Genomic DNA, 57,671 nt, shown 5'->3' with positions numbered 1-57,671 from the left:
TGGTTTGATAGGTAACCCCAGCCGGGTTGGTAATTTTAGACTGTTGTTGGCCTGTTGTCTCGTCCTTTTGTTTTGCCATCTTGCGCCGGGACTTGCTATGGCCGTCGAAGAAAATTCGGTAAACAATACCCCGGAAAATAAAATTGGCAGGATTGATATTCAAATCCTTGGAGTAAAAGGGGATACCCGTCGTTGGGAGTCCATTGCCAGGGACCTGATCCAGCTGAGCCCTTTGGATGTCTATGGGCCTGACCGGATGGCCCAGGCCATTGACCGTCTTGGGGCCTCAAGTATTTTTAAGTCCATCCATGTGCCGGATCCAACCATGACGGCCCAGGGTGTTGATATCCGGTTTGAGCTAGTTCCCTACGGGCGGATTAAAGATATTAAGGTTTATAATGCGTTTCCGTTGTTTGAACGGGAAGTGCTCAATGTCATGACCCTGTCTACTGGGGATGCTTTTTTAGCAGAAACCCTTGGGGAACAGTCAAAACGGGTGATCACCCTGTTTAAGAAACAGGGATTTATTGATCCTAGGATTACCCTGTCCGCCCAACAGGATGAGGCGGATGGAAATTATCTGCTGTCTGTTCACATTGATAAAGGGGACTTTCTTCGGGTGAACCAGGTAGCGATCAAAGGGAATGACCATTTTTCCTCGTCCCGGTTGAAGTTGCGGATAAAGGTCTGGAAATCCTCGGTTCTGTTTGGCAGTGCCAGGCGATTTGTCCAAAAGGAGTTGGACAAGGATGTCAAAAATATTATGGCATTTTACCGGAAAAAAGGGTTTGCCGATGTCCATGTTTTTGCTGAAACCACCCAACACCTTGCAGAAAAAAAGGTGGATGTGATTTTACATGTTGAAGAAGGCCCCCTATACAAGATTGTTTTTGATGGGAATGACGCTTTTTGGGATTATACCCTGAAACGCGAGATGACCTTGTCCAGGGACGGCAATAAAAATAACTTTGCGATTCGGAAAAGCGTCCGAAAACTGAAACAAAAATATATGCAAAAAGGATATCCAGATGTACGGATAACCACTGCAGTGAAAGCTTCAAAACCGTCACAGCCAACGATTAAAAAGGGTTCACTGAAACAGGTGACCCTTGCCATTGATGAAGGGAATCAATACCGTGTTTCCAAAATGGAGATCACAGGGAACCAATCCATCCCCAAAAAGGAAATTCTTAAAAGTGTTTTGACCCGGGAATCAGAGGGGTGGAATTCCGGGATTTATGTCGCTAAAATTCTTGATGAAGACATCAATGCCATTCGGTCGCTCTATCTCAAGGAGGGGTTTACCCAGACCCGGGTTGACCAGCAGGTCAAGGTTTTATCTGTTCCAGATTCGGCCGGAAAAAAACGCAAACAGGTGGAAATTTTGCTTGTCATTGATGAAGGGATTCAGACACGGGTAGATCAGGTCCAATTTAAGGGATTGTCCGTCCTGTCCCATGATGTTGCCCTATGGTTGATTTCTTTAACGCAAGGGCAGCCCTTTCGGGGCTATATGATCGAGAATGATGAAACCCGCCTGAGACAAAGAATTTCAGAATCGGGGTACCCCAAGAGTAAGGTGACCACAGCGATAGAATTCAGCCCTGACAGGTCCAGGGTCAATCTGACCTATACCATAGTGCAGGGAACTTATATGCGGGTCGGACAGATCTATTATGAGGGGAATTTCAGGACAAAAGAATCGATTCTTGCCGATGAAATGGAAGTCTCTCCCGGGGACCCAGTCTCCCTGGTAAAAATACTGGAAAGCCGTCGGAATATGATGGATGTCTATGCACTGGATTCGGTGCGGTTCAGGACCATCGGCCTGAAAAACGATGCCGAAGAGGTGGATATAATTGTGGAGGTTGAGGAAAAGAAACCCTATTTTTTTGAAATGGGAACAGGGTATGATACCCAGCGTCATTTTTATCTTAATTCAAAAGTGGGAGATCACAATTTCTGGGGTAAAAATCTTGATCTTCAAGTGGAAGGAGAGGTCAGCCAGATCGGATATAAGGGGGAAATATCTCTGTTGGAACCACGGTTTCTTTCCAGTCGTATCTTGTCCAGTACCCGTCTTTTTGGTGAAAAACAGGAAGAATTTAACAAGGATTTTGGAACCCGGTCCTATGGGGTATCCCAGAATTTTTCACGGCCATTTTTTTCCAAAAAAGTGATATTAAATCTGGGCCTAACCTATGAATTCCGGGAGCAATACCTGACCCAGGACAAAACCTTGACTGCTGAGGAAGCAGAACAATATGAATCACGCCATATTTTTGTGGCCAGCCCGGGGATTGTTTACAACACCACAGATTCCTATGTCAGACCGAAAAAGGGCATGCTTTCCTCGTTCCATGTTGATGTTTCAAGCGGGATTGACGATGACCTGGATGATTTTATCAAATACCGGCTGGATACTCGGTATTATTATACCCTGTTTGATCCCCTGGTTCTTGCCCTGAGGGGACGCTACCGGATTGTTCAGCCCTATGGAAGCAACACGAATGTGCCCGATGATCAATTGTTCTTTCTGGGGGGGACTTCAAGTGTTCGGGGCTTTGATGAAAATTTACTGCAATATGATACGGACGGCAATGCGGTCGGGGGGCAAGAGTCCATCCTTGGAACCCTTGAAGCCCGGTATGATTTGGGATTGAATTTTGAATTTTCTGCCTTTTACGACATCGGGGCCGTCCGGAAGACCCAAGGCGAATCTGAATCCGAGTTGTTCCGTGATGCCATCGGAATTGGATTCAGATATATGACCCCCATCGGTCCCATTGGGTTTTTGTATGGCTGGAAACTGGACCCCATGCCAGGTGAATCTGCCGGCAGTTTCCATTTTTCCATGGGGTATACCTTTTAAAATAAAAATGGGTTGACATTAATTTTTTTCCACGCTAAATTTTTTATAAATTTATTTATACAATGGCGTGTAATTAAATTAACCAAACAGACAAAGGCGTCTATTCCGGCAGGATCTTCCGGGAAGGCGCTTTCTTGCGTTTCAGGGGGGGGGGTAAAAAATATATTGGAGCTAAGGACGATAATATAAAAGGAGAAAAAACCCATGGAAATGAGATTTTCAAAGTCAAATGATGCGCTTGGAACAAAAAATCGCGGAAATGCCTGTGAATCAAGTTTGTGTACCTTGTGCCGGGCAGATTGCAAGGGGAAATGTGAAACCTGGCTGTCCAGCATGGTGGGTCGAAAACTGTTGTATCCTCGAAGCTTTGGTCTTGTTACGGCCGGGGCCAATAATACCAGCCATGTAGGGGTCTCCTACAACTCCCTGAGAATCCAGGGATATGCCTATGGTGCCCAGGGTCTGGCCGGAGAGTTGACCTCCAGTGCCGACGACTGCATCTTTCCCAATGTCAGCCTTGAAACCGAATTTGGAAAACGCCGGAAGACAAAAATTCGCATGCCCTTGATGACCGGGGCCCTGGGGTCGACCTTTATTGCGGAAAAATATTGGAATTCCTTTGCCATTGGCGGTGCCCTCATTGGAATTCCCGTTGTGATCGGGGAAAATGTGGTGGGCGTGGATAGAAATTCCGAGATCAGCAATGGTGAAACCAAACAGGGAAAAATCAAAAGTGCACCGGAACTGGATCGCAGGATTGAGACCTATTTGCGATATTTTGATGGGTATGGGGCCATCATTGTCCAGCTCAATGTTGAAGATACACGGAACGGGGTGGCGGAATATGTGGTGGATAAATACGGGGACAAGTGCATCATAGAACTTAAATGGGGGCAGGGTGCTAAAAATATCGGCGGGGAAATCCAGGTGAGAAGCCTGGAGTATGCCCAGTTCCTGAAAGATCGCGGATATGTGGTGGATCCGGACCCCTCTTTGCCCGAAGTTCAGCAGGGGTTTGAACAGGGCGCTATTAAATCTTTTGCCCGGCACAGCCGTCTGGGCGGGACAAATCTGCCCACCGTTGCCCATGTCCAGGAAGATTTCATGAACAGTGTGGAATATCTTCGGGGGCTTGGTTTTGAGAGAATTACCTTGAAAACCGGTTCCTATGGCATGGAAGAACTGGCCATGGCCATTAAATTTGCCACGGATGCAGATCTGGATCTTCTGACCATTGACGGTTCCGGTGGCGGTACCGGCATGAGTCCCTGGAACATGATGCAAAGCTGGGGGGTTCCCTCTATCAACCTCCATGCCAAGGCCCATGAATATGCCAGCATTCTCTCTGCCAAGGGAAAACAAGTGGTGGATATGTCCTTTGCCGGTGGATTTGCCCTGGAAGATCATGTTTTCAAAGGTCTTGCTCTGGGGGCTCCCTATACCAAACTTATCTGCATGGGTCGGGGCATAATGATTCCGGGATTTCTAGGGGCCAATATTGAAGGGGCCATTTATCCAGAAAGAAGGGCAGAAGTGAACGGCAACTGGAACGAACTGCCCAAGACTGTTCTGGAAGTGGGGAAAACAGCAGACGAAATTTTTGCCGGCTACCATGCCCTTGCAGACAAGATCGGTAAGGATGAGATGAAAAAAATTCCCTATGGCGCCATTGGATTTTACACCCTTGCAGATAAACTCGGGTGCGGACTGCAGCAGCTCATGGCAGGGGCCAGAAAGTTTTCCCTCAATCAGATTACCCGACATGAAATTTTTTCCGGCAACCGGGAAACTGCCCAGGAAACAGGCATCCCCCATGTGACAGATGTGAACAATGAGAGCGCTAAAAAAATACTCAATTCCTGATACCTTTGCTGTCTGAGGTGACACAAGGCCCTGTGCCCCGGTACAGGGCCTTGTGTTTTTTTTGGTAGTGTGTTGACATTTCTCCAGGCATCGTTAAATTTTAGGTATGGCGTCTATTGGCGTTTGGGATTATTTAACAAAACCTAGGGATAGAGGAGACGATACCATGACAGAGAATTCAGAAAAAAAAGAGTATTGTGATGCAGAAGATCAAAAAAATATTGTAGAAAAAATGAGTGACTGCGATAAAGCATCCACTTCTGACAAAGAGCTTACTGAATGTTACACCAAGATTATTAAAGATGATGAGGGGTGTATGTCTTCCTAAACCAACAGATATCGGCCACTGCCTGGAATATGCACCTTTAGAACGGCCCGGCCATGGAAGAGTGGGGTAAAGAGCCCATTGGTAATTTTCAATGTGTTGACTTGGATTTCACTCCGATGTATTCTATTTCCCATAACCTGATATTTATGGCAGAGGGGAAATGATGTCCGAGGATAGAAAAGCATGGGAAAAAAAGCAGCGCGAAAACCGAATCCTTGATAAGGCCCAGGACATATTCTTTAAAAATGGATATGAGTTTGCCACCATCATTGAGATCGCAAAGGCCGCAGGGTATAACAAACGGTCCATCTATCTTTATTTTAAAGACAAGGAAGACATTTTTTTGGCCGTTGTATTAAGGGGGCTTATTCGGTTACATCAAATGTTGGACAAGGCTTCCCAAGACCAGCGCATCCATGACCTTGGGCGAGCATTCTTTGATTTTTCCCTGGATCATCCAGACTATTTAAAGCTGATCATGGTCTATGAGGCAAATACCTGTGTGTATGATCCCGGGAGTTTAAAGAATTCAGCACCGGGATCCCATAAGTATCTTTGCCAGCAGGAAACCGATGCCATTGCCGATTTGATCACCCGGCTTATTGCAACGGGAATTGAACAAAAAAGGATCAAAACTTCCCTTAAACCCGCACAATTGATGCTGCTGCTTTGGGGCCAGGTCTTTGGCGTCATGCAGATTATTCTCATGCGCCAGGTCCGTTTTCAGGAGACTTACGGGATCAGTTATGAAGACCTTTTTGCCGCCTTCATGGAAATGACGGCCCTGGCATTGTCAGGTGTCAGCCCATCGTAGATGCTCCCCGGCGTCTATCGTTCGTTTTTAAATCTCAAAAACAGCCGGGCTATTTTTTCAACAACCCCATTTTGTTTGTTGTCTGATTCGGAGAAATCCACCACCTTTCCTGCCGGGCCATACATATCGCGCATCATGTTTAATACGTTTTTTTTGACCATTCCCCTGAAGGGGACCTTTGATACCATTCCATAGGTGGCAGCCCCTCCCTGGCGGGAGAGCCTGGGGTTGGCCCCCACGTATTCAAGGGATTCTTTCAGATCACCTAGGTATTGGGCCATTACCTCCTGGTGCAAAGGGGTGACCATGGCATGGAGGCATTCAGGCTTTTGCTGGCGATCAATATGCCACCCACGTTTTTCCATCTGATCTCCAACCGCATAGATGCCTATTTTTTTTGATGTGGAACGATAGGCAACGAGGCTCATATCGGGTTTTCCTACGATTTCAAGCCCATCAATTGATTCAATGCCCTGTATCAGCTGTCGGGTGGTGTCCATGATTTTTTTGGCATTTTCCAGGTATCCGTTTTTGCCCATTGCCTGCATGGCAGCCCAGGCAGCCGCAATATTGCCCCCGGGTCTTGTGCCCAAAAGGCCGGGGGAGGCAAAAATACCTCCTGGCCACTCGGTGAACACAAACATCTGGTTCTCTAAAATATCCATGTTGCGGTACAAAATAGTGGATGCCCCCTTGGCACTATACCCGTATTTATGGGTGTCCGCCGATATGGAAGTGACGCCTTTCACCCTGAAATCAAATTTGGGTATGGGATATCCAAGTTGTTCGACAAAGGGGAGGAGGTATCCGCCCACACAGGCATCCACATGGAGGGGGATCTTTCGTTCAAGGGAAATGGCCCCCAATTCTTCAATGGGGTCCACCACCCCGTGGGGATACCCCGGGGCAGAGCCCAACATCATAACGGTGCGCCGGGTAATCGCTTTCCTGGCCTTGTTTACATCCATGCGATATCCCTTGTCCAGGGGCACATGAACTGCTTTGACATTGAAATATTGGGCCCCTTTCTCCCAGGCCACATGGGCGGATTCAGGAAGGATCATCTCAGGTTTTTTGATGCCTTTTTTCCGGGCCATGTCCCGATAGGTTTTAACGGCTAAAAGACAGCTTTCAGTTCCCCCGGAGGTCATGATCCCGACCACGTCCTGATCGCCGTTCAGAAGATCTGCCGTCATGCGAACCACTTCGGTTTCAAAGCGTTTCAGGCTTTGAAATGCCATGGGATTGAGTCCGTTGGCAGAGCTATACATCTGGCTGGCATCGTTTAAAAACTGTGTATACCTTTCTCCCAGGTAATAGACAAGGCTCCAGGTTTTTCCATTTTTATAATCCGGGTCGTTATCTCCAAAGGCCTTCATGGCTTCCAGAACCGCTTGTTTACTGCGTCCTTTTTCAGGAAGTACGATTTTTGTATTTGTCATATTTTAATGTCCTTATTGTTTATGCACAGGCCTGATTTTAAAATGGTGAGCCTTTTTATATTTAAATTCAATTGCAGTATTAAATGAAAGATTTAACAATATAGGCAATGGATATGCCCAGATAATTGCCAATGGCATATCCAATGATTCCCGTTGTCAGACCTGACAAAATAACCATTCGGTTCCCCAGGGCAGCGGCCACCACCGGTACAAAGGGGGGAGAACAGATGGCCGAGGCTGAGGTGATAATAAAGGTATCGGTATCGATTTTAAATATTTTACAAAAGATGCCGTGTAGTGTCAGGGAGCCAAATACCGAAAATCCAACATATGAGAGAAGGGGATAGTTTAAATTGCTTAACTGGGAAAAGCTGGCCATGGAGCTGACAACCAGGCAGAAAATCATGATGATATACATGCCCAGCTGGAATGTCTTTTCAATATTCCGGATTGCTGGAATAAAGGAACACCCGATACCCAGGGAGGTGATCGAAAGAATCGTTATGGAGGTGGCATATTCTTTGGGAAAGAACTGACTGATTCCCAGGGCGGCTCCCACGATGATGCCGGAAAGAACCAGGGCGGTGGAAAGTTTCATGAGGGATTTAATCTTTAAAATTCCATTGTATGAATCGATTCCTTCGGAATGCAGGAGATCTGATTCCCCAGCCCTTGTCCTCTTTGGGGGTTCAAACCGGGGGAGAAATCGATTACAGACACGCTGGGCAATGGTAACAAAAAAAATAATACAAACGAGGGTGATCACGATGTCATAGGTGTGAAATGTGATATAAACAGTTGGGTCCACATCAAGCGCAGTCTTTATGGCGGCCAGGTTGGGGGTGCCTCCGGTATATACGGCCACGGCCATTCCCACCAGTTTCCAGCTTTCCTCTATCAGATCGTTTATGAAAAGAAAGCCAAGGCAGGAGACAATGATGATGGAAAGGGTGGCAAGGGCCATGGACAATATGGTTTTTCCTGCCAGATGGACCCACTGCCTTAGATCAAGGGAAAAAAGGAGAAGGGGAAGGGAAAGGGCCACACAGACTTCACACAGGGTTTGCTGGGAGCCAAGGATATCCGGGGGCAGGATATTGATATTTCCCAGGACAAGTCCCACCGCATAACAGATAATGATCATGCCTATTTTATTTAAAATCGGGTAGGTGGTGCACAGATAAATAATGATAATAGGGAACAGAACATAGAACCCATTGGTTAAGGTCACCATCATACAACCCCCTTGGAAAATAAATTAGTTGCCGTAAAAATTATTTCACTATAGTGAATTTAAATTCTATGGAGATAAATGTCAATGGATATTTACAACCGAAAATTTTAAAAAATATAGATCAAATGCCTGGGAACGGGAATTTTTCTATTTTTTTTGCCGATGGTTTCCTGCCGCATACACCCCCACCAGTCGTGCGATCAGCACCGTCAGATAGATCTGTCCGATAAAGGCTTCGGAAATGGCCATGGTTTTGGCTTGGTTAGAGATTGGTACCACATCTCCATATCCCAGGGTGGTGAGGGTCACAAAGCTAAAATATTTTAATACCGAAGGGTCAACTGTGATCAGGTCATTGGATATGGAAAAGGACCCCGGCAAGAGTATTTCCAATACCAAAAAAGAATTTGCAAAAAACAGGGCCACGAACAGGTAGGCCACAATGGATGCAGAGATGATATCCCGTGTAATGACGGGGGAGTGAAAAACAAGCCAGATAATAATGAAGACCATAAAAAAATTGAACACAGCCTGGAGCACCGCGCCGGCCAGAAATATTTCAGAAGAGCTGTCCGGCAATTTGAGCCAGAGAAGGACAAAACACGGCAGCACCAGAAGGATAACAGCAATACGGCTCTTTTTTTCCCGGGACAGGGTAAGGATGGCAGACAGCATGACAGCAGAAAATGTGATGTTCAAAAAGATTTCTTGATTTATGATCGTTTCAAAAAAAGGGGTCGCAATGACGTAGACCAGAAGTAATCCTAACAAAATGGTGAATTTTTCTTTGAAAATTTTATTGATCACGTTTTAGTTCCTGCTTTAAAGTTGTTGTATGGATGGAATATTTCGTTTATACCATAATTCAATATTCCAAGCAGAATGGGTAAGTCAAGGGTTGATTTCATCTGCGGTCCTTATGGGTATCAGTCCCTGAAAATATCAGAAAAAATAATGGATTGGCAGGACCATGACCCAGCACCGGTTGATGGAATTGACACTGGACAGATTCAGCTTCTTTTTGGGGATGATTGTCAATGGATTAGAAAAAACCATCCTTCCATTTAGTCTTTAAAAAGTATAGATTTTGGTGACATGAATTTTTAACAATTGTCAAGGAAATAGCCATGGTGGTCGGGACTGGCAAAATCAAATTTAAACTCTATGGTATCAGTTCATTGAAGGAAAAACGCAGTATTGTTAAATCCATTATCAACCGGATTAAAAAAAAATTTAATGTCTCCATTGCGGAAATCGATTATAATGACAGTCATTTGTGGGCCCAAATCGGATTTTCAATCATCGGCAACGATTCAAGGGTTGTGAATTCAAAACTGGACAAGGTGCTCAATATGGCAGATGATTTGGGGCTTGCACAGATTGCGGACACGCAAATTGAGATCATTCATCTATGAGGTTTTTTTCGGTTTTAAGTAAATTTCCCGAGGGCTATTGAAAACAGATTATTTTTTAAGGCCGGCAATCCAGAACCAGACCAAGGCCGCAAGCTGGCAGCATAGAATGGTAAGAAATCCTGCCCTGTATCCGGCCGGGTCATAATTGCCAGAGGCTGTGACTTCCCAGCAATTGATGATGGCGCCAATGGCCCATTGAACACAAAATGCTGCCACAAAAACCATCATGTTAATACTGGTGGTGACCCGGCCGGAAAGGTTTTTGGGAAATCCCAGGGTTAAGGCGGTATAAGACAGGATGCCCGAGGTTCCGAAAAAACCAAAAAGAACAAGAAGCATTGGTGACGGCAGGGGGACGGCAAAGGTTATCATGGCCTGGATTCCTATGAAAATGGCCATGCCGGTGACGGCTGTTGTGAGCACCGAAATCCCTCTTTGGGCCAGCTTTTCCGCTAAAAATCCAAGGGAGATAAATCCCGTGATCATGGCCAGGGCGGACCAGGATAAAATGGTGGCGACCCGGGCCTGGGGGACATTTGCCACATCCCTTAACCAGGGACCGGCCCACAGCCCCTGGAGGGCGATATAGCCTGATTGGGACAGGGTGGTCAACGGGGCGATGCGCCAGAAGGCCGGGCTTTTAAATATCTGGAACACGCCTGTGATCTGGGAGGTGATTTCTTCCTGTTCGGTCTTTTTTTCATGTTCCGGGACCATTAGAAAGACGGCCAGGGCACTGGCAAAGGAGAACAGGGCCAGGGCCCAGAAAAGTCCCCGCCAGTCCGTAAAGTGTAATGTCCACGCCACAGGTGTGGTGGCGGCAAGGGCACCCACTCCGCCAGCCGCCATCTGGAACCCGTTGATCCGGGACAAGATATTCGCCGGAAACCAGATCACATAGGATTTAAAGGCTGCCATGAGACAGGCGGAGACCCCGAATCCGATTAGGGCCCGACCGATAATCACCCCGGTCAGGGTGTGGGATACCGCAAAAATAATGGCCCCTGCCCCGGCAAACAAGAGGAGAAACGATTCTACCCTTCTGGGACCAAATCGATCCAAAAGTACTCCCAGGGGCAGTTGGGAAGATGCAAAGGCAATAAAATAGGTAGCGGTTAAAAGCCCCAGTTCAGAAGGGTCAAGGTTAAGGTCTGTAACAAGATCCGGGGCAATGACGGCATTGACCACCCGAAAGATATATGAGAGAAAATACCCAAAAGCAAAAGGGATAAATATCCTGAGGGTTGGACCGGCTTGGCCGGCACCGGGCCGTGGAGGGGAGAATATTTTCATATCAGGTCGTTCCGTTTAAAGGTAAACCGGGTGGATCCAATGGGTGCATACCGATGTATGGTTCATACCATAGATCAATTCAAACAAGAAATGAAATTATTGGCAGCTTTTTACAGGATGATCGCATCTAAAGCCAGGGTTGAAAACAAAAGAACCCGAATAGTGGTGAAACAATATTCAATATTGGACACCATAGAAAAATTAAATTTGTTAGGACTTGCAAACAGTTTAATTCACGTTATAGTCTTCTCTTGGATGGCACCCTAAAAATTACTTCTTGAAAAACTTTATGATACCGTTTGAATTGTTGAACATTTGAAGAATCAAGATTCAGACAAGTATTCATAACTTTTGGTTTGAACGAAATCTAAAAGATATCCATTAGATTGGATGATTGTTTTTAGTCTTCAATCTACCTTAACGGCATTTTGATTAATTTTATGATGTCTATTTCCCATATATTTTAATTATCCATACTTCTGTTTATCATGATAATCTGAGTGTTATCCTGCTATAAAATAGTTTTTTTTTAAAAGAATGATATTGTCACTCCCATTCTTTTTTGATAGCTGTTGAATGTTATCCGGTTTGTTATTTTTGTATATTCAACAGAAAAAGATCGGTGAACTTATTGTTAATGATGGTTTTGCTGCATTAGAGTATTTTTATAGATTTAAAAGGTAAAATTAAGGAGTCAACTATGAATCATGCAAAAAAAATAAGCCTATCTGATCGGCTAATATTAAAAAACGGTACCCAGATTAAGAACAGAATTTTTAAATCGGCAATGAGTGAACAGTTAGGAGATAAGGCTCACAACCCGACTCAAGGACTGGCCCGGTTGTATGCGATATGGGCGGATGGAGGAACAGGCCTTTCAATGACCGGTAATGTCATGATTGATCGATCCGCCCTTGGTGAACCCAAAAATGTTGTACTGGATAATCGAAGTGATAAATCTTTGTTTCAGATGTGGACAGACGCCGGAAAAAAGAGGGATACGGAATTGTGGGTACAGCTCAATCATCCGGGTAAGCAAACCCCTTCTTTTTTGACGAAAACACCGGTAGCACCGTCTGCGATCCCACTGGGAAAGGGATTAGACAAGGTATTCAATCTACCTAGAGAATTAACTGAAGACGACATTTGGAAGATTATTAAAAAATTTGGAGAAAGCGCTGGGCTGGCAAAGGCAGTTGGCTTTTCAGGTGTACAAATCCATGGTGCGCACGGGTATCTGGTCAGTCAGTTTTTATCCCCGCATCATAACCGGCGAGCAGATCGATGGGGCGGTACACTTGAGAATAGATCTCGGTTTGTATTGGAAGTCTACCGTGAAATGAGAGAGGCGGTTGGTGAAGATTTTCCATTGGGAATAAAGATGAATTCTGCTGATTTTATGAAAAGTGGGTTTACTACTGAAGATTCCGTAGAGGTGGCAAAGACACTGGAAGAAGAAGGCATTGACCTGATAGAGATTTCAGGTGGGACCTATGAAAGTCCCAGCATGACAGGATACAAGATGAAAGCCTCAACTATAAAACGGGAAGCATATTTTTTAGAATATGCAAAGCAATTGAAAAAACAAATTGAAGTTCCAATTGTTGTTACAGGAGGATTTCGTTCAGGAACAGCTATACAGGATGCCTTGGATAGTGGGGTTACAGATATGATTGGGCTTGCAAGACCCCTGGCAATTGAGCCTGATTTCCCGAACAAGCTTCTAAATGACTTAGAAACCCGATCTAATCTTAAAAATCCGACTACCGGGTTTGCTTTTATTGACAAGATGACCATGCTGTCGATCACATGGTATGAATATCAACTGGCAAAACTTGCGACTGGCAAAAAGGTGAATCCAAGTCAGAATGCATGGAGTGCAGTTTTTCAAACATTAGCAAGATTAGGAGTCCATGGTTTCTTGCAGCGCCGTGCATAATAAATCATGTGTCCTTAATGGTCATTCCCGAAAGCCGTCTTCTCAAATAGTATGGAATATCCCCATAAAAGATCTGAGCAACAATTAATACCAACTGGCATAAAAAAAATCAAAAAAAGATTGTGAAAGCACAAGAAATGAGGCCAAACCCAGCTTCATAAACCATGCTTCCAAATTAAAGTGAATATAAAAAACTTATATTTGCTGATTTTAGAAAATTGTTTAAGGGTTTAAGCTGCTTTAAAGTGAGTCTCCAATAAATGTTATTTTGGTGTATTCAATCACAATAAATTATATTTTCACTAAAGTTGAAAATTATTTTATTTTCTTGCACCTCATTCCTTTTTTTTTATTTTCCACTGAAAAGTATTTAAAAAAGCATTAAAATATAAATTTGCCCTGACATTGGCCTTTTGAGTTAATATCGGTGCGAGATAGGAGCGTTGGGGGCAGTTCTTGAAATATCATTTTCTTATAATTCAAGCCTGAATCCCGCTTTTCAATAGTCCATAAGTCAAGCCTGACCCCGGCCAGATAACTTCTGTCATAAAACATAAAAGCCCCGTATCCAAATAGATATAGGGCTTTTATGTTTGGAACATGGACTTAATTTTTCTGGTTTAAATCAAAAATCACGTATGAGAATGAAAGAAAGATCATGGGTTTTGGCAATGGTTGCTTCATTGCCGGTATAGAAATTTATGCATTCGACACCAGTAACCCTTCCACCTAACTTGACCGGAGTTCCTAAGTAGCCTTTGAAATATTTACCAGATGCATAATTTCCGCCATCGGGTTTATCTCCATGCCCTTGCCAAATTTTACCACTTTCTGTTGAACTCCACAGAGTGTGGTATTTATCACTCAGTTTTAATGATTTTGCCAAGAAACTCTTTTGCTTGTATACCAAGCGAAGTTCTCCTAATGAAGGCACGTACCAATTGCCCCAGTCCATGGGGTAGTATCTTATTATCGCTGTTGGCTCCCCAATATCCAAAACATTACTAACTGGGTTTTCCGTGCGAATTTTATACGTATTTATTTTACCGTCACCAATTGCACTGCCCCAGTTATTTAATGTTTTGAAGTCTTTATGCGTTATTTCTTTCTTCTGTGGCTCATACCACCTAAACGCTGCCCATGTATTATGGGTAAAGAACTTTCCGGCAATTAAGCCATGTTGACCGTTATCTTGTACGTAAAAAACCGTGCCACCAAGGTACTCTTCGCCAATAAAATGCTTTTTAAGTTCAACAGTGTAGTTTGGGTAAACCCCTGCGATGTTAATCCCTTCTCCTGCGGTGATAGTCACTTTATCTTTAGCGTTGATGGTGAAAACCGGCTTTTTCCCGGTAAAGGACATCCCGTCGCCTGCTTTCAAGGTGTTTTCACCCACATTAATTTGAAATATGGGCATGGTGTTGGGATTCATCTGCGCCGCTTTACTGTTGGTTTTTGTTTTGCTACGGGTTCTCCTGACTTTGGTATTAAGCAACCGGTTATGGCTTCTGTTTTTTTTGATTTTTTTAGTTCCAGCCGAAACCCCATTAATCGAAATCTCGATAAATGAGTCTTGGCTTCCCCAGGGTAAATTATCATATGAACCCGCTACCGGAGTTCCATTGCCAATTTCAATTTTAAATATGCCCACCGCATTTGTGGTAGGCCTGTGGGTTTCAACATAACTTGAGATAGAGTTTGGGGTTTCAAAGTGTAAGGCTGCCTGAACATTAATTTTTTGATTATTTATTGGTTGTCCCGTTGCATCTCTTGCAGTTGTTTCCCAATTTATGAAGTCAGAGTTTTGTGCGTTGACGCTACTTGCTACTGCAAGAAGAAAAACAATCGTCAGTACAATGTGAATGATAAATGGTGATTTTTTGCCTGGTTGTCTCATCATGTTTCCCCCTTTGAGAGTCTGGAAACGGTTAAGGAATCGCCCCTGTGGCGACCTTGTTGGGTAGCCTGTCCGTTTGCGGTGATTAGCTCATGTCGTGGATAGTGGTCTGTATTCCGGTGGCTGTCAAGAAAATTGTCGCCTTCGCCAGCACATTAGCCAAACAATGACTTTGAGTGGATGTGGTTTGCGCTGATTCTTCATCCTTACCTAACAAGCACCTCGTTAAACTTTATTTTCTATCAACATTAATAAAAGCCATTCTTCCGCATTAAATGATATATATACATCACATTTTGGCAGATTCTTGGAAACTGTTTTCCAGGCTTGAACCAGAATCAACTTGGTCTCCAATAAAGTTGATTTTCATACGTCAGCACTTTATCAAAAAAATAATGTTGCCTGCTCAATATTTTTCTGATAGCTGTTAAAAGCTATTCGAGTAATTATTTTTGTAAGATACATAGGAAAAAACTGTTAAATTCATTGTTAACAATCCGAATTCACACAAAGGAAAATCGATATGGCTGCAACAAAAAAAGAAACGGTTCTGGACTTCCTTAACAATGCCTATGACGAATATAATATTGATTCTCGTGAAAACTCACTAACATTATCATACGACTTTATCATTGATACAGGGACCGCCAGAATATTTATAAAAATCGGGAGGAAACGTTGGGACGGGTCTAATAACAGTTCCATCGTGGATTTTTTAAAATCGAAAGAACAACAGATTCGTGAAGCTCTTTTGATCAATCAAAACGCAATTCTTCCAATGAAATAGCCTGTATAGAATCCAATGAATTTTAATAGTAACTATTTATCTTTATATTGCTAACAGTAGGCATCCTTTTAGCTTTTGAGAACAAATAGATTTTAACAAAACCCTTCTCATACTTTAAAAAACCAGTACACAAAAAACACCCTCTCAGATTACACTTACCAATATAACAAATCTATTGTTGCAGATTTCAGAAAAATAATTTTTCAAAATTTGAACTGCTGTGAAGTGAATCTCCAATATTCCGATGGATAAGAAGATCAAACAAATACTGAACATCGTGGCGGTTGTTGTTGCCGCATTATGGTTGGGCAACTTGTTTGGCGTATTTGATTTTGTTCAAGGATTTCACATTGGCAGATGATCTGATGCGGCGGAACAAATAAAGAATTGAAAATATCTGACAGCTCATGAACGCTTTTTAACACAAAATCTTTCGGCTATCATGGCGGAGTAAATGAGCAAACCTGAATTTTATGAAACAATTCAGCATTAACGGGTAAACCTACAGTTTTTATGATATCATGCGGCTGGAAGAAAAGGGGTTCGGGAAAATTAGGCTAACAGGCAAGGTGCTTTATGTCTGAGGTATTAGAGAAAAAATCATTGCCGCACGACGATCAGGAATTAATCAGATTATAATATTTAAGGGACTTATAAGTGAACTCCATGAGCCCTCTTGGCCGAGGGGAAATCACCCACTGTTGTAACAGGGAATCAGAGTATCGTTTAAAAACTTAATAATATGGAGATAGTTTCAATGGATTTAATGTACATTTTATTAATTCTTGCAGGTATTATCGGTTTGGTACTGTTCTATTTTATTCTTTCATATTTAGCCCTGTGGCTTCAGGCATTGGTTTCTGGTGCAAAGGTTGGATTAATCAATATTATTTTCATGCGATTCAGGAAAGTTCCACCGAAGCTGATTGTTGAATCTAAAATCATGGCAGTCAAGGCTGGGATAGAAATTCCAACCGACAGCCTTGAAGCCCACTACCTTGCCGGTGGTAATGTCAGCCGGGCTGTCCAGTCACTCATAGCAGCCGACAAAGCCAATATTGAACTGACCTTTAACCGGGCTGTTGCAATTGATTTGGCAGGCAGGGATGTATTAGAGGCGGTTCAGATGTCTGTTAACCCGAAAGTTATTGAAACCCTCCTGGTGACAGCCATGGCAAAGGACGGCATTCAATTGACAGCTCTCGCAAGAGTCACGGTCCGGGCCAATATCGACCGTCTGGTAGGGGGTGCCGGGGAAGAAACAATTCTGGCAAGAGTGGGAGAAGGCATTGTAAGCACCATCGGTTCGGCCAACACCCACAAAGAAGTACTTGCAGATCCGGGCTCAATATCAAAAACTGTTCTTTCAAAAGGTCTGGATGCAGGAACCGCTTATGAAATTTTATCCATTGATATTGCAGATATGGACGTGGGCAAAAATATTGGAGCTGTATTGGCAACCGACCGGGCAGAGGCTGACAAGAAGATTGCCCAGGCAAAAGCCGAAGAAAAACGTGCCATGGCTTTTGCCCAGGAACAGGAGATGAAAGCCCGAGTCCAGGAAATGCGTGCCAAGGTTGTCGAAGCAGAAGCACAGGTACCCCTGGCAATGGCTGAAGCTTTCAAAAGCGGTAATTTAGGAGTTATTGATTATTGATCCTACTACAAAAAAATAGATACAAAATTAAGTCTATTCTTGGGAAAATATTTAGAAAAAATGGCTATCTTCTGGATAGTCAAAAAGCCCTGATCGCCCAAGCCAATAATTGGCACAAACGGTCAGGGCTTTTTGCGTTGTTATTCCACCGACAAAAGCATTGGCCATTTTTGAGAAAAAGACATTAACAACCTCCGTGGCTTCTTATTTGGTTAATTGGGATTTGTCTTTAAGTTTTTGAATTTTTGGCAGACTCCTAAAATAGAGAACGAATTCGGCACTGATCAAAATTATTCAAATGTTTTCTATTTCCTTTATATTTTAAAGTTTCCATATGCAGAAAACTTGAATTGCCAAAAATGAAATCGGATAGATTCTACCTGATACTTGATGTCCTGGTACCCGTATTTCCGGGACTTAAAGAAAATTCAGAGATTGGGAATTGTTAGTATTAAGCTATATAACAGCACTTGGCGTTTTATTTTACAAATTTTTAATTCTCATGTAGTGTAACTCGTTTGTATCAAGAGGCCAACTCTTTAAAAATAAATACTAAAAATTTGGGGCCTAATTATAATGACAAAAGAAATTTACGATTATGAAGTCAGGTGTAAGGCCTGTTATAAAAAATTCACAACTCAACTATTAGAAAGCCATGAGAAAAATTTATGGCTTGTGGACAAAAAAGACTGGTATTGCGAAACATGCAAAATTGAGTATTTCGAAAAACAGGCATCCAAATTGGCAAAATCTCATGCCAAAATAGGCTTTCCTACACTCATTGGGACCCCAAAAAGAGTTTCCTGGGCAGAAAAAATCAGGGCTGACCTGATCAACAAAGTAAATTTTTTGAAAAAAAGTCTTGTATTTAATGATGATGATAAAGAAAAAGAAACATCAGACCTGGCATTTGATTTGTTTTTACAGGAGTGGCAGGAAAAAACAGATGCCAAATGGTGGATAGATAATAGAAAAATAACTGTTCGGGATATCTCCGATAGAATTCAAAAATTAGCAGGTTCTCTCGATTAAATAAAGAATTGGAGACTATCCTCCAGCCTTTACAGTTTTATACCCAAGCGTATTTACGCTTTGTTTTAAAGTGGTTTCCCGTGAATGGATGGCAATGGCCCATCAGTGAATTTATCGGGCTTATTTGGAAAGAATTTGTTGTAATTCCCATGCCTCTCTGATAGCAATTTGGTATTGACTGGTAGATCAATTGAACGCCTTTTCCTGAATATTCATATTCAACAATAAGTATCCAATTGTTGAGTATTCAGAATCCAGAATTATTAAGGATACCAAAATTATACGTCACAAAAAATTGCCGACAACAAGCCTTGGATATTTTTTATTTGATTAAATATCTGGACTACACGTTATAGTTCTCTCCTGAGTGGCACTCGAAAAATTACTTCTTGAAAATCTTAATGATACCGTTTGAATTATTGAACATTCGAAAAATCAAAATTTATGCAAGTTATAGTAGATAAAAAGACAACACACCCTAATTACAAAAAGGAAATCAGGGTGTGTTGTCTTTACCTGGAATACTTATTTTTCATCCACTGGGTATTTGGCCCGGAACCATTCTCGCCATCCGCCCTTTAGGGCATGAACATCCGTGTACCCCTCAGTCATGAGTTTTCGTGCCAGACTGGCACTGGTGGCTTCATTCGGTCAGGCGCAGTATAAGACCAGTTTTTGGTTTTTGGGGTATTTATCTTTCCAAGCCAAGAACTGCCCAGGATCTGCTCGATGGGCATCCTTGATTTTAAATTCAGAAGATCCCCAGTCCCTTCCCGTGCGGGCATCCAGAATGGTGAGTTCCCCCTTATCCATCCAGTTCTTCAGGGTCTCCTTGGTGATGACAGATACAGAAGCCCCCCCTGAATACGAAGAGAAAACCAGAATGGCAGCAAATGGAATAAGCAAAAATATAAATTTTTTCATAATGAACTCCTTGGTTTAATTGTCATGATTGGATTCACCTTCTTGTCTTGATGATTTCCATGTGAGTATTAATCCTGGGAGAAGACCTGCTCCCAGGGGCAAACTAAAATATATGAGTTGTAAAGACCGATCTTCTCCGAACAGGAGAAGAAAACAAACACCGGTCAGGGTAATTACGGATGTCGTGAGGTTTGGCAAGGAAACTTGCCGGGTTAAAAACCCCAGAGAAATCAACCCGTAGGAAAACAGCCAGGCAAGAAAGATTGCCCGTATCCAGATTTCCAGTTTGTCACTGCCTGCCATTCCTTTGGTTATCATCAGCCCAATGACCAAGGCCAGGAATATGGGTACCACCCCTTGTTTCTTGATCCATTGGGGAAGCAGCCCATGGCCAGCCATCTCACCGGTATTGACCCGGCAGGCCAGAAATAATCCGTTGACAGCCCCCAGGGTCCCAAAGATAATAATCCCCCCCATTATCCAACGGCCTATATGCCCAAGCAGATACTGGGCAGTTTTTAAATGGGGAAGACTGGTTGAGGCCAATTTTACCAAGGGAACATGTTGGATGGAAACCATTGCCCAGAGCAGGAATAAAACCCCTGTACCACAAATGGTCCATACCAGGGGACCCGTCATTTTTATTTTATCTGCCCGGCCTCCGTTTTGATCCAGGGCAAAGGCACCCAGGTCAAATCCCACCCACAAGACCAGGGCAAGAAAAAGAATGGACCTATCTGGAATCAGTAGCCAAGGAGAAACGACCTGTGTTCCCTGGGTGAAGATGCCTGTCAAAATTAATATCAAAAGCCCTGCCACGGTCAGGGCAACAAAAAATACCTGGGCCTTAAAGCCGATTGATAGGCCCGTCAAATGTATCCCCAGGAGTATACTAAGGAGTAAAAATGCGAATCCAAAATTGGGAAACCAATGTAAAAAGACTTCATTAAAGGCAAACCCGGATGAGACCAGAATTCCAGTGGACAGAAAAATGGCGGCAAACCCCCTTATTGTCCATGGCAGATAGACCGCAAGCTGCCCTAAACGTGACATAAGAAAATCGGTTTCTCCAACTTTTTGGTTCAGGATTTGGTAATTTGCAGCATGGATGAAGAAAACAACCATGGACCCCAGTATCAGGCCCATCCCTGTCCAGCCAGTTTTACCCACAAGATTTCCCAGCAGAGCCAGGGTATCAGGAGAGAGCATGATGCCCATGGCCCAGGCAATGGGAATTGCTTTGGTAAAGAATGTGTTGGCGTTTGTTCCCATGATTTTTCCTTTTGTTATGGGAAAATCTCTTGTCTGTTATCTTTTTTGTTATTTCCCTTTCTTAGTCGCAAAGAAAAGACAGATACCTGTATTTGGGAACCCAAACGATATGATATACATCTCTCTTAGTCTGGCTTTTTAATCAGATCGGCTCTGAACAATGAACTTTAATGTATATCACAACGTGGTACAAATCAAGGTGAAAAAAACTGGCGGGGCTGACTTCCAATATCTTTGCGGGGTACTCACGTATTAGTATCCCAGTCTTGAGTATTCAGCGGTCGGAATTGTCATGGATACCAAAAGAACACATCACTGGAAATCTGGATTATAATTGATGCCAATCATGCAAGAATTGTTAACTCTACTCAATCAATTTTATCTCCAATGAAGACGGATTTCATATATTCAATTTAAGTAATAAGTTGATTTTTTATTTGTTTGCAGGCCATTTAAATTGGTGGTTTAAAATCATCGATTGAATTTGAAAACTTTTTGGTCGAATAATATTCGAAGTGGCGGGTTATCCGACCAAACATCAAAATTTATGAGGTTATCCAGACCTGTATAATTGTTTTGCTATCCAACAAATTATAGAGGTATTTGAGGTGGCCTAAAAAGAGCCAGGTTTTCTGTGCAACCTGTTTAAGGCCTTGGAGGTCGAATGTCTTGTCTCATTTTAATCATTTTATACTGTGGGGGAGACGGTGGCCATAAAAGATTCCCATTTTGTCGATTTTTTGTAACCCCGGAATAATAATCTGTCCGGTTTGGATAGAATAGTGTATACTACCTTACTGTTTTTTAATGAATAACGAGGTTTAAAAGTGATTTATGAATATTGTTTTAATGTGGTACAGATAAGATCCAGGTAGAAAGCATAATACTGCGTTCCAAAGCAGCTCTTGAGCAGAGAAAGGCTGGGGATTAATGGTACATAGGTGATACCCATTAGGGATTTGTGGTTATTTTTCATGGGTGATAAATTCGGCCGGATTTATTTGATATACTAAAAGAATTAAAAAAGGCAGTATGGATTTTGTTTTAAAAATATTGGAACTTGTTTTTGTCGGGGCAACGGCTCTTATCGGTTTGGGCACGGTTGTGTTTATCGGCTATCAGACCAGTCGACATTTTAGATTTCAACGATCCACCCATTTTATTGAGCGGTTTAATTCCGCTGAAATGATCGAACTTCGGTTTGAGGTTGATTTTTTTTTGGCGGATAATCCGAATTGGGAAAAGATTTTAAAACGGTACCTGGCCAATGAGCTCACCGATAATACCTTGAAACAAAACATTTTAAAGACATTAAGATTTACCAATTTTTTCCAGGAGCTTGCTACTGCTCAGAAACACAAAACCCTTCATGAAAACTATATCTGGGATGTGTTCGGCGGGGCCGTTTGTATGTATTGGGAAAATTTGCTTCCATTTATTGAATCCTATCGTAAAGCAAGATCTCGCAAAACGTTGTTTCAGGATTTTGAAAACGTGTACCATCACATGAAAAAGTATGAATCATAAAATTTTAGGAAAGAGATCATAATGGCAAATATTTTCGGCTACGGTTCGTTGATTAACCGTGGTAGTGTTGGAAAAACCTTAGGGCTGGATGTGAGGGATATTCAGATGTCAGCGGTTACCTTGAACGGCTACCACAGAATCTGGGATCTGGTTGAGTATATCAGTTTTGACGGAAAAAAATTTCAGGAGGCGATATTTTTAAATATTTACCCTGAAAAAGAGGCCACCTGTTGGGGTGTCATTGTTAAAGTCCCTGATGCAGATTTTATTGAGTTGGACAAAAGAGAACGGCATTATGACAGAATTGATGTGTCCCATTTGATTGAACCTGCCGCAGATGAAACGGTTTACACCTATATAGGAAAAGATGAATACACAACCCCTTCTGACCATGCCGTTGTGTGCGAACGCTATGAGAATATGGTTAAAGAAGCCTTTTTAGATTGGGGTGAAGACATTTATAAAACAAAATATCTTTCGGAACCTAATCATTCGTTTCCTGTTGTTTCGGGTGTATATACGTTCAAACCATAGCCTGTTACCCATAGTCTGTTGATATGGATAAGCTGAAACTAAATATTTTGATTGTATCTTCGTGTCTCCCACATAGTCCCAATTTCTTACCTTAGTTTACATCATTCCTTTGATTAACCTCTGACCAAAATTTTTCCCAATCAGAGGTTTGAAAATAACCGAATCTGACAATTTAAAAAGCCTAAAGAAAGGCTATCATCATTGGCACTACAGACCCAATGGCTCTTTTAATAGAAACGAATTAATCGCCCATTTAAAGAATAATATTTTTTCACTTTGGAAGAAAATAGAGGCTAACAAATCAATAAACTCTGACTAAAAAAGTGGAGCTTTTTTAGCAGATTATCTTAACGTTAAAAAATCCACTTGTTAATAAAAAAAATTGAGTTTTACCGATTTTTCCGACTCAATAATTAGTATCCGAAGCTTGAGTATTCAGCGGCCTGAATTGTTATGGATACCAAAAGAATACATCACCGGAAATCTGGATTAATGTTGATGCCAATCATGGAAGTCATGTTGACAATGTTGACTGTTCGATTCGCTGGAATATAACTTAACTTAACTGAATGTCTAAAATATCAGGGAAGGATCAGTTTTTACTATGACATAATAGAGACACATGAAAATACCCTAATTTATTGTGCTTAAAACTGCTTGATTATCCATCAATTACTGTGATCATTCTTGACACATTTCATAATGCGCTATATGACAATACGATGAAATAACCCATTAATAATAAAACAGGTGAATATTCCCCTTGAATAACGCTCTCAATTACGAAACGATGCCCATGCAAGTTTCTGCATTGAATACAATTGTGGTCGTTCGTTATGTGGATGAGAATTATCCTGAAATTTTTATGAAAGACATCATCAATGATGTCAATAAAAACAATACATATTTTGTGGAAAACTTAACAACCGGAAAAACTGAGCGGATATCAATAAAACATATGTCCAGCAGCCATTATTGGTTTTCCAATAGCTTCATAATTGACTTTTATGAAGCCGTACAAAAATTATTACCTGACCCTGAGTTATTCTATAAGATCGGCAAAACGTTTTTTAACTCACATCATTTTTTTAAAGCAGCCATTGGTATGCCCTTAATCGGCCCTTATCAATCCTTAAAAAGACTGAGCAAAGAAAATAATAAATACAATCGGACAAAGGACTATAAAATATTAAAGAATAGCCCCGGGCATGTGATACTCCAAATAATTCATAAGGAAAATATTATTATAAGCGATTCTACTATGATGTGGAATATTGGAGTTTTTGAGTCATATACAAGACTCACAGGGGCAACTGAGGTCAAACTATCTGGAAAATGTATAGAGAAAGGGCCCAAAAGACATGGCGATAGCGGGCGAGGAATATGGGAATTTGACTTTAAATTCAAGGATCAGCCTCTCTTGGGGCGTTTATTTAATAGTTTCCTTTATAAAATTCCAGTTGTCAGAACCATCATTGATAATGCCACTAAAATCCAGGAAGAACATAATGAACAAATCCTTTCCCGGGAAAAAATCATTAAAGAACGAACTGATGAATTACAAAAAATTCAAAATAAACTATTTGAAGAAGAGCGTAAAAACATAGGGGAACAGCTAAAAAACATTTCAAACGAATTGATTGTAACGGAAGAAAGAGAAAGGAATCTTCTTGCAGAAAATCTTCATGACACTGCCAATCAATCACTTGCGATCAGTCTATTAAAAATAAAAACTGTACTTGAGTCAAAAAGATACAATGATAATCCTTTTGAAGAATTAATTGATATCAAAGAATTTGTTGAACAAGCGATTAGTGATATGAGATCTGTTACCTTTCAAATATGTCCTCCCATTTTATATAATTTGGGACTCGGAGCTGCTTTAAAATGGCTTATAGAGGACATTAATCTTCAAAATGATATGAAGATTACTTTTATCAACAAGATTAACACCCCCGTAAACCTTGCTGAAACCATTGAAATATTTATGTACCGGTCAGTTAGAGAGTTGGTGATAAATATTATTAAGCACGCACAAACGAAACATGCAGAAGTTATACTTATAATTGATCAAAAAAAATTAATCGTTAGCGTCCAAGACAATGGTGCCGGTTTTGATATTGATAATATTGAAAATAATGATTCACTGAGTTTTGGATTGTTCAGTATTTCAGAACGGTTTAAGGCAATCGGAGGGAATATTGAAATATATTCTAAACTCCAAAAGGGAACCAAGATTTTATTAATCGCACCTGTATAAATATGAATTTTAAAGGTGAGCCTCCCCGATATTTTGGACAGTGAATTAAGCCTCCTTTTATATCAATTGGAAGTATTCTTGAGGTTAAGAACGAATACTTATCCCCTGTTTTGACTATCCAACCAACGACACAGTATTCATAGTCATGATGATTCCAACCCCTAAAATGTAAAAATTCGCAGTCAACAATTAGTATCCTATCCTAAACATTCACCGGGCCTTCTATTGTTAAGAATACCAATCCTATTTATGATTTTTCAAAATGATAGGATCTTCTATATTTTCAGTAATTGTTTGTAGATTCCGATGGAGAAGACTTGTATTTGGCCTGCCGAAAATCAACTTATTACATTGGTACCTCCCTGGAAAGGCTTCCCGCAAAATCAGGTAATATATAGAGTTGAAAATTTGAATCTGTTAGAATATTATCTGTATTTGAGACGCCCAAGTTTGGATATTGAAACCAACTTTTAAGCGGGAAAAAATGAAAATACTATATACAACTGACCTCCATGGAAACCAGCACTATTACAATTTGACATGGGAAAAGGCTGTTGAACATAAGGTAGATATGATTATCAACGGTGGTGATTTGCTGCCTAAAATCAATCCTATTTTTAAGCGGCAACCCAGGTTTATCAAAAACCTTGAAAGAGAATATTTTCCCAAGATTGAAAAGGCTGGCATCCATTATCTATGTTGTATGGGTAACGATGATCTGAGAATTTATGACGATCAGTTTGATCAGGCCTGCAATCAATTTGAGTTTATCCATAATATTGCCCAAAGAAAATTTGAAATAGGCAGTCTTGAGTTCATTGGCATGAACTATGTGTCTGACTATCCTTTTGAACTTAAAGATCGGTGCCGGATGGACAAAAAAGGTTTTGTCTTTCCTCTTCAAAATGGGCCTGGCTGTTTTTCTTCAGAAGGTGGCCTGGATAATATAGAAGATTGGGTTTCATTGGCTCAATCCCTTCCTACCATTGAGGATGAACTGAAGGCCTTACCCCGGCCAAAAGACATGAAAAAAGCGGTATATGTTATCCATATGCCTCCTGCAGGCCTGGGCCTGGATGTTTGTTCTAATAGAAATAGGCCAGCGTCTAAAGCTGTTTTTGATTTTATCTTAGATGAACAGCCCTTGTTGTCACTCCATGGCCATATCCATGAATCGTATATAATGAGCGGGATCTGGAAAGCTCCCTTGGGGGAAACTATTTGTGTTCAACCCGGGCAAGGCGGTATGCACCCTGTTTTTGTTTTAATAGACACAAACACCATGGAAATGAAACGGCATGGCCATGGTACGGGAAAGAGAGATTAAGGTATCCGTAATAAAAAAATAATTCTTCAAATCTCATCATTCGTATAATTAGTATGTGATTTTTGTAGGGCCTGCAATTGTTAAGCAGATCAATTGTAAGTTTGATCATTTCTGCTGTGCTGACCTTGAGAGGTTTTCTTCTCCATCTGTGGGTGATTGTATCTGCCTTAAATTAAAGCAGATTTCCAAAAGAGTCTCCGGCCTGTCATCCCATTACCGAGCAGGCCGGAGAAATTTTTAAGGACATTATGAGTTAATACATTTTTTCAATGGTTTCCATGGCCAGATCATAGACCTTTTCATTGAATCGGGATTTAAGGGCAAAGGCCAGTATTTCCTTTGAAAACAAGATTTCTTTTTCTGCCAGGACTCCAAGTGATGCCAGGGCCCAGTCCGTACGTTTGATTTTTAATTCTTTGAAATCAATCTCTATCACCCGGGCGGTTGTTTCAGGAATGTCCACACTTTTTTCCTTGAGCACAACGGTGGTCGGCGCAAGGGTTTTAAATATTTTTTGTCGCCGCTGTACCCCTTCATCGCTCAGGGCCATGACCACGGTGGGAGATTCGATCCCTGTGTACCCGATTTTTTCCGGGGACAAAAGAATTTCTGAAACCGACTGGCCCCGGAGGACGGTGATATTGTAGTCATTTTTGATGGATACGTTCATGCCGGATGCGATGCCGGCATAGCAGACAATATCTCCGGCCGTGACAATTCGCATGCCGGCACTCCCTAAGATGACCACTTCCTGGCGCCGGGGGGCCACAAGATTAAATGATCGCTCAATGGTCAGGGCTTCTGGGAATTGGGTCTTTTCCCCGGCCAGTTTTCGGTAGAGCTCCCCGTATTCAGGCCGCTGGTTTCCTTCAACCACACCGCCTTCAACCGGCTGATTGGCTATCATTTCGTCAATGACCTTGGGGGTCAGATTGTTGCGCTTGGTGTAGCGGCCGGTGCACATCCCCAGGGTTTCCACAACGGAAAATCCCTTGTGCCGGATGGCTTTTGCCAGTTCGTCAGGAAGGGCTGGATCATGGCCGGAACATTTGGATACATAGGTGGCACCGGCACTTTTGGCAATCGCACAGATATCAATGGGGATTTCCGCCTGGTTGAGAAATTCAGACCCCACCACGGCATCGCTGGGAGTGGTGGCGGAATATTGACCACCGGTCATGCCGAAATTAAAGTTGTTGAGGATGATCAGGGTGAGGTCCAGGTTTTTTCGGCAGGCAGCCAGCACATGGGCACCGCCGATGCCAAGTCCCCCGTCTCCCATGGTGACGATGACCGTAAGCGTCGGGTCGGCAAGCTTCAGGCCGGCCGCATAGGTCAGGGCCCTTCCATGTACGCCGTGGAGGGCATGAACATTGAAAAAAGTGTCAAAGAGACCGGAACAGCCGATGTCGGTAACAATAACGGTTTTGTCGGCCGTTAGGCCCATGTCGATCAGGGTCTTGTCCAACCCTTTGGTGATTCTTTCATGGGTACACCCGGGGCAGAAAACCAGGGGGCGGCTTTTATTTAAAAAACTATCCATTTTTGATGACCTCCATAATCTTGGCCGGTGGGATCATCACCCCGTCCATCTGGCCGTAAAAATCTACTTGTTTGCCGGAAAGAATCCGTCTGATGTCATTGACATATTGTCCCAGGTTCATTTCAATCACCACCACCCGTTTGAAATTGGCGGCTGCCTTCAGGATTGCTTGCTCCGGTACCGGGTACAGGGTTTTTAAAGACAAGGTGGAGACGGGATACCCCTTTTGGGCCAGCATTTTGGCGGCATCCTCTACTGCCCGGGAGGTGATGCCGTAGCTTATAACCAGGGTGTCGGTATCGGGGATGATATTTTCTTCATACAGGGAAATACGTTCCCGGGCCGCATGGAGTTTGGTCCTCAACCGCTGCTGGTTGGCAGCGATGACCTTAGGATCAATGGTGATAAACCCGTCCGGCCCATGGGTGGAGGAGGTCTGTCGGACCAGTGTTTTGCCACCAATGGGAAGAAAGGGGGGGGCTTTATCGGGATCTGCTTCAAAGGGGAGATACTGATCTCCTTCATAAAGGGTCCGCTCAACCAGGGGGGGCAGGGTGACACAAGCGAGGTCAAAGCTTTCCTTGGTCATGCCGATTTCCTTGTTGGAGGCGATGAATACCGGGCAGCGAAATTCCTCTGCATAATTAAAGGCCTGGATGGTCAGGACATAACAGTCCAGAGCGTCCCTGGGAGCCAGAACAATGACGGGCACTCCTGCGGTGGATCCCCATCTTAAAAATTGGATGTCGGCATCTGCCCCCCTTGTGGCAGATCCGGTGGAAGGTCCCAATCGCTGAACATCAGCAATGACCATGGGGATTTCACTTCCTATGGCAAAGGAAATCTGCTCTGAATAGAGGCTGATGCCCGGTCCCGAGGTGGCGGTCAATACTTTTTTCCCGGCCATGGCAGCACCGATGCAATACCCCATGGAGGCTATTTCGTCTTCTCCCTGGATGCAGATTCCTCCTGTGGGTGGCAGCATTTTAAGCATATTGTTGAATATGGTGGTGGCGGGTGTGATGGGGTAACCGGCAAAGAAATTACACCCTGCTGCCATGGCCCCCCTGGCAACGGCTTCATTGCCTTCCATAAATGATAACGCCATTTTTATTCTCCTTGAGGTTGTCTCTTTTTTATTTTGTCCTTTAATCTGATTAAAAATCTGATTAAAAATCTTGTCTTATTAGCGTCTGTTTCCTTGCTTGTCAAGCAATTAATGAATGAAATTCAGTCATATAACTCTTTTGCAGGCTTTTTTTTTATTAACATTTTAATTGATTTTGTAAAAGTCTTGGTATAACTTACGGCTCCATGGGAACTAAAAAGAAAAAAACCAAGGAAGATTTCACCCATGAAGCCTACATGGGTATCCGGCGTATGTTTTTTCTCAACGAGATTATTCCGGGTCAAAAAATTTCCTATGGAGATCTGGCCCAGAGGTTGAAAATGAGCACCACGCCGATTATTCAGGCCTTGAAACGGCTGGAATTCCAGGGGTTGGTACGCCATGAACCCAATCGGGGATATTATACGGAAAACATCAGTCTGAAAGAGATTACTGAAATCTATGAGTTCCGAGAGCTTATAGAGGTCTCTTTGCTTCCTAAAACCATTGCAGCGATCACCAAAAAGGGGATGAAAACCTTAAAAAAAGCCCTGGACAACCATCTGGATGCGGTGAGGGATATCTATCTCAAGGACCGGCTTTTAAAGGATATGGAATTTCATCTGACTCTGGCAACATTATCCGGGAATCAACTCCAGATCAATACCTTAAAATCCCTGTTCGATCTTTTGTATTTGAAATACCGAGGCAATATTTTATTTGTCACTCCCATGGAAACCGTGGATGCTGAGCATATCCAATTATACGAAGATATTGATGCCGGCAATTTTGAACAGGCACAAAAGGTTTTGGGTCAGCATATTTCAAATGTAAAAAAACATGCCATCCTCAGTATAGAACGGATAAACCGGGAAAAAAATAGTAAATTCATTTGACCGACGGCGACCCCGGGTGGCTTTTTCCGGGATACCTTGAATGAAGTTTCAAACTAGTCCAGTTCAAGCCATTCAAACCAGATGGGGTGATTTTTTTTGTACCAGGTGAGTATGGTGCGCAGGGTCTTTTGTCCTTGCTGTGAGATAATCGACCTGGGAATTTTTTCGAACCGAAGGACCACCCTGTCGGCAAAATGTTCCAATGCATCGGTACACAAGGTCTGGAGCTCGTTTCTGATTCGCCCGGAATCTGAAATCTTTACAGCCCGGGTCAAAAAATCTTCTCCCTTGAGAAATCGGTTCAGCAAAGGGGTGAAAACCAGCTTGCTCTGATCAAAGGGTTCAAGGAGCCGCAGGGAAAAGGTGATTCGTTTGTCTCCCTTTTCAGAGGTCATGCGGACCGTAACGGTATAAGTGTCTTCAGATATCTGGGTAACACCCGGGGCACCGGTATAGGGGTCCGGGAGCATATACCCTCCAATGGCAAGGGTTTGCCATTTTTTTTCGGCAATCAGGTCATCGGCGGTAATGGTTTTCTTTTTCAGGGGGATGCCGGCATCCCTTGCCTGCCGGATGCTTTCCCGGTAACTATTCACCAGATCCTCACCCGGATCTTTTTTGAAAAATTTTTGCGTCAGGCAAAGGGAAAAGTCATTGGCCTCCGGGTCCAGTTTCATGCTGGCGGCATCCTTGTCATAGGGGAGCCTAAATGTAGAGGAAAAAACCGCCAATGAGACATCCAGATCCAGGATGGAAGAGAGGCTGGCCGCCTGGATGGCCTCTGCCGATGCGGCATACCCGTCTACCAGAAACAGATGGGTTTGAGCGTTTTCATCCTGCCAGGTTTTCACAGCAAAGGTAGGCGCATAGGTTCCTGAATCGGTAAAGGGGGAAAATCCTGTGGGCAATGTCCAGTTTTCACCCACCAGGTGGGCACCGGCCGTTTCCCATTCTTCCCAAATTTTTCCAATCCTGGGTTCCCGGCGTTTGCCCTGGAGGGTCCAGACATGGATGTTTTCGGGTTTAATACCGTGATAGGTCATGGCAATGGCCTTGATTACAAGGTGCCGGGGGGTAAAATAATTGACCAGCAAGGAATCGTCTGCTGCTCTTTCCACAACTTCTTTGGGCAAAACCAGGGTGCCGATATATCCTTCGTATTGGTCGGTAATGGCCAGGGGCTGATCAAAGAGGTGGAGAATGGTAAGGGGACCTGTTGCTTCCCCCTTGGCAAACCGGTCGGTATTTTCAAGGGTGTCAATGGCCGCTCCCCAAACGGTAATATCTTTGATGGCAATGGCCCGTCTAAAGTCTTCCCATTTGTAACCAGGGTCATTGATCAGTTTTAATATACAATCATCTAAAAATTTAGCCACTTCCGGTCTGGCATAAACCCGTCCAAACCCCAGCAGGGGGTTGGCCCCCATTTCCATGGTTTCCCCGGCCTTGGGCATGAGCCCTTCGCCCAGGCAAACCATGATGGCATGGTTTTCAGGCAGGGTCCGGGACAGGTACCAGAGGCTTTCGCTCATGGCATAGGCAGATATGGCATCGGCATTTTTTTTGACCTGGTTGAGGGCTGTTTTATCCAGGTCTTCCCCTTCACCGTAGCGGCCAAATAGTTTTGTCCCAAGAGCCGTGACAGCCGCGGTCATGGCCAGCATATTTTCCGTCCGGTTATCCACAAATGAGATGGCACCGGCCATGGGGTCCCGGGGTTTCCCTTTGATCCATTCAATCTGGACGTCTTCAAGCCATAGATGCAGTCTTCCCAGGATGGGCCGGGTATCAAAGGCCCATTGGGAGATGAGATTTTCTTGTGTCCTGGGGGATAAGTCCATTTTTTTCCTCTCGTACGAAAATGATTTTTTAACCTGACACCTACCATTTACCGGGAAATCCTGTCAAGATTTTATCCTGGGGTTCCTAGTAAAACGGATAAAATTAAGTTGTACAACCCAAGGGGGTGCTATATGGTGGGCCCAGGTCTAAAATGATAAGGGTGATGGAAAAATGGGGCGGGAACAAATTCAGCAAGGCAAATATCAGACCGGGGTTATTCAAGAAACACTCAAAGGAATCGTGGACCGGGTCACCTTTCACAATCCGGACAACGGGTGGTCTATTTTAAGGGTCCAGCCCTTTGATAATCCGGGAAACCAGGAAACCGTGGTGGTCCACCAGACAAAGGTTTTTGCCGGCGCCACCATGGAGTTTTGTGGGGCCTGGATCCATCATCCCAAATACGGTCGTCAGTTCCAGGCAAGCCTTGCTAAAGAGAAGAAACCTGCTACGGCATCGGCCCTTGAACGCTATATCGGCTCGGGCCTTATCAAGGGGGTGGGGCCGAAAACCGCCAAAAAAATAGTCCGCCATTTTAAGGGCCAGACCCTGGATGTTTTTGAGGGAGATATCCAGCGTCTTACGGAAGTGCCGGGGATTGCCGCAAAAAAACTTGAAATGATCTCAAGGGCATGGGTTGAACATCGGGCTATCCGGGATGTGATGATGTTTTTGCAATCCCACGGGATTTCCACTCTTTTTGCGGTTCGGATATACAAGGAATACGGGGATAAGGCCATCGCCCATGTAACCCAGGACCCTTATCGGCTTGCCAATGATTTTTACGGGATCGGTTTTTTTTCCGCAGACAAGGTGGCATTGAGCATAGGGCTTGCACCTGACAGTCCCCAGCGGATCATGGCCGGGATTCGCCACGTCCTTGCGGCTGCCCGTAATTTCGGTCATTGCTATCTTACGGCGATTCAGATCAATGAACAGGTCAAAGAACTGCTGGATATGGATCTTTCAGAAAAACTTTCAGGGCTTCTTTCTTCCATGGAAAAAGAAAGGCTGCTCATGCGGCGGGAGCTTGGGGGGGTAACCGGCGAAATCCAGTCCTGTTATTATTCAAAATCTTTATATTTTGATGAACAATATGTAGCACGGCGTATCCTGGAAAAGGGCAGGATTTTTGATGTGGATGCAGCCCGGATGGACCGGTGGATTCAATTGTTTTGCAAGGCAAAAAAAATGGAATTAAGCCGGGAGCAGGCCCATGCCGTAACAGGAATTGCCGGGGAAACTTTTTCCGTTCTTACGGGCGGACCCGGGTGTGGAAAAACCACTGCCACAAGGGTCATTGTCAAACTGCTGGAAGCCATGGGCAAAAAGGTGTTGCTGGCAGCTCCAACGGGGAGGGCCGCCCAGCGAATGGGAGAGGTGATTGGCAGGGAAGCCAAAACCATCCACAGGCTCCTGGGGTGGCAGGGGGGAAAATTCAAAAAAAATGAGCAGGCACAGCTTAAGATGGATTTTCTGGTGGTGGATGAATGTTCCATGCTGGATATCAGTCTCACGGCATCCCTTCTCAAGGCTGTCCCCCAAAATTGCCAGGTGGTGTTTATCGGTGACTATGACCAGCTGCCTTCGGTGGGGGCGGGCAATGTGCTCAAAGATATCATCGGGTCCAACCGGGTGGTCTGTTTTCGCCTTACCCAAATTTTTCGCCAGGCCCGGGAGTCTCTGATCATTAAATATGCCCACCAAATTAATTCCGGGAAGATGCCATGGATTGATTCTCCTTTCAAGGATCCTAGGGTGTGGAAGAATGAGACAGATTGCCTGTTTCTGGATTCAGACGAAGCCACCCAGGAGCAAATTCGGTTTGTGGGAAAGGTGAAACAGCTTTACGAGGCGGTTGGATCTGAGGGACAAGGGCGTCTTTTGGCCAATGGAGATAAAAATGGAGATAAAAATAGCGACACCGGAGCCCAGGAGACAAGCCCCTATGAATTCAGGGTAAATGATACCGCCTCCCCCTATGCAACAGAAATCACTATCCCCCCTAAATTTGCCCACGTCAACCTGGATCAGCTTGCCAAAACTTCAAACCAGATTGAAGAATTGATGAGCGTTGTGAAAAAGGTCCATCCCTGGTCTTCCCTCCATTATGGACTCACAGCCCTTGAGGTGGTTAAAAAACTTTATATGGAATGGATTCCCAGGTATGTGGGCAAACATGCCGAAATCCAGATCCTGTCGCCCATGACCCGGGGAACATTAGGGACCATCAATTTAAACCGGGTGATCCAGGAGACGGCCAACCCCTTTAACCCCGGGAAACAGCAACTAATGGTGGGTCAGCGGATATTTCGGACCGGGGATCGGGTGATCCACCGGAAAAATAATTATGACCTGGGGGTCTTTAACGGGGATATCGGTGTCATCCTTGATATCAACAACATGGAGTTGACCTGCTCGGTGCAATTTTTCCCCGATAACAGGGTGGTGCAGTATAAACAGACCGACATCATGGAATTGGACCTGGCCTATGCCATTACCATTCACAAATCCCAGGGCTCTGAGTTTGAAGTTGTGATTCTCCCGATGCTGACCCAGCATTTTAAGATGCTCTTTAGAAATTTGGTGTATACCGGGCTCACACGGGCAAAAAAAATGGCCGTGTTTGTGGGAACCAGAAGGGCCCTTGGCATGGCCGTCCAGAACCAGGATATCAGTCGGCGTCAGACGGCTTTGCAGGAATTGTTGATCACCGGGAAAAATTAGAGTATAAGCGTAGCTAATGGAGATTTAATGATCGTTCTATAAAGACATGGAAAATTAAAATGAAACGAATTGCAAAGCTTGTGGTGTTGATTTTGGTGATGGGTATGCTTTTTTTTGGATGCAGTAAATTAAACCAGGAAAATTATGGAAAAATAGAAATGGGCATGGATTACGAACAAGTACTTGCTATTATCGGTAATCCAGATAAATGTGACGAGGTCCTTGGAACAAAAAAATGTGTATGGGGAAATGAGGAGAAACACATCACCATCACCTTTATGGGTGACCAGGTGATTCTGCCTTCCATGAAGGGGCTTTAAATCTAAACAGTGGAGAAACAGTGCATGCAATTTATTGTAAGTGGTTATGACGGAACGGATGACGGCGCCTTGGACCGACGGATGGCAGCCCGGCAAGCCCATCTGGCCATGGCAAAACAGATGGTTGAAAATAAAAAATGGCGCTATGCCGCAGCCATATTAAATGAAGATGAAAAAATGACAGGCTCTTTGATCATCTGTGAATTTGATTCCAGGAAGGCCATGGAAAAAGAATGGCTGGACAAAGAGCCCTATGTCCTGGGCAAGGTCTGGGAAAAAATTGAGATCACCCGGGCCCAGGTTCCCCCTCTCTTTTCAAGCTAAGCTGTATAAATTGCGGGATATCGCTCGCCCGGTCAAATCTTAAATTAACCATGGCCCGGGTCATGGCCACATAGATCAGGTTGAATTCATCCGGGTCCACCCCGGCAGGGTCAATGATTTTCCCCTCTTTTAGAAGCGGGTGAAAATCCTCCATCAGGAGAACATTTGACCATTCCAACCCCTTTGATTTATGGGCGGTTGTCAGAAGTATTCCCGCCTTGTCCCCCTCCACGGCCTGTTCCATGATTTTGTTCACATGGGTGGGAATGGTTGAGGTATAGCGTTCAACCATCTTGCACACAGAGGAGAGTTCAAAATCTTCCACTGCCCTGGCATAGGATTGTAATTTTCTAAAGCTGTCAAAACTTTTCACATAGACATCCTTAATCCGGGAATGATCTTTCGTGTATAAATAATAGACATCCTTGAGAAGGGTCAGCCGATAACTGCCCACCCCGCCCACAAACCCGATTTTATGGCGTTTGTAGAGCCGGACTGCCCTGTCAAACAGGGTGGCATTGGTTCGTGCGATAATGGTATGATGTCCTAGGTCCCATGGGGGCTTTACGGGAACAGGGGTGCCCACAATTTTCCGGGGTTCTTGTTTAAAGGTTTTCAGGATCATGTTGGCCACCCGGGCAACATTGTTGTCAAACCTGAAACTTTGGGTCAGATAGTGGGTCCTGGCGGCTGAAAAACTTTTCAGGGTGTCTTTTGCCCCTCTGAAACTATAGATTTGCTGATGGCCGTCCCCCACCAGGATGATGGCTGCGGGTATTTGGGTTCTGTTTTCCTGGGGCCGTGCCTGGGCAAAGACAATGGCAGCGGTCACAGGGTTGATGTCCTGGGCCTCATCCAGAAGAATACAATCATAGGCGAGGAATGGATTTGACAATTGATAAAGCTTTAAATATCCGTCATGGATCATACCGATATTCTCGTTGGAGCCGTCGCACATGAGTCTTCCTAAGAGATTGGCATGGTCCACCAGGGGGGGCATGGCAATTTTATTTTTTTTATAGAATCCTTTTGCCATGACAGGGATGTGGTGGTGGGAAACTTTGGGATCTGCCGATGTCAGGTATTTGTAGAGGGTGTCCATGGTATAACGTGCATCCTCATATCGTTCAAGCCCCAGGGCTGCCATGACCTGGCCGGCCCGAAATCCTTTTACCAGACGGTCCTTGTATTTAAATCCCTTGGCCCGGAAGGCCAGGGCATGGGTGGTTCTGGCCGTTACATTCCGGGGGAATTTTTGGGCGGCCTCCAATTGAACGCTCTTGTTAAAGGCAATATATAAAAAGCGCATCCCGGGTCGTTTTTTCGTATATTCCACCAGGGTGGTGGTTTTGCCGGTGCCGGCAAATGCCATGATTTTGAGGGTCTCGCCCGGCGATAGATCCGCGTTGATAATCTCTTTTTGTTCTTGGGTGATCTGAATCATAACACCGGCTTATTTGAGAAAAAAGCCTCTTTTTTCGAGAAATGATTTCATGTGGGGCCGACTGACCTTATTCATGAAATCGGCCATCTGCCGGGTCCAGGTCTGGTCCTTGAGGTTGGAATCCCGGTTTAAATAATAGTCTTTGCAGGTCTGGTCATAGGCATCCAGGCTGTCTGCCCGCTCCTCGTTTGATCCCGGTCCGAAAAAGGAGTCGTCTCTTAGCACCAAATCAAGGGGTAGCCGGGGTTTGATGGACGGGGTTTGATCCGGATATCCCAGGCACATGCCAAATACCGGATAGGCAGTATCCGGGATATTTAAGAGTTCACAAACGGTTTGAGGGTCATTGCGGATCCCGCCGATAAATACCCCGCCAAGCCCCAGAGATTCTGCCGCCACCATCAGGTTCTGGGCCACAAGGGCCGTATCCACGGTTGCCACGACAAACTGCTCTGCCCATCCGGTTTTAGCTGTAAGCTTGTGGCGGTCACAGGCAGATTCAAGCCGGGTAAGGTCGGCACAGAAAATAAGGAAGATGGGGGCCTGTTCCACCCAGAGCTGGGGTCCTGCAAGCGCTGCAATTTGTCGTCTATTTTCTTTGTCTTGAACCCGGATGATGGTATAGGCCTGGACATGGCTGGAGGTGGCCGCACACTGAGCAGCCCGGACAATGGTATGAAACAGGGCGTCTTCAACGGGTTTATCCTTAAATCTACGGACAGACCGGTGGCTGGATAATAGGTCAATGGTTGCATTCATATGGCAGGATTCCCCCATTTTTCTTTTTCTGCGTTCAGAATATGGATGCTTTGCCAGACCACACCGGTAAAATATTTTTGATCCAGCACCATATGTATCTCCTTTAAAGAATGATTAAAAGTTGATATTTTTTAAACTACCATGTTACAGCATCTGTTTCAAGCAAAGCTTGATTTCATCAGGGGTGGACCTTCCATTTGGAATCTGTTATTCTTTCCATTTTTTTGCAGGCAGAAACTTCCATGGGGTCAAGCGTTCAATCCAACATCCTCCGGCTTTACATCATCAAGTTGTCCAAGTGGCTCATGCTGATCATGCCCATTGTGTTTTTGTTTTACAAGGAGAATGGTCTTGTCACCCGGGATCTCTTTTTGCTCAAGGCAATTTATTCCTTTGCCATCGTTCTTTTTGAGGTGCCTTCGGGATATTTCGGTGATATCTTTGGGAGAAAATGTTCCCTGGTACTGGGGAGTGTCCTGGGATTTCTCGGATTTGCTCTGTATTGTGTTTCCACCGGGTTTTGGGGATTTTTAATCTGTGAGGTTATCCTGGGCATCGGCATGAGTTTCATATCCGGTTCTGATTCAGCTCTGCTCTATGATACCCTGCAGGCGGCAAAAAAAGAAAAAGACTACCTCAAGATCGAGGGGCGGCTGATTTCTGCGGGTAATTTTGCCGAAGCTGTGGCAGCTCCTCTCGGGGTTCTCATCGCCCTCATGGGCCTTCGCACCCCCTTTTATTTCCAAACGGCTATTGCCTTTGCCGCTATTCCGGCCGCCTTGACCCTGATTGAACCCGGGCAAGGTCGCATCCGGGGCCAATCTGGTTTTCAAGAAATCTTTAAGATTATACGATTTGCAATGAAGGATCACAGGGGATTGCAATCCACCATCCTCTATTCATCGGTTATCGGGACGGCCACATTGACCATGGCCTGGTTTGTTCAGCCCTATTTTGTTTTTTTGTCATTGCCCCTGGCTTTTTACGGGGTTGTCATTCCCCTCTTAAATCTGACAACCGGATTTGTCTCAATGCAGGCATATCGGGTTGAAAAATGGCTTGGCCGGGAGGCCACCATTTTGTTCATCGCCCTTGGAATAGCCTCGGGGTATTTTTTGCTCGGGATTTCCAGGGGCCTGGGAGCCCTGGCATTTTTGTTTTTATTTTATATCATCCGGGGACTTGCCACGCCGATTTTGAAAAACCAGATCAATGAGATCACCCCTTCTTCGATCCGGGCCACAGTTCTTTCCATCCGAAATCTCATTATCCGGCTGACCTTTGCCATATTGGGGCCTTTTCTGGGTTTTCAGGCGGACCGGGCCGGGCTGCCCGAGGCACTTGTTATGGGAGCTGCTTTTTTCCTGGCTACAGGGTGTGTGTCAGCTTTTTACCTCATCCGTACTTCCAGAAAAATTTCGTTGAACAGCATGGTTTTATCATCCATGGATTCAGGTGCCGTGAATAAAAAAAATTAGCCCGTGATCAATATTTTAGGTAATCGGTTGCCTTCTTTACAAGTGGTAGCGTTTTTGATTGCATATTGAACATACGTTTGATAGCAGGTGAAGCATGAACAAGTTGTTATAATTGAACACCACTATCACACAGGTATTTTAAAGAAGCAGTGGGGCTTGCATTTGAATTATTCTGGAGATTATAGTTATGACGTATAATTTTGATCCGGATAAATGGTATGATAATGAATTGTATTTAATTCAATCAAAATTAAAAACCGGTAAAATAACACAGAATGAATATGATATAGCCGTTGAGGTCCTGGACAAAAAACTTGAAGAAATGTGGGAGCGGTTGGATGGGACCTATCAGATAGATCCTGATAACTCTAAGAATATGAACTGTTAAAATACCAACATTCCATTAGACACAGAAAACAAACGTATCCATGGACCTCGTGTCATGGATAGCATTGACCAAGGTGAATATTCCATAAATTACCCCACAAAGCAAAAAAGGCTTTCAACCAAAAAGCTGAAAACCCGTTGCTGTTAAGTGGCTGGGTGATAAGGATTTGAACCTTAATTGACGGAGTCAGAGTCCGTAGTCCTGCCATTGGACGATCACCCACCATATTTAACGTTTGGGTATATACATTAAACCTGAAAATGAGTCAACCATTTTTTTGGTTGAAAAGTTGGTAATTTTGGGGAAATATGATAGATTTTCAATCAGAAACGGTGGTTGGATTTTAAACAATGCTTTATCGGGAGGTGGGGTATGGCAGTCACTGTATTGATCAGAAGAAAAATAACGCCCGATACCGGGGAGCTTCTTGAAAATATTTACCAAGAACTGGTTGTTCTGGCAGTTCAGCAGAAAGGATACCTGAGTGCTGAATCCATGAGGCGGGTGGATGTAACGGATGAACATCTGGTGATATGCAAGTGGGAACATATTGACGATTGGGCAAAATGGCTGATAAGTGGAGCTCGGATGGAGCTTCAGGAACGGATTGATGCCCTGATAAATTCAAAAACAAGATATGAAATATATGAGTAGCAAATAAATGGAAAGATCACCGGCAGGTATTGATAAAATTGAAATTCTAACCAAACAATTAAAAGGAATGGGGAAAATAGCCCTGGCATTTTCAGGTGGGGTGGATTCCACCTTTCTTCTGGCAATGGCAAAGCAAGCTGTGCCTGAAAAGCTTCTGGCTATCACGGTGGTCTCCCAGTTTTTTACCAAAGAAGAAAAGTTATTGGCAAAAAAACTGGCTGACACCATGGGGGTGGACCATATCTGTCTGGATCTGGATATTCTGGGCGAGGCCCGGGTGGTCCGCAATACGTCTCAAAGGTGTTATTTTTGTAAGACCCAAATTTTTTCCCTGGTCCGGGAAACAGCTATCAAGAATGGAATTGACACCCTTTTACATGCTGTTAATATGGATGATTTAGGGGATTACCGGCCTGGACTTGAGGCGGCAAAAGAATTGGGCTTTCTGGCGCCCCTGGTGGAGGTCGGGTTTTCAAAAAAAGAGATCCGGGCATGTTCAAGGCAGATGGGGCTTGAAACCTGGAACCTGCCCTCCCAGTCTTGTTTGGCGACTCGGATCCCCTATCATGATCTGATTACCCGGGAAAAACTTGGGATGATAGACCGGGGGGAATCCTTTTTGCGGAAACTGGGGTTTCGTGACTTTCGGGTGCGGTGTCACGGAAATATGGCCCGGATTGAAATGGATCCTGAAGGCTTTTCTTCCCTTATGGAGGGGGATACGCGTCGGACGATATCCCGGGGGTTCAAAAAAATTGGATTCGAATATGTCGCCTGTGATCTTGAAGGTTATAAAACAGGGAATATGAATAAATTTAAAAAACAATGAGAGATAAATGAAATATTCAGAGGCAAAATCAGGGCGGGTGTTCGTCCTTCGACTTGAGGACGGGGATGTGGTTCATGAAGTTATTGAATCCTTTGCCAGAAAACAGGGGATCATGGCGGCTTCCATGATTGTTCTGGGTGGGGCAGATGCAGGCAGCACCATTGTAACCGGGCCGGAACAGGGCCGGGCACCGATCATTGTTCCGAAAACCCGGGTGTTGGACAATGTCCATGAAGTGGCTGGCACCGGCACTTTGTTTCCCGATGAAGCCGGAACACCAGTGCTTCATCTGCACATGGCATGTGGCCGGGGAGGGTCAACCATTACGGGTTGTGTGCGAAATGGGGTGCGGGTGTGGCATGTAATGGAGGTCATCTTGTATGAGCTTTTAGATTCAACAGGGAAGCGGAAAAAAGATAGGGCAACGGGATTTGATTTGCTGGTTCCATGAGAAGTTGGGGGGGGGTAAAATTTCTAACCTGAAGCGCATGAAGGGGTTGTTATTTTCTCCCTGCGCTTCAGGGTCGTTTGATCGGTCTGCTTGGCACTGGAACCTAGGTTATCTGTTCTGAATTTCAAGGCCGTTGAAAAAGTAACCGATTTCAAATGCAGCTGTTTCAGGGGCATCAGACCCATGGACCACATTTTTTTCAATATCCGTTGCAAAATCTTTCCGAATGGTGCCTTCGTCGGCATCTTTAAAATTGGTGGCACCCATGAGCTTTCTATTTCGTGCGATAACGTCATCCCCTTCAAGGACCATGACAACAATGGGACCCGAGGTCATGAAATCGGTGAGGCTATCAAAAAAAGGTCGTTCCTTGTGAACCGCGTAAAAACCCTGGGCCTGGGGTTTGGACAATTGAATCATTTTCATTGCGGCGATTTTAATCCCTTCGGTTTCAAACCGTTTGACGACTTCACCGATAACATTTTTTTGAACCCCATCGGGTTTGATAATTGAGAGTGTTCTTTCCATGTTTCTTTCCTTTTGTTTATTATTAATTGGTTTTTTAACTGTTTCTTTTAAAATGGGCTTGAAAAATAGCACAACACCATATTATAAGTCAATCTTTATGCGATGGGCTGCAAGGACAAGCCAATAGCGGTTAAATGAACACAAAAATAGGATGTGCCCGGGTGAAAAATATTTTGAAAATTGGGGTGACAGGATCGGCTGGCTCCGGTAAAAGCCTGGTCTGTCAGGGGCTTAAAACCCTTGGACTTGTGACCTTTGATTGTGACCTTATTGCCCGGCAGATAGTTGAGCCCGGGCAAAAAGCCTATGAAGGGGTGGTGTCTTGTTTCGGACCGGATGTGGTCAAGCAGGACAAAACCCTTGACAGGGCAAGGCTACGAAATATGATGATCAACCGGCCTGATTTGCGCCGGCAGCTGGAGTCCTTGCTGCATCCCCTTATTATTGCGCAGATGGTGTTGCAGATGGAGACCGCTGTTTATGATAGAGAGCCTGCCTGTGCTGTGGAGGTTCCGCTGTTGTTTGAGTTGGGAATGGCGGCCAAATTTGATGTGACGGTGGTGGTGGTGGCAACCCGGGAAGCTTTGGTGGCGCGTATTTCCAATAGGGATAAGGTGGCAGCAAAAAGTGCTGAAAAGATGCTGGCGTTGCAGATGGCCCAGGAAGAAAAAATAAACCAGGCAGATCATGCGATTGAAAATAATGGAAACCCGGGTGAACTCTTTGAATCTGTTGAAAAATTTTACACTAAAATTAAAAAAGAATTCTTGACAATAAAATCATAATATTTTAATTATCAAGTGACAATACAATGAATTTCGATTATCTGTCTATTTTTCCACAAAATATCGATATTTCCAGATTATCAGAATCAAAAAGGTATTCCTAAAAAAAACAACGTCCTAAAAAAACCAACCCTACAATACAATACAATAAATCAATGAAAAACAAACCAAAGAGAAAGTAACCGGGAGATCGAATGAATCTTGTAGACCTTAATAAAATGAAAATAAGTGAGCTGTCAAAACTTGCAAAAGAGTTTAAAATTCAGGGATTTGGCGGTTTAAAAAAACAAGATTTGATCTTTGCTTTGCTCCAGGCCAGTGTTGAAGAAAGCGGCCAGGTTTACGGAGAGGGCACCCTTGAGATTCTTCCGGACGGATTTGGTTTTTTAAGGGCGGCCGGTTACAATTATCTTCCCGGCCCCGATGATATTTATGTGTCACCTTCCCAGATTCGGCGGTTTAACCTGAGAACCGGAGACACTGTTTCAGGTCAGGTACGCCAGCCAAAAGATTCCGAGAGATATTTTGCCCTGCTCAAAGTGGAGGCGGTGAATTTTCAGAATCCGGATCTTGCTGCCGAGACCATTTTGTTTGATAACCTTCTGCCCCTTTACCCCGAGCGGAAGATGATGCTTGAGGCGGAATCAGATAATTATTCCATGCGGGTGCTGGATATGATGTGTCCCATTGGATTCGGTCAAAGAGGGTTGATTGTGTCGCCGCCCAAGGCGGGTAAGACCATGCTGTTGCAGAATATTGCCAACTCCATGATCAAGGCCCATAAGGATATCATCCCCATGATCGTTCTCATTGACGAACGGCCGGAAGAGGTAACCGATATGGCCCGTTCCGTTGATGCTGAAGTGGTGAGTTCTACCTTTGATGAACCTGCGGAGCGTCATGTTCAGGTGGCGGAAATGGTGATTGAAAAAGCCAAACGGATTGTGGAGCAGGGCCATGATGTGGTCATTCTCCTGGACAGCATCACCCGTCTTGCCCGTGCCTACAACTCTGTGATGCCACCATCGGGTAAAATTCTTTCCGGTGGGGTGGATTCCAATGCCCTTGACCGGCCCAAACGGTTTTTTGGTGCTGCCCGTAATATTGAAGACGGCGGCAGCCTGACCATTATTGCTACGGCTCTGGTTGATACCGGCAGTCGGATGGATGAGGTTATTTTTGAAGAATTTAAGGGAACGGGTAACCTGGAGCTGGTTCTGGATAGAAAACTTGCGGATAAAAGAATTTATCCGGCCATTGATATGAACAAGTCTGGAACCCGAAAAGAAGAACTGTTGCTGGATCCCTCGGTTTTGAACCGGGTCTGGATTTTGAGAAAATTGTTGTCAAGTTTGAATTCTGTTGATAGTATGCAGTTTTTACTTGAAAAAATGAAAGGAACAAAGGATAATGCTGAGTTCCTTGATTTGATGAATTCATAAGAATAAGATAGGATAGGATTTGTATCTATTATTTTTAATAAAGACCCTTGGATAAGGGTTGGTAAGGAGTTTTACAGAAAATGAAAAAAGACATACATCCCAAGTACACAAATACAACAGCTACTTGTGCATGTGGCGCAACATTTGAGGTGGGATCCACAAGAGAAAATATCAAGGTTGAAATTTGCTCACAGTGCCATCCGTTTTTTACGGGTAAACAAAAACTGGTTGACTCTGCCGGCAGAATTGATCGCTTTAAAAAGAAATATGCAGGGTTTGACGCGTCTAAACTCGTTTAAAGGCGAAAACAATCCAGAAAACCGAAAAAGGGGGCTTCTTCAAAGCGCCCCTTTTGCGTTTGTAAATAGGGTTGATACAATATGATTCATAAATTAAAAGGCATTGAAGAGCGATTTATCAAGGTGGAGCAGTTGTTGAGTGACCCCAGTATTCTTGGTGATCAGAAAAAATATCAGGAGTATTTAAAAGAGCATGGAGAGCTTAACAAGATTGTTCCGGTGTTCAGGGAATATGAAGGGCTTTTAGGCGAGCTTGCGGAAGCAAAAGCTTTTTTAAGGGATGATGATCCTGATATCCGCAGTATGGCAAAGGAAGAGATTCCTAATCTTGAAAGTCAGATTGCTGATTTGAACGCACAGATCAACCTTCTTTTAATACCCAAAGATCCCAGGGATGCAAAGAATGTCCTCCTTGAAATCAGGGCGGGCACCGGTGGGGAAGAAGCCGGTCTTTTTGCCGGGGATCTTTTTAGAATGTATTCCCGGTATGCGGAGTCAAAATCCTGGAAAGTTGAAATTGTTGAAAAAAATGGGTCTAGTTCCGGCGGGTTCAAGGAAGTGGTTGCCCTTATCCGGGGGAAAGGCGTTTTTTCCAGTTTCAAATATGAGAGCGGCACCCATAGGGTGCAGCGGGTTCCGAGCACCGAGACCCAGGGGCGGGTTCATACCTCTGCTGTGACCGTGGCCGTTCTCTGCGAGGCCGAGGATGTTGATGTTGACATCAGCCCGTCCGATATCAAGGTGGATGTGTTCCGGGCGTCGGGTCCTGGCGGCCAGTCGGTTAATACCACGGATTCTGCTGTCCGAGTTACCCATATTCCCACGGGGGTGGTGGCCACCTGCCAGGATGAAAAATCCCAGCACAAAAATAAGGAAAAGGCCATGGGAGTACTTAAGTCCCGTGTTCTGGACGCAAAAATAAGAGAAGAAGACGCAAAAAGGGCTGCCGATCGGAAGGGCCAGGTGGGTACCGGAGATCGGAGCGGCAGGATTAGAACTTATAATTATCCCCAGGGCAGGATGACCGATCATCGAGTCGGACTCACCCTTTACCGGCTGGACAGCATTATGGAAGGGGATATTCAAGAAATTGTCGATGAACTTACAGCCTATAACCAGGCCCAGTCATTAAAAGATATGGGGTAAAGCTCATTGATTGACTGGACCATCATCAAACTTCTTACCTGGACAAAATCCTATTTTAAAGACCATTGCATAGACAGCCCCAGGCTCACCGCCGAGATCCTTCTTGGTTTCAGCCTTGGTATTCGGCGTCTGGATCTTTATCTTCAGCATGACAGGCCCCTGGAAAAGGCTGAGCTTACCCGGTTTAAAACCTTGCTCAAGCGGCGAATCGGGCGGGAACCGGTTGCCTACATTACCGGCGAAAAAGGCTTCTATGAATCCGATTTTCAGGTTAAAAAAGGGGTGTTGATACCGAGGCCTGATACCGAGGTGATGGTTGAAACAGCCATTGGCCTTTTGGGGCGCGGTAAGGCTGTTTCCGGGGAAAAAAAAGTACTGGAACTTGGGGTGGGATCGGGCGCCATTGTGATATCTCTGGCCAAAGCCTGCCCCGGGCATGTTTATTTCGGCTGTGACCTATCTTCTGTTGCCCTGGAGACTGCAAAACAGAATGCTGTTTTGCTGGCCGAAACGCCCATCCGATTTTTTCAGGGGTCCTGGCTTGATGCCGTTGACCTTAGGGAATCATTTGATCTGATTTTATCCAATCCGCCTTATATACCCACACGAGACATTCAAGATCTGGCACCTGAGATAAAACTTCATGAACCCATGCTGGCCCTGGATGGCGGTGGGGACGGGCTTGATTCTATCCGGGAAATAGTGGATAGGGCAAGGGCTTGCCTGGTTCCCGGGGGAACACTTCTCATTGAGATGGGGTTTGATCAGCAAGAAGGGGTGGCAGCTATTGTTGAGACTTTTTTTGAATATGAACCGATTGAATTTATAAAAGATCTGGCCGGACATACCCGGCTGGTAGTTGTTAGGAAAATGGGTTAAAAAATGGATTGATTATCCTGTCGTTATTTGATATATAAATCGGGATTTTGTTTTAACAAGTAAAAACGCACATCCATGGACCTGGAATCAGGTGCTTTTAATCGAGTCGATTTTCAGGGTTGAAGTGGGTGAAGGTAGCAAAAACCATTAATTTAATTTGGAGAACAAATGGCTTACATTACAATCAGAGAGCTTTTGGAAGCAGGTGTTCATTTCGGACATCAGACAAAACGATGGAACCCGAAGATGAAGAAATATATCTTTGGTGCAAGAAACGGTATTTACATCATAGATCTTCAGCAGACAGTAAAGATGTATAGAAAAGCCCATGATTTTATCAAAGGGGTTGCCGCAGAAGGGAAGGATATTCTTTTCGTGGGCACCAAAAAACAGGCATCTGAATCCATTTATGAAGAAGCCAACCGTTCTGAGTCTTTTTATGTTGAAAACAGATGGCTGGGGGGGATGTTGACCAACTTCCAGACCATTAAGAATAATATTACCCGGTTTCATTTTTTGAAGTCCCTTGAGGATGACGGAAGCCTTGAAAATTATCCCAAGAAAGAACAGGCCAAAATGCTCAAGGATAAAGTAAAACTTGAGTTTTCCATCGGTGGTATCAGCACCATGAAACGCCTGCCCGGTGCTATTTTTATCATTGATCCTAAAAATGAAGCCATTGCCATTAAAGAGGGAAAACGTCTGGGAATTCCCATTGTTGCTGTTGTCGATACCAATTGTGATCCCGATGATATCGATTTTGTTATCCCGGGTAATGACGATGCCATCAGATCTATCCGTTTGTTTGCCTCCCGTATTGCCGATGCCACCATTGAAGGTCACCAGATTTATCAGGAACGGCAGAATGCTGAATCTGATAAGGGTGAAGCAGAAGGCCGGCCAGCTGAAAAACTTGAGGAAAAAGTGGGCGTTGAAGTGCTTTCAGATGGCACAGACGGCCCTGTGGTTGAAAAAATTATTCGAAAAACCGCACCGGTTGAAGCAACAGAAGCCGTTGAAAATATTGAAGCAACAGAAACTATTGCCCCAGCCGTTGAAGCAGTTGATGCAACAAAAGAAGTGACTGAATAAGATAATATAGGAGCAAAATAAAATGGTGGAAATTTCTGCAGCAATGGTAAAAGAACTTCGGGCTGCGACCGGATCCGGTATCATGGATTGTAAGCGGGTCCTTGCCGAAGCAGAGGGTGATTATGAAACGGCAGTGGATCTTTTGAGAAAAAAAGGGCTTGCCAAGGCAGCAAAAAGGTCGGGGCGTTCTACCTCTGAAGGCCTTATCTATTCTTATATCCATACCGGCTCAAAACTGGGTGTTCTTGTTGAAGTGAATTGCGAATCTGATTTTGTGGCTAAAACAGACGATTTCCAAACGTTTGTAAAAAATATTGCCATGCATATTGCCGCTGCAAATCCAGCGGGTCTGGCTTCCGAGGATGTGGATCCGGCAATTATTGAAAAAGAGAGGGAAATTTATACCGCTCAGATGCTTGAAGAGGGCAAACCTGAAAAGATGATTGCTAAAATTGTAGATGGTAAAATTGAAAAATTTTACAAAGAGGTCTGCCTGATGAGCCAGCAATATGTCAAAGACCCCCAGAAAACCATTACAGATGTCCTCAAAGAAACCATTGCAAAAATTGGCGAAAATATTCAGATTAAAAGATTTGTACGTTTCCAAATAGGAGAATAAATCTTGGAGAAAAAGCCTGAGTTTAAAAGGATTCTGATTAAACTGAGTGGCGAAGCCCTGATGGGAAATCAGGGCTTTGGCATCACCCCTGAAATGATCCATTATGTGGCCGAAGAAATTGCCAAGGTCTATCGACTGGGGGTGGAAATCTCTGTGGTTGTGGGCGGCGGGAATATTTTCAGGGGAGTTGCCGGCAGTTCTGCGGGTATGGACAGGACTTCTGCTGATAACATGGGAATGCTTGCAACCGTGATCAACAGCCTGGCCCTTTGTGATGCACTGGAAAAATGCGGGGTGCCCACCCGGGTTCAGTCTGCCATTAGAATGGACAAAATTGCAGAGCCGTTTATCCGGAGAAAGGCAATCCGTCATCTTGAAAAAGGCCGGGTGGTTATATTTGCTGCAGGGACGGGCAACCCATATTTTACAACAGATACAGCTGCTGTGTTACGGGGTCATGAGACCCGGGCTCAAATTCTTTTTAAGGCAACCCAGGTGGATGGTGTCTATGACAAGGACCCCGTGGTCCATAATGATGCAGTTCGATTTGACGAACTCTCCTATATGCGCATTATTGAAAAACAATTGCATGTAATGGATATGACTGCCATCTCCCTTGCCATGGAACATGATCTTCCCCTCCAGGTGTTTGATCTTCACAAGGCCGATAATATTTATAAGGCCGTCTTGGGCGAGGATATCGGTACCCGGATATATAATAAATAAGTTCACCCCAAGAACTATTATCAGTGAAATGTGACTGTTTTTCTGATAATAGTTCTTGTTGGTAGTTGTTACCTCTTATTTTAGGATGCATTGTTATGATAAATGAAGTGCTCGAAGAAACCAAAGACAGGATGGGGAAATCTGAAATTGCGTTTGAAAAGGAATTGACAAAGGTCCGTACTGGTAGAGCATCTCAGGCAATACTTGACGGAGTGAGAGTCGATTATTATGGCGTACAGACCCTTCTTCCCCAGATGGCCACTGTGTCCATTCCAGAAAGTCGGTTGATCACGGTTAAGCCCTGGGATATAAGTGTTATCAATGAGGTTGAAAAGGCAATTCATAAGGCAAACCTTGGCCTTACGCCTTCCAATGACGGCAAATTAATTCGGATTTCCATTCCCCCCCTGACTGAAGACCGAAGAAAAGAAATAGCCAAAAGTGCTTCCAAAATTTGCGAAGACTATAAAGTCGCTGTCCGAAATATCAGAAGAGATTCCAATGAAATGCTTAAGGATCTTCAACGAGAAGGAGACATTTCCGAGGATGACAGTTTTAAGGGTCAAAAACAGGTTCAGGATTTGACCGATGTATATATTAAAAAATTAGACGATATTTTTTCCGCCAAAGAAAAGGAAATCCTTGAAGTCTGATATGATACAAGACGATAGGCTTGATTCGGAAAAACTTCCTTTCCATGTTGCCATGATAATGGACGGCAACGGCCGCTGGGCCAAAAAGCGGCTGATGAACCGTGTTAAAGGCCATGAGAGAGGCTCCCAGACGGTTCGCTCCATTGTAACCGCTGCAAGGGAGATGGGCATTGGAATGCTCACCTTGTATGCGTTTTCCACTGAAAACTGGGAACGGCCAAAGATCGAAGTTTCGGCATTGATGATGTTGTTAAAGAAATTTTTGGTCTCTGAACGGGATGAGCTGATCTCACAGGGCGTTCGGCTGAACATATTGGGGCAACAAGAAAAACTGCCTGAAGATGTCCGGCGAGAGGCGGATAAAACCGTGGAATTGACGCGCAATAATCAGGGTATGGTATTAAATTTGGCCCTGAGCTACGGTAGCCGTCAGGAGATTACCGACGGGGTTCAAACCCTTGCCCGGAAAATAAAAACCGGCCTCATTCAACCCCAAGACATTAATGAAGAAATGATTTCCGATCATCTATATACCCGGCAGATGCCGGATCCTGATTTGATCGTCAGAACCAGCGGGGAGTTTCGGCTCAGCAATTTTATGCTGTGGCAGGCCGCCTATTCAGAACTGTTTATTACCCAAACCCTGTGGCCGGATTTTACAAGAGAAGAATTTAATGAGATTTTAATAAACTTTCAAAAAAGGGACCGACGGTTCGGTCGAGTAAAATGCAACACCTTAAACGATGGCTCACCGCAATAATACTTGGCCCCCTTGTTTTATGGATTCTCATACGAGGAAATACCCTCCTATTGGCTGTTATGGTATCAACCGTTTCAGTGGCTTCTGTCCGGGAATACCTGCGGATTGCGCTGGGTCGGACTTCTTTTGGCAATGATACAGCGCCGGCTTCCCATACCCTTAAACTAATTTCCTATGCCGTTTCCATGGCGCTTGTCATTGGGGCATGTCTGGGGTCCTGGCAGGTTTTGTTTCTGGTCCTTGCCCTGAATCTATTGATCCTGTCCATCTTTGTCCTCGCCCGTTTTCCCTCTGACCCCCATGTTTTTGATATCATATCCAAACAGGTGCTGGGAATTGTTTATATTCCCGTTTCCCTTTCTCTATTGGTTTTTCTTAAGGACCTGGACGGCGGAACCCTTTGGATCCTCTGGCTTTTGATTGTTATCTTTGCCAATGATACCGGCGCCTTTTATACCGGCACTTTTTTTGGTAAACACAAACTTGCCCCTAATATCAGTCCCAACAAGACAATTGAAGGGTCCATTGGGGGGATTGTCTTTTCCATGGTTTTGGGTTTCAGCTTTTCCCTTGTCTTTTTTGACAGCTTTCATCTGGCATTGCTTACCATCCCCTGCTCCTTTATGGTGGCAGTGGCAGGCCAGATTGGGGATCTGTTTGAGTCCGCCATGAAACGGGCTGCCAATATTAAGGATTCCGGACGGATTCTGCCGGGACATGGGGGGATGCTGGACCGGATTGACGGCCTGCTGCTGGCGGTTCCCGTTCTCTATGTCTACCTGGTCTTTGTGATATGAAGCTTAGCATATTGGGATCCACCGGATCCATCGGCACCAGTGCCCTGGATGTCGTCAGAATGTATCCAAATCTGTTTAATGTCAAGGTTTTGACCGCAGCGAATAATATTGCGCTTTTGGTCCGGCAGATTGAAGAATTTGAACCTGAAATGGTGGTGGTATTAGACGAGACAAAAGCCTTTGAACTGGCCAGGTCCCTGACCGGGAACTGCAAACCTGAAATCCTATATGGGGAATCGGGCTATGTGACGGCCGCTGCCTGGAAATCTTCGGATTTTGTTTTACTGGCCATGGTGGGGGCTGCTGGATTAAAACCGGCCCTTGCCGCCATTGAGGCCAAAAAACAAATCGGTCTGGCCAACAAAGAGACCCTTGTCATGGCAGGACAGATTGTCATGGAAAAGGCCCGGGCCAACGGGGTGGATATTTTGCCTGTGGATAGTGAACATTCGGCTATTTTCCAATGTCTGCGGGGTAACGAAACAAAGGATTTTAAACGCATTTTTCTGACCGCTTCCGGTGGACCTTTCAGACACCGCCCCGGTAAAGACTTTTCAAGTATTACCCTTGCAGATGCCCTGAATCATCCCACCTGGAATATGGGGCACAAGATCACCATTGATTCGGCCACCCTAATGAACAAAGGCCTTGAGGTTATTGAAGCGGTTCATTTGTTTAGCGTTTCTCCCGATGACATTGAGGTTCTGGTTCATCCTCAAAGTATTGTTCATTCAATGGTAGGGTTCAAGGATGGGTCCGTTATTGCCCAGATGGGAGTTCCGGACATGAAGGCGGCCATTTCCTATGCATTGTCCCAGCCTGGTCGCCTTGATCTGGGTGCTGATTTTCCTGACTTTACAACTCTTGGCTCTTTGACCTTTGATCCACCTGATGTGGATAAATTTCCTTCCCTGGGCTTTGCTTTTGAAGCCTGTAAACAAAAAGGAACCTTGCCAGCGGTGATGAATGCAGCCAATGAGGTTGCGGTTCAGGCCTTTCTTGCACAGCGGATAGGTTTTTTGGATATCTTTAACATAATTTCTAATACCATGGGACTTCATCGTCGCATTGACAATCCTGATCTTTCAGGTATTATTGAAGCCGATCAGTGGGCAAGGGAAACAGCCAAGTCCCTGATATAAAAGAGAGATATGAAAATGAGATATGAAAATGAGATATAAAAGAGAAAAAAAAGTGAGGTTTTAAATGGGGCATTCTGCACTTGCATTTGTTGTTGTAATTGGTATTCTTGTTTTTTTTCACGAATTGGGGCATTTCATAGCGGCAAGGCTTTGCGGTGTCGGAGTCGATGTGTTTTCCCTGGGATTCGGCCCTAAACTCTTAAAGAAAAAAGTTGGGCGGACCGAGTATTGTGTTTCTGCAATCCCTCTGGGTGGTTATGTGAAAATGGTGGGAGAGGAACCGGGAGCAACCATTGACCCCAGGGACGAGTCCTTGTCTTTTACCCATAAACCGCTGCTTCAAAAGAGTATCATTGTGGCTGCCGGGCCTGTCTTTAATTTTATTTTGTCCCTGTTTATCTTTTATGTGTTGTACCAGTTTTCAGGGATCTACATGGCCACCCCTGTTGTCGGCAAGGTTCTGGAAAACACGCCTGCTCTGGGTGCAGGACTTAAACCCGGTGATATTATCAAGGAAATTAACCAGAATCCCATAGAGTCCTTTGAAGATATTGCTCGGGTCATCGGTACCGGCAATGGTGAAAAACTGACCATTATCATTGAACGGGGCGAACAGATCACCAGCGTGGAACTCGTTCCTGAAAAACGGATCGGGAAAAATGTATTTGGCGAGGATGTGGACAAGTATGTCATTGGCATCCTGGGAACCGGCGAGACTTTTCATAAAAGTATGAATCCCTTGCAGGCCATGGGCCGTTCCATATCTGATACCTATGGGCTTGTGAAGCTGACCATTCTGTCTGTGGTCAAAATGGTGACTGGCAGTGTTTCTGCGGACAATCTGGGCGGACCTCTGATGATCGCCCAAATGGCAGGGGAACAGGCCAAAGCCGGAATCGTCAATTTTGCCTGGTTCATAGCATTGCTGTCCGTCAATCTGGGTATTATTAATTTGTTTCCCATCCCGGTTCTGGACGGGGGGCATTTGCTTTTTTTCGGAATTGAAGCGGTGACCGGGAAATCTGTCAGTGAAAAATTACGGGGAAAACTGATTCAGTTTGGTGCTGCACTGCTGGTGGCATTGATGGTCTTTGTTTTTTATAATGATATTGTTAGAATGATCAATGGTTGATACGAGTAAGCTGATAAAACCAATTTAATAAAACCAATTTTATAAAAACGGGTTAATAAAACCAGATAGATAAAATCAGATAGATAATATCGGGTGGATAATATGATTTCATGTATTGAAATTGCTCTTAAACAAGAGCTTCGGGATGCAGAAGCATCTTCCTTAAAGAAAAAAGCAGATTCCTACTTTGGAATCAAGATCGCATCGGCACGGTGTATTCACATGGTGACCATTGAATCAGATATGGAAAGGTCAGAACTTGATCGGGTAAAGGACGAGATCCTGACCAATCCGGTGACACAAGTTTCCAGTTTAACGCCTTTGGATATTGAGTTTGACTGGTGCATCTGGATCGGATTTCGGCCAGGCGTCAAGGATAACGCCGGTGCCACTGCCATGGAAGCGGTCAGTGATGTTCTGGGCAAAGTCCCTGGCAAGGAGGACGGCATTTACACCTCAAAGCGGTATTGTCTGAAAGGGGAAACCTTGACACGGGAAGCGGTTGAAATATTGGCAAGGCAGCTGTTGTCCAATCCCATCATCCAGCAGTTTAAAATTTTTTCCATTGAAGACTGGAATAAAGAAATCGGTGCCGATGTAAAGCCGGCCAAGGTGATTTTGGACCATACCCCCTGTTTTGAAACCATCTGCATCGATTCCGATGAGATGCTGTCACAAATCAGTGATGAGAGAAATTTGGCCTTGAACCCACGGGATATTCCGGTTATCCGGGAATATTTTCTAGAGCAAAAGGTTCTTGAAGAAAGAAAAAAAGTCGGGTTGTCCACCCCCACGGACCTGGAGCTGGAATATATTTCCCAGGCCAGAAGTGACCATTGCAATCACAACACCTTTAACGGTATTTTTCAATACACCGACGCTTCCACCCATGAGCATGTTGTGGAAAATTCTTTGTTTAAGACCTATATCCAGCAACCTACCCTGGCCCTTAAGGACCAAAAAGACTGGGTGGTATCTGTTCTATGGGACAATGCAGGGGTGGGTAAATTTGACGATGAGAACAATTATGTGATCACCGGTGAAACCCATAACTCTCCTTCCAACATGGAAGCCTATGGCGGGGCCATAACCGGTATTGTCGGGGTCTACCGGGATCCTATGGGAACGGGACTGGGTTCCAAGCTCTTCATGGGAAGTTTTGGGTTCTGTGTGGGGGATATCGGGTATGATGGTCCTTTGAGTCCTCCCCTTCATCCCAGGCGTCTTTTAGACGGGGTGATTGAAGGGGTCAAGGATGGCGGGAACAAAAGCGGGGTGCCCACCACATTCGGCCAGACCCTGTTTGATCCGGGGTATATGGGCAAAAGCCTGGTTTTTGTAACGGCGTTGGGGATTATGCCGGCCCTGCTTCAGGGCAAACCCAGCCATGAAAAGACAACTTCCCCCGGTGAATTGATCATCATGAGCGGGGGCCGTGTGGGCAAAGATGGTATCCACGGCGTTACGGCCTCGTCGGAAAGTTTCTCCGAAAATACACCGGCAGGACATGTTCAGATAGGAGATCCCTATACCCAGAAAAAAATGCATGATTTTCTTTTGATCTGCAGGGACGAAGGTTTGACCACCTTTATCACCGATAATGGTGGCGGGGGACTTTCTTCGTCCGTGGGGGAATCGGGTATGCTGTCCAATGGCTGTGAGGTCTGGCTGGACCGGGTGCCATTGAAATATGAAGGCCTGGACATGTGGGAAATCTGGATTTCCGAGTCCCAGGAACGCATGACCATTGCGGTAACACCCGAGAATCTGCCCAGGTTCATGGAATTGTCCCGGTTGCATGAGGTGGAAAGCACGGTGATTGGCGAATACACCAATACCGGAAAACTCCACATCAAGTATAAGGATGAAACCTGTGCCTATGTGGATATGGATCTGCTTGAAAAGGGATTTCCCTCCTGGGAGTTTGATGCGGTCTGGCTTTCTCCGGATGCCCGGGGGCTCACAGAACCGGTTATCAGCACGCCTTTAGATTTTAATGGGGTATTGACCCAGATGCTGGCCCGGCCCAATATCTGTTCCAAGGAATGGATTTTAAGGCAGTATGACCATGAGGTCCAGGGCGGTTCAGTGGTCAAACCCCTGGTGGGGGTTCTTCACAATATCCCTTCCGACGCTTCGGTGACGCGTCCTGTTTTGACATCTGACAAGGGGCTTGCCTTTTCCCAGAGTCTTCTGCCCTGGTACTCGAAGATTGATGCCTATCACATGATGGCTTGCACTATTGATGAAGCGGTTCGACGCCTCATGGCCGTTGGCGGCTCCTTTGACCATATCGGGGGGGTGGATAATTTTTGCTGGCCCAATATCGGGTTTGACGAAAAGAAAAATCCCGACGGTAAATTCAAGGCGGCCCAGCTGGTCCGGGCCTGTTGGGCCCTGAAAGATACCTGTATGGCCTATAAAATTCCCTTGCTTTCGGGCAAGGACAGCATGTATGTGGATGGCCACCTTGAGGGGCAATTTGGTGAACGGGTCAAGGTGTCTGCCCTTGAGACGGTTCAGTTTTCAGCCACTTCAGTTTTGGATGATATCTCAAAATGTGTGACCATGGACCCCAAGGTGACCGGCGATTTTGTCTATGTCATGGGGGCAACAAAAAATGAGTTGGGCGCATCTGAATATTACGATTTATTCGGCAAAACCGGAAAAAACATCCCCATAGTAGATTTTGATGCCAATAAAATTTGCTATAAAGTTTTGGAAAAATCCATTGATCGAGAGCTTGTCGCTTCCTGCCATGCCGTGGCAAGGGGGGGGCTTGGGGTGCATTTGGGCCTTATGGCAATGGCCGGGGGACTTGGTATGGAGATTGATCTGGCCGGTTTTCCCCTCGCCAATGATTCCAAAAAGGATCTAACAGATGAGATCCTCCTGTTCTCAGAGTCTGCCGGGCGGTTTGTTCTAACGGTAGCGCCTGAAAACAAATCTGTATTTGAAAAATTGTGTAAAGGACTTCCTGTCAGTTGTGTGGGGATTGTCACAGACAATCATACCTGTTTAAAAATAGACGGCCAGGATAAAAAATCCCTTGTTAATCTGTCTTGTGATGCCCTTGGTGCGGCATTTAACAAGACCTTTGGAGATTATATATGAAAAAGGTTAAAGCGCTTATTTTAACCGGTTTTGGCTTGAATTGCGATACTGAAACTGCTTTGGCCTTTGAACTGGCCGGAGCTGAGTCCCATAGGGTCCATATCAATTCACTGGTTTCCGGCAAGGAAAAATTATCAGATTATCATATCCTTGCCCTTGGCGGTGGATTCTCCTGGGGGGATGACCATGGTGCCGGTGTGATCCAGGCATTGAAACTTAAAAACCATATTGGCGCTGATTTGCTCTCGTTCGTTCGAGAAGGAAAATTGGTTGTCGGGATCTGTAACGGATTCCAGGCCCTTGTAAACCTTGGTCTTTTGCCGGGTCTTGGGGGAGACTATACCAAGCGGTCCGTCGCCATTACCTTTAATGACTGCGGAAATTTTCGGGATCAATGGGTTCATCTGGCCGGCAATGAAGAGAGCCCCTGTGTCTTTTCCCGAGGAATTGATCTGGCCGATTATCCCATTCGCCACGGGGAGGGCAAGGTGATTGCAGATCCAAAGGTGATTGCGCAACTTCTCGCCAATAACCAGGTGGTTTTCCAATATGCCGACAGCAAAGGAGCGCTTGCAAAGGGCACTTTTCCCTTAAATCCCAATGGGTCCATGGAAGATATTGCCGGCATCTGTGATCCGACCGGTCGAATCTTCGGGCTCATGCCCCATCCGGAAGGCTATAATCATTTTACAAATCATCCGGACTGGACCCGGGAAAAAGAACAACGAAAACGCCGGGGAGAGACAATGGAGAAGGGGTTGACAGTCGGTGTCCGCTTGTTTAAAAACGGGGTTGATTACATCCACGCTACTTTTTTTTAAATTGCCCAATCTTTTAAACGGAGCCTGAATCAACGTGCTGGGAACCCTTGTCAACTGCTTGGCCATTATCTGCGGCAGTCTTGTGGGAATTTTGTTTAAAAACGGGATTCCTGAAAAATATAATCAAACCGTGATGCAGGCCATCGGGCTTGCCGTTATTTTGGTGGGGATCAAAAGTGCGCTTGGGTGCGATGATCTTCTTATTATTATAATCAGTTTGGCTGTTGGTTCTGTTCTGGGCGAGTTCATCGGTATTGAATCCTACCTGGACAAATTGGGTAATTTTTTGGAAACAAAATTATTCAAAAATTCCAAAGGGTTTTCAACCGGTTTTGTCACGGCCGCTTTATTGTATTGTGTGGGATCCATGGCCATTGTGGGCTCCCTTGAAAGCGGACTCACCGGAAACCACGACACCCTTTTTGCCAAGGCCTGCCTGGATGGGATCTCCGGGATTATTCTGACCTCTTCCTTAGGGATTGGGGTGATGTTTTCCGCTGTGCCGGTTCTGATCTACCAGGGGGGAATTACCTTAATGGCAGGGGTATTAAAACCA

Annotated in this window: 52 protein-coding genes and 1 tRNA gene (2 of these 53 cut by a window edge); 39 read left to right on the top strand and 14 right to left on the bottom strand. The window is 44.6% G+C overall.

Annotation, left to right across the window (positions count from 1 at the left end):
* From bamA to ACZ45G_RS19575, 4 genes are all read left to right on the top strand, one after another.
* A protein-coding gene (bamA, locus tag ACZ45G_RS19590) for an outer membrane protein assembly factor BamA (RefSeq protein WP_464172186.1) crosses the window boundary here: on the top strand, positions 1-2,872 show its 3' portion. 8 nt of this gene lie to the left of the window's left edge; the window shows 2,872 of its 2,880 coding nt (coding positions 9-2,880); its start codon lies off the left edge, out of view; it ends in the stop codon at positions 2,870-2,872.
* A 204-nt stretch (positions 2,873-3,076) separates the two neighbouring features.
* A complete protein-coding gene (locus ACZ45G_RS19585) occupies positions 3,077-4,735 on the top strand; it encodes a glutamate synthase-related protein (protein ID WP_464172185.1) in 1,659 nt (552 codons plus the stop codon).
* Between the two features lie 166 nt (positions 4,736-4,901).
* On the top strand, positions 4,902-5,063 hold the full coding sequence (locus ACZ45G_RS19580) for a hypothetical protein (protein WP_464172184.1): 162 nt from the start codon (positions 4,902-4,904) through the stop codon (positions 5,061-5,063).
* Positions 5,064-5,223: 160 nt separating this feature from the next.
* A complete protein-coding gene (locus ACZ45G_RS19575; protein WP_464172183.1) occupies positions 5,224-5,877 on the top strand; it encodes a TetR/AcrR family transcriptional regulator in 654 nt (217 codons plus the stop codon).
* 14 nt (positions 5,878-5,891) lie between these two features.
* Here ACZ45G_RS19575 and ACZ45G_RS19570 read toward each other — a convergent pair whose 3' ends face one another.
* The 3 genes from ACZ45G_RS19570 to ACZ45G_RS19560 all read right to left on the bottom strand — a co-directional run bounded on the left by ACZ45G_RS19570 (position 5,892) and on the right by ACZ45G_RS19560 (position 9,360).
* The gene (locus ACZ45G_RS19570) at positions 5,892-7,319 is read right to left on the bottom strand and encodes a pyridoxal phosphate-dependent decarboxylase family protein (RefSeq protein ID WP_464172182.1); all 1,428 of its coding nucleotides are present in this window, start codon (positions 7,317-7,319) and stop codon (positions 5,892-5,894) included.
* A gap of 79 nt (positions 7,320-7,398) precedes the next feature.
* On the bottom strand, positions 7,399-8,556 hold the full coding sequence (locus ACZ45G_RS19565; protein ID WP_464172181.1) for a DUF819 family protein: 1,158 nt from the start codon (positions 8,554-8,556) through the stop codon (positions 7,399-7,401).
* Positions 8,557-8,700: 144 nt separating this feature from the next.
* On the bottom strand, positions 8,701-9,360 hold the full coding sequence (locus tag ACZ45G_RS19560) for an ion channel (RefSeq protein ID WP_464172180.1): 660 nt from the start codon (positions 9,358-9,360) through the stop codon (positions 8,701-8,703).
* Positions 9,361-9,680: 320 nt separating this feature from the next.
* Between ACZ45G_RS19560 and ACZ45G_RS19555 the strand changes: the two genes are divergently transcribed.
* Positions 9,681-9,968: a DUF503 domain-containing protein gene (locus ACZ45G_RS19555; RefSeq protein ID WP_464172179.1), complete on the top strand. Its 288-nt coding sequence runs from the start codon at positions 9,681-9,683 to the stop codon at positions 9,966-9,968.
* Between the two features lie 48 nt (positions 9,969-10,016).
* Here ACZ45G_RS19555 and ACZ45G_RS19550 read toward each other — a convergent pair whose 3' ends face one another.
* Positions 10,017-11,261 (bottom strand): MFS transporter, encoded by a 1,245-nt coding sequence (locus ACZ45G_RS19550; RefSeq protein ID WP_464172178.1) that lies wholly within the window; start codon positions 11,259-11,261, stop codon positions 10,017-10,019.
* A gap of 700 nt (positions 11,262-11,961) precedes the next feature.
* Here ACZ45G_RS19550 and ACZ45G_RS19545 point away from each other — a divergent pair.
* The gene (locus ACZ45G_RS19545; RefSeq protein ID WP_464172177.1) at positions 11,962-13,200 is read left to right on the top strand and encodes an NADH:flavin oxidoreductase/NADH oxidase family protein; all 1,239 of its coding nucleotides are present in this window, start codon (positions 11,962-11,964) and stop codon (positions 13,198-13,200) included.
* A 625-nt stretch (positions 13,201-13,825) separates the two neighbouring features.
* On the opposite strand, the gene ACZ45G_RS19540 is transcribed toward ACZ45G_RS19545, so the two are convergent.
* On the bottom strand, positions 13,826-15,100 hold the full coding sequence (locus ACZ45G_RS19540; RefSeq protein WP_464172176.1) for a hypothetical protein: 1,275 nt from the start codon (positions 15,098-15,100) through the stop codon (positions 13,826-13,828).
* A 520-nt stretch (positions 15,101-15,620) separates the two neighbouring features.
* Between ACZ45G_RS19540 and ACZ45G_RS19535 the strand changes: the two genes are divergently transcribed.
* The 4 genes from ACZ45G_RS19535 to ACZ45G_RS19520 all read left to right on the top strand — a co-directional run bounded on the left by ACZ45G_RS19535 (position 15,621) and on the right by ACZ45G_RS19520 (position 18,573).
* Entirely contained in the window at positions 15,621-15,884 is a 264-nt protein-coding gene (locus tag ACZ45G_RS19535; protein WP_464172175.1) for a hypothetical protein, read from the top strand.
* 244 nt (positions 15,885-16,128) lie between these two features.
* Positions 16,129-16,245 carry a Thivi_2564 family membrane protein gene (locus tag ACZ45G_RS19530; RefSeq protein ID WP_464172174.1) on the top strand — a complete coding sequence of 39 codons (117 nt, stop codon included), beginning with the start codon at positions 16,129-16,131 and terminating at the stop codon, positions 16,243-16,245.
* 396 nt (positions 16,246-16,641) lie between these two features.
* A complete protein-coding gene (gene floA / locus ACZ45G_RS19525) occupies positions 16,642-17,541 on the top strand; it encodes a flotillin-like protein FloA (protein WP_464172173.1) in 900 nt (299 codons plus the stop codon).
* Between the two features lie 576 nt (positions 17,542-18,117).
* Positions 18,118-18,573, top strand: a complete 456-nt coding sequence (locus tag ACZ45G_RS19520; protein WP_464172172.1) for a hypothetical protein — start codon at positions 18,118-18,120, stop codon at positions 18,571-18,573.
* 525 nt (positions 18,574-19,098) lie between these two features.
* Here the strand turns inward: ACZ45G_RS19520 and ACZ45G_RS19515 are convergent.
* Entirely contained in the window at positions 19,099-19,497 is a 399-nt protein-coding gene (locus ACZ45G_RS19515) for a rhodanese-related (seleno)protein (protein ID WP_464172171.1), read from the bottom strand.
* Between the two features lie 15 nt (positions 19,498-19,512).
* A complete protein-coding gene (locus ACZ45G_RS19510) occupies positions 19,513-20,769 on the bottom strand; it encodes an APC family permease (protein WP_464172170.1) in 1,257 nt (418 codons plus the stop codon).
* A gap of 1,032 nt (positions 20,770-21,801) precedes the next feature.
* Here ACZ45G_RS19510 and ACZ45G_RS19505 point away from each other — a divergent pair.
* The 4 genes from ACZ45G_RS19505 (at position 21,802) to ACZ45G_RS19490 (ending at position 26,417) form a co-directional block, all read left to right on the top strand.
* Positions 21,802-22,296 (top strand): DUF4760 domain-containing protein, encoded by a 495-nt coding sequence (locus ACZ45G_RS19505; protein ID WP_464172169.1) that lies wholly within the window; start codon positions 21,802-21,804, stop codon positions 22,294-22,296.
* Positions 22,297-22,317: 21 nt separating this feature from the next.
* The gene (locus ACZ45G_RS19500) at positions 22,318-22,830 is read left to right on the top strand and encodes a gamma-glutamylcyclotransferase family protein (RefSeq protein WP_464172168.1); all 513 of its coding nucleotides are present in this window, start codon (positions 22,318-22,320) and stop codon (positions 22,828-22,830) included.
* A gap of 763 nt (positions 22,831-23,593) precedes the next feature.
* A complete protein-coding gene (locus tag ACZ45G_RS19495) occupies positions 23,594-25,090 on the top strand; it encodes an ATP-binding protein (protein ID WP_464172167.1) in 1,497 nt (498 codons plus the stop codon).
* Between the two features lie 484 nt (positions 25,091-25,574).
* Positions 25,575-26,417: a metallophosphoesterase family protein gene (locus ACZ45G_RS19490; RefSeq protein WP_464172166.1), complete on the top strand. Its 843-nt coding sequence runs from the start codon at positions 25,575-25,577 to the stop codon at positions 26,415-26,417.
* Between the two features lie 253 nt (positions 26,418-26,670).
* On the opposite strand, the gene ACZ45G_RS19485 is transcribed toward ACZ45G_RS19490, so the two are convergent.
* Both ACZ45G_RS19485 and ACZ45G_RS19480 read right to left on the bottom strand, forming a co-directional pair.
* Positions 26,671-27,960, bottom strand: coding sequence for a thiamine pyrophosphate-dependent enzyme (locus ACZ45G_RS19485; protein WP_464172165.1), 1,290 nt, complete (start codon positions 27,958-27,960; stop codon positions 26,671-26,673).
* Positions 27,953-29,068 carry a transketolase C-terminal domain-containing protein gene (locus tag ACZ45G_RS19480; RefSeq protein WP_464172164.1) on the bottom strand — a complete coding sequence of 372 codons (1,116 nt, stop codon included), beginning with the start codon at positions 29,066-29,068 and terminating at the stop codon, positions 27,953-27,955. The genes ACZ45G_RS19485 and ACZ45G_RS19480 overlap by 8 nt, the downstream gene beginning before the upstream one ends.
* Positions 29,069-29,274: 206 nt before the next feature.
* Between ACZ45G_RS19480 and ACZ45G_RS19475 the strand changes: the two genes are divergently transcribed.
* Positions 29,275-29,964: a GntR family transcriptional regulator gene (locus ACZ45G_RS19475; protein ID WP_464172163.1), complete on the top strand. Its 690-nt coding sequence runs from the start codon at positions 29,275-29,277 to the stop codon at positions 29,962-29,964.
* Between the two features lie 53 nt (positions 29,965-30,017).
* On the opposite strand, the gene ACZ45G_RS19470 is transcribed toward ACZ45G_RS19475, so the two are convergent.
* The gene (locus tag ACZ45G_RS19470) at positions 30,018-31,805 is read right to left on the bottom strand and encodes a hypothetical protein (RefSeq protein WP_464172162.1); all 1,788 of its coding nucleotides are present in this window, start codon (positions 31,803-31,805) and stop codon (positions 30,018-30,020) included.
* Positions 31,806-31,977: 172 nt separating this feature from the next.
* Here ACZ45G_RS19470 and recD2 point away from each other — a divergent pair, with 172 nt between their 5' ends.
* The 3 genes from recD2 to ACZ45G_RS19455 are packed head-to-tail and all read left to right on the top strand — an operon-like array spanning position 31,978 to position 35,177.
* Positions 31,978-34,533: an SF1B family DNA helicase RecD2 gene (recD2, locus tag ACZ45G_RS19465; RefSeq protein WP_464172161.1), complete on the top strand. Its 2,556-nt coding sequence runs from the start codon at positions 31,978-31,980 to the stop codon at positions 34,531-34,533.
* Between the two features lie 59 nt (positions 34,534-34,592).
* Entirely contained in the window at positions 34,593-34,853 is a 261-nt protein-coding gene (locus ACZ45G_RS19460; protein WP_464172160.1) for a DUF3862 domain-containing protein, read from the top strand.
* A 24-nt stretch (positions 34,854-34,877) separates the two neighbouring features.
* Positions 34,878-35,177, top strand: a complete 300-nt coding sequence (locus tag ACZ45G_RS19455) for a YciI family protein (RefSeq protein WP_464172159.1) — start codon at positions 34,878-34,880, stop codon at positions 35,175-35,177.
* On the opposite strand, the gene ACZ45G_RS19450 is transcribed toward ACZ45G_RS19455, so the two are convergent.
* Together ACZ45G_RS19450 and nfsA are read right to left on the bottom strand one after the other, a co-directional pair.
* Positions 35,140-36,621, bottom strand: a complete 1,482-nt coding sequence (locus ACZ45G_RS19450) for a UvrD-helicase domain-containing protein (RefSeq protein ID WP_464172158.1) — start codon at positions 36,619-36,621, stop codon at positions 35,140-35,142. The genes ACZ45G_RS19455 and ACZ45G_RS19450 overlap by 38 nt on opposite strands.
* A gap of 9 nt (positions 36,622-36,630) precedes the next feature.
* Positions 36,631-37,380 (bottom strand): oxygen-insensitive NADPH nitroreductase, encoded by a 750-nt coding sequence (gene nfsA, locus ACZ45G_RS19445; protein WP_464172157.1) that lies wholly within the window; start codon positions 37,378-37,380, stop codon positions 36,631-36,633.
* A 197-nt stretch (positions 37,381-37,577) separates the two neighbouring features.
* Here nfsA and ACZ45G_RS19440 point away from each other — a divergent pair, with 197 nt between their 5' ends.
* Together ACZ45G_RS19440 and ACZ45G_RS19435 are read left to right on the top strand one after the other, a co-directional pair.
* Positions 37,578-38,858, top strand: a complete 1,281-nt coding sequence (locus ACZ45G_RS19440) for an MFS transporter (RefSeq protein ID WP_464172156.1) — start codon at positions 37,578-37,580, stop codon at positions 38,856-38,858.
* 187 nt (positions 38,859-39,045) lie between these two features.
* Positions 39,046-39,246, top strand: coding sequence for a hypothetical protein (locus ACZ45G_RS19435; protein ID WP_464172155.1), 201 nt, complete (start codon positions 39,046-39,048; stop codon positions 39,244-39,246).
* 148 nt (positions 39,247-39,394) lie between these two features.
* Here the strand turns inward: ACZ45G_RS19435 and ACZ45G_RS19430 are convergent.
* A tRNA-Gln gene (locus ACZ45G_RS19430) sits at positions 39,395-39,468 on the bottom strand.
* 150 nt (positions 39,469-39,618) lie between these two features.
* On the opposite strand from ACZ45G_RS19430, the gene ACZ45G_RS19425 reads away from it, so the two are divergent.
* From ACZ45G_RS19425 to ACZ45G_RS19415, 3 genes are read left to right on the top strand one after another with little or no spacing between them, the layout of a single operon-like run.
* Positions 39,619-39,900 (top strand): antibiotic biosynthesis monooxygenase family protein, encoded by a 282-nt coding sequence (locus tag ACZ45G_RS19425; protein WP_464172154.1) that lies wholly within the window; start codon positions 39,619-39,621, stop codon positions 39,898-39,900.
* A gap of 7 nt (positions 39,901-39,907) precedes the next feature.
* A complete protein-coding gene (gene larE, locus ACZ45G_RS19420) occupies positions 39,908-40,729 on the top strand; it encodes an ATP-dependent sacrificial sulfur transferase LarE (RefSeq protein WP_464172153.1) in 822 nt (273 codons plus the stop codon).
* Positions 40,730-40,736: 7 nt separating this feature from the next.
* Positions 40,737-41,180, top strand: coding sequence for a PPC domain-containing DNA-binding protein (locus tag ACZ45G_RS19415; RefSeq protein WP_464172152.1), 444 nt, complete (start codon positions 40,737-40,739; stop codon positions 41,178-41,180).
* A gap of 108 nt (positions 41,181-41,288) precedes the next feature.
* Here the strand turns inward: ACZ45G_RS19415 and ndk are convergent, their stop codons facing one another.
* Entirely contained in the window at positions 41,289-41,708 is a 420-nt protein-coding gene (gene ndk / locus ACZ45G_RS19410; protein WP_464172151.1) for a nucleoside-diphosphate kinase, read from the bottom strand.
* 134 nt (positions 41,709-41,842) lie between these two features.
* Here ndk and coaE point away from each other — a divergent pair, with 134 nt between their 5' ends.
* The 16 genes from coaE to ACZ45G_RS19330 all read left to right on the top strand — a co-directional run.
* Complete coding sequence (coaE, locus tag ACZ45G_RS19405; protein ID WP_464172150.1) at positions 41,843-42,493, top strand: dephospho-CoA kinase; 651 nt, start codon at positions 41,843-41,845, stop codon at positions 42,491-42,493.
* Positions 42,494-42,687: 194 nt separating this feature from the next.
* The gene (gene rho, locus ACZ45G_RS19400) at positions 42,688-43,935 is read left to right on the top strand and encodes a transcription termination factor Rho (RefSeq protein ID WP_464172149.1); all 1,248 of its coding nucleotides are present in this window, start codon (positions 42,688-42,690) and stop codon (positions 43,933-43,935) included.
* Between the two features lie 80 nt (positions 43,936-44,015).
* Complete coding sequence (gene rpmE / locus ACZ45G_RS19395) at positions 44,016-44,234, top strand: 50S ribosomal protein L31 (protein WP_464172148.1); 219 nt, start codon at positions 44,016-44,018, stop codon at positions 44,232-44,234.
* A gap of 81 nt (positions 44,235-44,315) precedes the next feature.
* Positions 44,316-45,380, top strand: a complete 1,065-nt coding sequence (prfA, locus tag ACZ45G_RS19390; protein WP_464172147.1) for a peptide chain release factor 1 — start codon at positions 44,316-44,318, stop codon at positions 45,378-45,380.
* 6 nt (positions 45,381-45,386) lie between these two features.
* Positions 45,387-46,259, top strand: a complete 873-nt coding sequence (gene prmC, locus ACZ45G_RS19385; RefSeq protein ID WP_464172146.1) for a peptide chain release factor N(5)-glutamine methyltransferase — start codon at positions 45,387-45,389, stop codon at positions 46,257-46,259.
* 168 nt (positions 46,260-46,427) lie between these two features.
* A complete protein-coding gene (gene rpsB, locus ACZ45G_RS19380) occupies positions 46,428-47,351 on the top strand; it encodes a 30S ribosomal protein S2 (RefSeq protein ID WP_464172145.1) in 924 nt (307 codons plus the stop codon).
* A 22-nt stretch (positions 47,352-47,373) separates the two neighbouring features.
* Positions 47,374-47,970 carry a translation elongation factor Ts gene (tsf, locus tag ACZ45G_RS19375; protein ID WP_464172144.1) on the top strand — a complete coding sequence of 199 codons (597 nt, stop codon included), beginning with the start codon at positions 47,374-47,376 and terminating at the stop codon, positions 47,968-47,970.
* Between the two features lie 3 nt (positions 47,971-47,973).
* Positions 47,974-48,696 (top strand): UMP kinase, encoded by a 723-nt coding sequence (pyrH, locus tag ACZ45G_RS19370; protein ID WP_464172143.1) that lies wholly within the window; start codon positions 47,974-47,976, stop codon positions 48,694-48,696.
* A 95-nt stretch (positions 48,697-48,791) separates the two neighbouring features.
* Positions 48,792-49,349: a ribosome recycling factor gene (gene frr, locus ACZ45G_RS19365; protein ID WP_464172142.1), complete on the top strand. Its 558-nt coding sequence runs from the start codon at positions 48,792-48,794 to the stop codon at positions 49,347-49,349.
* The gene (locus ACZ45G_RS19360) at positions 49,339-50,109 is read left to right on the top strand and encodes an isoprenyl transferase (RefSeq protein ID WP_464172141.1); all 771 of its coding nucleotides are present in this window, start codon (positions 49,339-49,341) and stop codon (positions 50,107-50,109) included. The genes frr and ACZ45G_RS19360 overlap by 11 nt, the downstream gene beginning before the upstream one ends.
* Positions 50,076-50,906: a phosphatidate cytidylyltransferase gene (locus ACZ45G_RS19355; protein ID WP_464172140.1), complete on the top strand. Its 831-nt coding sequence runs from the start codon at positions 50,076-50,078 to the stop codon at positions 50,904-50,906. Before ACZ45G_RS19360 ends, ACZ45G_RS19355 begins: the two co-directional genes overlap by 34 nt.
* Positions 50,903-52,048 (top strand): 1-deoxy-D-xylulose-5-phosphate reductoisomerase, encoded by a 1,146-nt coding sequence (locus ACZ45G_RS19350; protein WP_464172139.1) that lies wholly within the window; start codon positions 50,903-50,905, stop codon positions 52,046-52,048. Before ACZ45G_RS19355 ends, ACZ45G_RS19350 begins: the two co-directional genes overlap by 4 nt.
* A 64-nt stretch (positions 52,049-52,112) precedes the next feature.
* Positions 52,113-53,180, top strand: coding sequence for an RIP metalloprotease RseP (rseP, locus tag ACZ45G_RS19345; RefSeq protein ID WP_464172138.1), 1,068 nt, complete (start codon positions 52,113-52,115; stop codon positions 53,178-53,180).
* A 102-nt stretch (positions 53,181-53,282) separates the two neighbouring features.
* Positions 53,283-56,294, top strand: coding sequence for an AIR synthase-related protein (locus tag ACZ45G_RS19340; protein WP_464172137.1), 3,012 nt, complete (start codon positions 53,283-53,285; stop codon positions 56,292-56,294).
* The gene (locus tag ACZ45G_RS19335) at positions 56,291-57,115 is read left to right on the top strand and encodes a phosphoribosylformylglycinamidine synthase subunit PurQ (protein ID WP_464172136.1); all 825 of its coding nucleotides are present in this window, start codon (positions 56,291-56,293) and stop codon (positions 57,113-57,115) included. The genes ACZ45G_RS19340 and ACZ45G_RS19335 overlap by 4 nt, the downstream gene beginning before the upstream one ends.
* 34 nt (positions 57,116-57,149) lie before the next feature.
* Positions 57,150-57,671, top strand: partial view of a DUF554 domain-containing protein gene (locus ACZ45G_RS19330; protein ID WP_464172135.1) — the 5' portion only. The gene runs 162 nt beyond the window's last position; the window shows 522 of its 684 coding nt (coding positions 1-522); its start codon is at positions 57,150-57,152; the stop codon falls past the right edge of the window.

The organism is Desulfoconvexum algidum (assembly GCF_055382125.1).
The sequence above is the reverse complement of the archived record's forward strand: the minus strand, read 5'-3'. Positions and strand labels throughout refer to the sequence as shown.

Coding starts and splice junctions, on each gene's coding strand:
- ACZ45G_RS19500 (WP_464172168.1), top strand. CDS start 22,318: ATGGCAAATATTTTCGGCTACGGTTCGTTGATTAACCGTGGTAGTGTT.
- ACZ45G_RS19415 (WP_464172152.1), top strand. CDS start 40,737: ATGAAATATTCAGAGGCAAAATCAGGGCGGGTGTTCGTCCTTCGACTT.
- ACZ45G_RS19485 (WP_464172165.1), bottom strand. CDS start 27,960: ATGGATAGTTTTTTAAATAAAAGCCGCCCCCTGGTTTTCTGCCCCGGG.
- recD2 (WP_464172161.1), top strand. CDS start 31,978: ATGGGGCGGGAACAAATTCAGCAAGGCAAATATCAGACCGGGGTTATT.
- ACZ45G_RS19355 (WP_464172140.1), top strand. CDS start 50,076: ATGCAACACCTTAAACGATGGCTCACCGCAATAATACTTGGCCCCCTT.
- ACZ45G_RS19580 (WP_464172184.1), top strand. CDS start 4,902: ATGACAGAGAATTCAGAAAAAAAAGAGTATTGTGATGCAGAAGATCAA.
- ACZ45G_RS19425 (WP_464172154.1), top strand. CDS start 39,619: ATGGCAGTCACTGTATTGATCAGAAGAAAAATAACGCCCGATACCGGG.
- ACZ45G_RS19520 (WP_464172172.1), top strand. CDS start 18,118: ATGACAAAAGAAATTTACGATTATGAAGTCAGGTGTAAGGCCTGTTAT.
- ACZ45G_RS19350 (WP_464172139.1), top strand. CDS start 50,903: ATGAAGCTTAGCATATTGGGATCCACCGGATCCATCGGCACCAGTGCC.
- ACZ45G_RS19550 (WP_464172178.1), bottom strand. CDS start 11,261: ATGAAAATATTCTCCCCTCCACGGCCCGGTGCCGGCCAAGCCGGTCCA.
- ACZ45G_RS19335 (WP_464172136.1), top strand. CDS start 56,291: ATGAAAAAGGTTAAAGCGCTTATTTTAACCGGTTTTGGCTTGAATTGC.
- prfA (WP_464172147.1), top strand. CDS start 44,316: ATGATTCATAAATTAAAAGGCATTGAAGAGCGATTTATCAAGGTGGAG.
- ACZ45G_RS19565 (WP_464172181.1), bottom strand. CDS start 8,556: ATGATGGTGACCTTAACCAATGGGTTCTATGTTCTGTTCCCTATTATC.
- ACZ45G_RS19340 (WP_464172137.1), top strand. CDS start 53,283: ATGATTTCATGTATTGAAATTGCTCTTAAACAAGAGCTTCGGGATGCA.
- ACZ45G_RS19530 (WP_464172174.1), top strand. CDS start 16,129: ATGGATAAGAAGATCAAACAAATACTGAACATCGTGGCGGTTGTTGTT.
- ACZ45G_RS19470 (WP_464172162.1), bottom strand. CDS start 31,805: ATGGACTTATCCCCCAGGACACAAGAAAATCTCATCTCCCAATGGGCC.
- ACZ45G_RS19505 (WP_464172169.1), top strand. CDS start 21,802: ATGGATTTTGTTTTAAAAATATTGGAACTTGTTTTTGTCGGGGCAACG.
- frr (WP_464172142.1), top strand. CDS start 48,792: ATGATAAATGAAGTGCTCGAAGAAACCAAAGACAGGATGGGGAAATCT.
- ACZ45G_RS19455 (WP_464172159.1), top strand. CDS start 34,878: ATGCAATTTATTGTAAGTGGTTATGACGGAACGGATGACGGCGCCTTG.
- ndk (WP_464172151.1), bottom strand. CDS start 41,708: ATGGAAAGAACACTCTCAATTATCAAACCCGATGGGGTTCAAAAAAAT.
- ACZ45G_RS19510 (WP_464172170.1), bottom strand. CDS start 20,769: ATGGGAACAAACGCCAACACATTCTTTACCAAAGCAATTCCCATTGCC.
- ACZ45G_RS19460 (WP_464172160.1), top strand. CDS start 34,593: ATGAAACGAATTGCAAAGCTTGTGGTGTTGATTTTGGTGATGGGTATG.
- tsf (WP_464172144.1), top strand. CDS start 47,374: ATGGTGGAAATTTCTGCAGCAATGGTAAAAGAACTTCGGGCTGCGACC.
- ACZ45G_RS19475 (WP_464172163.1), top strand. CDS start 29,275: ATGGGAACTAAAAAGAAAAAAACCAAGGAAGATTTCACCCATGAAGCC.
- ACZ45G_RS19555 (WP_464172179.1), top strand. CDS start 9,681: ATGGTGGTCGGGACTGGCAAAATCAAATTTAAACTCTATGGTATCAGT.
- larE (WP_464172153.1), top strand. CDS start 39,908: ATGGAAAGATCACCGGCAGGTATTGATAAAATTGAAATTCTAACCAAA.
- ACZ45G_RS19535 (WP_464172175.1), top strand. CDS start 15,621: ATGGCTGCAACAAAAAAAGAAACGGTTCTGGACTTCCTTAACAATGCC.
- rho (WP_464172149.1), top strand. CDS start 42,688: ATGAATCTTGTAGACCTTAATAAAATGAAAATAAGTGAGCTGTCAAAA.
- ACZ45G_RS19545 (WP_464172177.1), top strand. CDS start 11,962: ATGAATCATGCAAAAAAAATAAGCCTATCTGATCGGCTAATATTAAAA.
- ACZ45G_RS19575 (WP_464172183.1), top strand. CDS start 5,224: ATGATGTCCGAGGATAGAAAAGCATGGGAAAAAAAGCAGCGCGAAAAC.
- ACZ45G_RS19480 (WP_464172164.1), bottom strand. CDS start 29,068: ATGGCGTTATCATTTATGGAAGGCAATGAAGCCGTTGCCAGGGGGGCC.
- ACZ45G_RS19570 (WP_464172182.1), bottom strand. CDS start 7,319: ATGACAAATACAAAAATCGTACTTCCTGAAAAAGGACGCAGTAAACAA.
- rpsB (WP_464172145.1), top strand. CDS start 46,428: ATGGCTTACATTACAATCAGAGAGCTTTTGGAAGCAGGTGTTCATTTC.
- ACZ45G_RS19435 (WP_464172155.1), top strand. CDS start 39,046: ATGACGTATAATTTTGATCCGGATAAATGGTATGATAATGAATTGTAT.
- ACZ45G_RS19540 (WP_464172176.1), bottom strand. CDS start 15,100: ATGATGAGACAACCAGGCAAAAAATCACCATTTATCATTCACATTGTA.
- rseP (WP_464172138.1), top strand. CDS start 52,113: ATGGGGCATTCTGCACTTGCATTTGTTGTTGTAATTGGTATTCTTGTT.
- floA (WP_464172173.1), top strand. CDS start 16,642: ATGGATTTAATGTACATTTTATTAATTCTTGCAGGTATTATCGGTTTG.
- ACZ45G_RS19490 (WP_464172166.1), top strand. CDS start 25,575: ATGAAAATACTATATACAACTGACCTCCATGGAAACCAGCACTATTAC.
- coaE (WP_464172150.1), top strand. CDS start 41,843: ATGAACACAAAAATAGGATGTGCCCGGGTGAAAAATATTTTGAAAATT.
- ACZ45G_RS19450 (WP_464172158.1), bottom strand. CDS start 36,621: ATGATTCAGATCACCCAAGAACAAAAAGAGATTATCAACGCGGATCTA.
- ACZ45G_RS19585 (WP_464172185.1), top strand. CDS start 3,077: ATGGAAATGAGATTTTCAAAGTCAAATGATGCGCTTGGAACAAAAAAT.
- nfsA (WP_464172157.1), bottom strand. CDS start 37,380: ATGAATGCAACCATTGACCTATTATCCAGCCACCGGTCTGTCCGTAGA.
- rpmE (WP_464172148.1), top strand. CDS start 44,016: ATGAAAAAAGACATACATCCCAAGTACACAAATACAACAGCTACTTGT.